Annotated in this window: 38 protein-coding genes, 2 tRNA genes and 5 pseudogenes; 31 read left to right on the top strand and 14 right to left on the bottom strand. The window is 66.2% G+C overall.

The window, feature by feature from the left end; all coding sequences use genetic code 11:
• The 8 genes and pseudogenes from FV220_RS25435 to FV220_RS08525 form a co-directional block, all read left to right on the top strand.
• Nucleotides 1–291, top strand: a pseudogene (locus FV220_RS25435) (type II/IV secretion system protein); the annotation flags it as partial.
• Nucleotides 278–1,393, top strand: a complete 1,116-nt coding sequence (locus FV220_RS08550) for a PilN domain-containing protein (protein WP_147830732.1) — start codon at nt 278–280, stop codon at nt 1,391–1,393. The pseudogene FV220_RS25435 and the gene FV220_RS08550, both read left to right, overlap by 14 nt.
• Entirely contained in the window at nt 1,390–1,953 is a 564-nt protein-coding gene (gene gspM, locus FV220_RS08545) for a type II secretion system protein GspM (RefSeq protein ID WP_147830730.1), read from the top strand. The genes FV220_RS08550 and gspM overlap by 4 nt, the downstream gene beginning before the upstream one ends.
• The gene (locus FV220_RS08540; RefSeq protein ID WP_147830728.1) at nt 1,950–2,558 is read left to right on the top strand and encodes a hypothetical protein; all 609 of its coding nucleotides are present in this window, start codon (nt 1,950–1,952) and stop codon (nt 2,556–2,558) included. Before gspM ends, FV220_RS08540 begins: the two co-directional genes overlap by 4 nt.
• Before the next feature lie 135 nt (nt 2,559–2,693).
• Nucleotides 2,694–2,846 (top strand): annotated as a pseudogene (locus FV220_RS08535) (IS3 family transposase); the annotation flags it as partial.
• An 83-nt stretch (nt 2,847–2,929) separates the two neighbouring features.
• Nucleotides 2,930–3,687, top strand: a protein-coding gene (locus FV220_RS08530) for an IS5 family transposase (protein WP_147830738.1) whose coding sequence is annotated in 2 segments (ribosomal slippage) — nt 2,930–3,266 and nt 3,266–3,687 — 759 coding nt in all. Because the reading frame shifts where the segments join, the coding sequence is not laid out codon by codon here.
• Nucleotides 3,688–4,257: 570 nt separating this feature from the next.
• Entirely contained in the window at nt 4,258–4,416 is a 159-nt protein-coding gene (locus FV220_RS25430; RefSeq protein WP_018045471.1) for a hypothetical protein, read from the top strand.
• Nucleotides 4,417–4,658: 242 nt separating this feature from the next.
• Nucleotides 4,659–4,910, top strand: a complete 252-nt coding sequence (locus FV220_RS08525) for a hypothetical protein (protein WP_056140953.1) — start codon at nt 4,659–4,661, stop codon at nt 4,908–4,910.
• 643 nt (nt 4,911–5,553) lie between these two features.
• Here the strand turns inward: FV220_RS08525 and FV220_RS08515 are convergent.
• The 3 genes from FV220_RS08515 to ftsE all read right to left on the bottom strand — a co-directional run bounded on the left by FV220_RS08515 (nt 5,554) and on the right by ftsE (nt 8,176).
• Nucleotides 5,554–6,240: a YdcF family protein gene (locus tag FV220_RS08515; protein WP_056140955.1), complete on the bottom strand. Its 687-nt coding sequence runs from the start codon at nt 6,238–6,240 to the stop codon at nt 5,554–5,556.
• A 269-nt stretch (nt 6,241–6,509) separates the two neighbouring features.
• Entirely contained in the window at nt 6,510–7,442 is a 933-nt protein-coding gene (locus tag FV220_RS08510) for an ABC transporter permease (RefSeq protein ID WP_147830724.1), read from the bottom strand.
• 35 nt (nt 7,443–7,477) lie between these two features.
• Nucleotides 7,478–8,176, bottom strand: a complete 699-nt coding sequence (ftsE, locus tag FV220_RS08505) for a cell division ATP-binding protein FtsE (RefSeq protein ID WP_018045475.1) — start codon at nt 8,174–8,176, stop codon at nt 7,478–7,480.
• A gap of 157 nt (nt 8,177–8,333) precedes the next feature.
• Here ftsE and FV220_RS08500 point away from each other — a divergent pair, with 157 nt between their 5' ends.
• The 6 genes from FV220_RS08500 (at nt 8,334) to FV220_RS08475 (ending at nt 13,854) form a co-directional block, all read left to right on the top strand.
• Complete coding sequence (locus FV220_RS08500; protein ID WP_147830722.1) at nt 8,334–9,113, top strand: zinc-ribbon domain-containing protein; 780 nt, start codon at nt 8,334–8,336, stop codon at nt 9,111–9,113.
• Nucleotides 9,114–9,183: 70 nt separating this feature from the next.
• Nucleotides 9,184–9,753 (top strand): hypoxanthine phosphoribosyltransferase, encoded by a 570-nt coding sequence (gene hpt, locus FV220_RS08495; protein ID WP_056140962.1) that lies wholly within the window; start codon nt 9,184–9,186, stop codon nt 9,751–9,753.
• Between the two features lie 174 nt (nt 9,754–9,927).
• Complete coding sequence (locus tag FV220_RS08490; RefSeq protein ID WP_056140965.1) at nt 9,928–10,293, top strand: response regulator; 366 nt, start codon at nt 9,928–9,930, stop codon at nt 10,291–10,293.
• A 96-nt stretch (nt 10,294–10,389) separates the two neighbouring features.
• Nucleotides 10,390–11,595 (top strand): L-dopachrome tautomerase-related protein, encoded by a 1,206-nt coding sequence (locus FV220_RS08485; protein ID WP_147830720.1) that lies wholly within the window; start codon nt 10,390–10,392, stop codon nt 11,593–11,595.
• A 65-nt stretch (nt 11,596–11,660) separates the two neighbouring features.
• Nucleotides 11,661–12,632, top strand: a complete 972-nt coding sequence (locus tag FV220_RS08480; protein WP_147830718.1) for an SMP-30/gluconolactonase/LRE family protein — start codon at nt 11,661–11,663, stop codon at nt 12,630–12,632.
• 31 nt (nt 12,633–12,663) lie between these two features.
• Nucleotides 12,664–13,854, top strand: a complete 1,191-nt coding sequence (locus FV220_RS08475; protein WP_147830716.1) for an L-dopachrome tautomerase-related protein — start codon at nt 12,664–12,666, stop codon at nt 13,852–13,854.
• Nucleotides 13,855–13,880: 26 nt separating this feature from the next.
• On the opposite strand, the gene FV220_RS08470 is transcribed toward FV220_RS08475, so the two are convergent.
• The 3 genes from FV220_RS08470 to FV220_RS08460 all read right to left on the bottom strand — a co-directional run bounded on the left by FV220_RS08470 (nt 13,881) and on the right by FV220_RS08460 (nt 16,800).
• On the bottom strand, nt 13,881–15,224 hold the full coding sequence (locus FV220_RS08470; RefSeq protein ID WP_147830714.1) for a hybrid sensor histidine kinase/response regulator: 1,344 nt from the start codon (nt 15,222–15,224) through the stop codon (nt 13,881–13,883).
• Entirely contained in the window at nt 15,221–16,372 is a 1,152-nt protein-coding gene (locus FV220_RS08465) for an FIST N-terminal domain-containing protein (protein ID WP_187273360.1), read from the bottom strand. The genes FV220_RS08470 and FV220_RS08465 overlap by 4 nt, the downstream gene beginning before the upstream one ends.
• A gap of 134 nt (nt 16,373–16,506) precedes the next feature.
• Nucleotides 16,507–16,800, bottom strand: coding sequence for a hypothetical protein (locus tag FV220_RS08460; protein ID WP_238253847.1), 294 nt, complete (start codon nt 16,798–16,800; stop codon nt 16,507–16,509).
• Nucleotides 16,801–16,988: 188 nt separating this feature from the next.
• Here FV220_RS08460 and htpG point away from each other — a divergent pair, with 188 nt between their 5' ends.
• The 6 genes and pseudogenes from htpG to FV220_RS08435 form a co-directional block, all read left to right on the top strand.
• Complete coding sequence (gene htpG, locus FV220_RS08455; protein ID WP_147830710.1) at nt 16,989–18,821, top strand: molecular chaperone HtpG; 1,833 nt, start codon at nt 16,989–16,991, stop codon at nt 18,819–18,821.
• Nucleotides 18,822–18,921: 100 nt separating this feature from the next.
• A tRNA-Ser gene (locus tag FV220_RS08450) sits at nt 18,922–19,011 on the top strand.
• A 339-nt stretch (nt 19,012–19,350) separates the two neighbouring features.
• Complete coding sequence (locus FV220_RS26035) at nt 19,351–19,710, top strand: ImmA/IrrE family metallo-endopeptidase (RefSeq protein WP_238253846.1); 360 nt, start codon at nt 19,351–19,353, stop codon at nt 19,708–19,710.
• A 66-nt stretch (nt 19,711–19,776) separates the two neighbouring features.
• Entirely contained in the window at nt 19,777–20,115 is a 339-nt protein-coding gene (locus tag FV220_RS26030; protein WP_246689413.1) for a hypothetical protein, read from the top strand.
• Nucleotides 20,116–20,149: 34 nt separating this feature from the next.
• Nucleotides 20,150–21,318 (top strand): annotated as a pseudogene (locus FV220_RS08440) (ISAs1 family transposase).
• A 202-nt stretch (nt 21,319–21,520) separates the two neighbouring features.
• A pseudogene (locus FV220_RS08435) lies at nt 21,521–21,673 on the top strand (transposase); the annotation flags it as partial.
• A gap of 8 nt (nt 21,674–21,681) precedes the next feature.
• On the opposite strand, the gene FV220_RS08430 reads toward FV220_RS08435, so the two are convergent.
• From FV220_RS08430 to FV220_RS08415, 4 genes are all read right to left on the bottom strand, one after another.
• The gene (locus FV220_RS08430) at nt 21,682–21,954 is read right to left on the bottom strand and encodes a cupin domain-containing protein (protein ID WP_147830708.1); all 273 of its coding nucleotides are present in this window, start codon (nt 21,952–21,954) and stop codon (nt 21,682–21,684) included.
• Nucleotides 21,942–22,619 carry a class I SAM-dependent methyltransferase gene (locus tag FV220_RS08425; RefSeq protein ID WP_147830706.1) on the bottom strand — a complete coding sequence of 226 codons (678 nt, stop codon included), beginning with the start codon at nt 22,617–22,619 and terminating at the stop codon, nt 21,942–21,944. The genes FV220_RS08430 and FV220_RS08425 overlap by 13 nt, the downstream gene beginning before the upstream one ends.
• Before the next feature lie 4 nt (nt 22,620–22,623).
• Nucleotides 22,624–23,886 carry an MFS transporter gene (locus FV220_RS08420; protein WP_187273359.1) on the bottom strand — a complete coding sequence of 421 codons (1,263 nt, stop codon included), beginning with the start codon at nt 23,884–23,886 and terminating at the stop codon, nt 22,624–22,626.
• Nucleotides 23,887–23,975: 89 nt separating this feature from the next.
• Nucleotides 23,976–25,997 carry a TonB-dependent receptor gene (locus FV220_RS08415; protein ID WP_147830702.1) on the bottom strand — a complete coding sequence of 674 codons (2,022 nt, stop codon included), beginning with the start codon at nt 25,995–25,997 and terminating at the stop codon, nt 23,976–23,978.
• 459 nt (nt 25,998–26,456) lie between these two features.
• On the opposite strand from FV220_RS08415, the gene FV220_RS08410 reads away from it, so the two are divergent.
• The 3 genes and pseudogenes from FV220_RS08410 to FV220_RS08400 all read left to right on the top strand — a co-directional run bounded on the left by FV220_RS08410 (nt 26,457) and on the right by FV220_RS08400 (nt 29,740).
• Nucleotides 26,457–27,311, top strand: coding sequence for an AraC family transcriptional regulator (locus FV220_RS08410; RefSeq protein ID WP_147830700.1), 855 nt, complete (start codon nt 26,457–26,459; stop codon nt 27,309–27,311).
• A gap of 304 nt (nt 27,312–27,615) precedes the next feature.
• Nucleotides 27,616–28,623: an AMP-binding protein gene (locus FV220_RS08405; RefSeq protein WP_147830698.1), complete on the top strand. Its 1,008-nt coding sequence runs from the start codon at nt 27,616–27,618 to the stop codon at nt 28,621–28,623.
• Between the two features lie 47 nt (nt 28,624–28,670).
• Nucleotides 28,671–29,740: pseudogene (locus FV220_RS08400) on the top strand (transposase).
• 144 nt (nt 29,741–29,884) lie between these two features.
• Here FV220_RS08400 and FV220_RS08395 read toward each other — a convergent pair.
• Nucleotides 29,885–29,961, bottom strand: a tRNA-Arg gene (locus tag FV220_RS08395).
• 210 nt (nt 29,962–30,171) lie between these two features.
• Here FV220_RS08395 and FV220_RS08390 point away from each other — a divergent pair.
• Both FV220_RS08390 and FV220_RS08385 read left to right on the top strand, forming a co-directional pair.
• Nucleotides 30,172–30,462: a hypothetical protein gene (locus FV220_RS08390; RefSeq protein ID WP_147830696.1), complete on the top strand. Its 291-nt coding sequence runs from the start codon at nt 30,172–30,174 to the stop codon at nt 30,460–30,462.
• A 26-nt stretch (nt 30,463–30,488) separates the two neighbouring features.
• Nucleotides 30,489–31,439 (top strand): acetamidase/formamidase family protein, encoded by a 951-nt coding sequence (locus tag FV220_RS08385; RefSeq protein WP_147830694.1) that lies wholly within the window; start codon nt 30,489–30,491, stop codon nt 31,437–31,439.
• A gap of 95 nt (nt 31,440–31,534) precedes the next feature.
• Here the strand turns inward: FV220_RS08385 and ybaL are convergent, their stop codons facing one another.
• A complete protein-coding gene (gene ybaL / locus FV220_RS08380) occupies nt 31,535–33,361 on the bottom strand; it encodes a YbaL family putative K(+) efflux transporter (RefSeq protein ID WP_056141015.1) in 1,827 nt (608 codons plus the stop codon).
• Between the two features lie 291 nt (nt 33,362–33,652).
• Here ybaL and FV220_RS08375 point away from each other — a divergent pair, with 291 nt between their 5' ends.
• On the top strand, nt 33,653–34,825 hold the full coding sequence (locus tag FV220_RS08375; RefSeq protein ID WP_147830692.1) for a YihY/virulence factor BrkB family protein: 1,173 nt from the start codon (nt 33,653–33,655) through the stop codon (nt 34,823–34,825).
• A gap of 28 nt (nt 34,826–34,853) precedes the next feature.
• On the opposite strand, the gene FV220_RS08370 is transcribed toward FV220_RS08375, so the two are convergent.
• A complete protein-coding gene (locus FV220_RS08370) occupies nt 34,854–36,044 on the bottom strand; it encodes a PQQ-dependent sugar dehydrogenase (RefSeq protein WP_147830690.1) in 1,191 nt (396 codons plus the stop codon).
• Nucleotides 36,045–36,172: 128 nt separating this feature from the next.
• Here FV220_RS08370 and FV220_RS08365 point away from each other — a divergent pair, with 128 nt between their 5' ends.
• The 5 genes from FV220_RS08365 to FV220_RS08340 all read left to right on the top strand — a co-directional run bounded on the left by FV220_RS08365 (nt 36,173) and on the right by FV220_RS08340 (nt 41,378).
• Complete coding sequence (locus tag FV220_RS08365; RefSeq protein WP_246689412.1) at nt 36,173–36,487, top strand: nucleotidyltransferase domain-containing protein; 315 nt, start codon at nt 36,173–36,175, stop codon at nt 36,485–36,487.
• Nucleotides 36,444–36,830 carry a HepT-like ribonuclease domain-containing protein gene (locus tag FV220_RS08360; protein ID WP_246689411.1) on the top strand — a complete coding sequence of 129 codons (387 nt, stop codon included), beginning with the start codon at nt 36,444–36,446 and terminating at the stop codon, nt 36,828–36,830. The genes FV220_RS08365 and FV220_RS08360 overlap by 44 nt, the downstream gene beginning before the upstream one ends.
• Before the next feature lie 43 nt (nt 36,831–36,873).
• Nucleotides 36,874–39,936, top strand: coding sequence for a DNA polymerase I (polA, locus tag FV220_RS08355; protein ID WP_147830687.1), 3,063 nt, complete (start codon nt 36,874–36,876; stop codon nt 39,934–39,936).
• A gap of 128 nt (nt 39,937–40,064) precedes the next feature.
• A complete protein-coding gene (locus tag FV220_RS08350; RefSeq protein ID WP_147830685.1) occupies nt 40,065–40,385 on the top strand; it encodes a GIY-YIG nuclease family protein in 321 nt (106 codons plus the stop codon).
• A 270-nt stretch (nt 40,386–40,655) separates the two neighbouring features.
• On the top strand, nt 40,656–41,378 hold the full coding sequence (locus tag FV220_RS08340) for a DUF4142 domain-containing protein (RefSeq protein WP_147830683.1): 723 nt from the start codon (nt 40,656–40,658) through the stop codon (nt 41,376–41,378).
• A 99-nt stretch (nt 41,379–41,477) separates the two neighbouring features.
• Here the strand turns inward: FV220_RS08340 and FV220_RS08335 are convergent, their stop codons facing one another.
• Entirely contained in the window at nt 41,478–42,227 is a 750-nt protein-coding gene (locus tag FV220_RS08335; RefSeq protein WP_187273358.1) for a TetR/AcrR family transcriptional regulator, read from the bottom strand.
• Nucleotides 42,228–42,357 lie beyond the last annotated feature (130 nt).

Here is a 42,357-nt window from a genome sequence, read left to right as displayed (position 1 = left end):
GTGCGCGACCTGTGCCGCACCCGCGGGCTGACCGCGCCGGAGGGGACCGACTATCACCGCGCGGTGGGGTGCCCCACCTGCGGCGGCAGCGGCTTCCACGGCCGCGTCGGCGTCTTCGAGGTGTTCGCGGCGACCCAGGAGATCCGAGCGCTGATCCGCGAGCGGCCCGACCCGCAGCGCCTCGTGGCGGCCGCTCGCCTCGACGGGATGACCACCATGCTGGAGGACGGCCTGATCAAGGCCGCCCAGGGCTTCACCTGCATCGACGAGGTGTTCCGTGCTGTGGGCTGAATCCGGTATCTTCCGACACCTGCGCGAGATCCTCGCCCGCGCGCAGCCCATGTTCGCGCCCTTCCGGGGCGTATTCGCGGCCTTGCTCGACAGTTTCCTCGACATGGTCCAGCCCCTCTGCGCCCGCTGGATGCCGACCCGGCGGCTCGTCTTCCTCCTGGACGGCGCAGGTACTCTGCAGGTGCGCCGGATCTCGGGTGAGGTCGTCGAGGACCTCGGCCTCCTGACGGCCCTGAGCGAGGCCGCGCGCACCGACCTCCTCGCCGAGTCCTGGTCCGCAGTTGAGCTTCACCTTCCGCCCGAGGCGGTACTGCGGCGCAGCCTCAAGCTTCCGGCCACGGCGCGCCTCTATCTCGGCCCGATCCTGGCGCACCGCCTGGAACGCCTGACGCCGTGGCGCCCCGACCGGATCCTGTACGGTCACCGCGTGGTCCACGAGGAGGCCGAGACGATCGGCGTCGAGTTCGCGGCCGTGCCGAATCACATCGCCGCCGGCCCTCGATCCGCCATCGAGGCCCTCGGCTTCAGCCTGACCGGGCTCGGGCCGAGGCCGGAGGAGGCCGCGCAGGCCCTGCCCGTCGATCTGGGCAGCGGCGGCGCTCGATCCGCCCCCCATCGCCTGAGGCGGCAGATTCTGCTGGCCTGGAGCGGCGCCACGGCGGGCCTCGCCGCCTTCGCCCTCGGCAGCCTGATCTGGGCATCCGTAGGCGAGGCGCGGTTCGAAGACGTCTCCCTCGACCTGGCCAAGGCCCGCAGGACGCTGCGCGGCATGGTGGGACCGGGTGGCGCTCCGGGGGAGGCCATCCTCGCGGGCAAGACAGCCGAGGCCTCGGCGATGCTGCTGATCGACCGCGTGGCCGCGAGCCTGCCGGATGACAGTCACTTGCGCGAGTTGCAGATCGGCCCCCGCACCATCAGGCTCGCCGGCCGGTCCCGCGACGCGGGCAGGCTGATCGGCATCCTCGAAGCCTCGGGCCTGGCGAACGTGCGCTTCTCCGCCCCCGTCACCCGTGAGGAGGACGATATCGACAGTTTCGAGATCGTCGCCGACCGCGGAGCGCCCCCCTCCGCGGATGCGCGGGCAGCGGAGACACGCAGATGAGCGATGCTCTCCCGCGCGGCCTCGCCCGGCCCGACATCCGGCGGGCGGCAGCCCTTCTTGTCTTCCTCGGCCTGCCGGTCCTCTTCGGCGGCATCGCCGTGACGGCGCTGGTCCAGGCCCGGACCCAGTCCGGGGAGACGACGGCCAAGGCCGACCTCCTGGCCCAGATACGGGCGCAGATGAAGGCGCGCCTGTCGGGCCGGGCGGCCCTGCGCGACCCCGCGCCCCTCTATCTGGCAAGCCCCAGCGCCAGCCTGGCACGGGCGGAACTCCTGAGCCTCCTGGGCCGTCTCATCGACGAGGCGGAGGGTCGGCTCGTCGAGACCCAGATGGCCCCGGAGGAGGGCAACGGGCCCTCCGAGCGCATCGCTCTCCAGACCACCCTCGACATCGGCAATGACGGCCTTGCCGACCTGCTCCATGCGATCGAGACCGGGCTCCCGGTCCTCAACGTGGACGAGGTCACCGTGGTACGGGCGATGCGGACGGAGCGGTCAGGCCCGGTGGCGCTGCGCGTCACCCTCGTGATTCACGGCTACTGGAAGGCGAAGGCCACATGAGCCGCGGCACGCGACATTCCGTAGGGTGGCTCCTGTGGACGGCACTGGCGGTCTCGTCCCTGGCCGGCACGGCCGCGCGGGCGGAGCCGGGCGAGGACGCCGCACGGGACCCCACCCTCAACCCACTCCATTCCATAGCCCCGCAATCGCTCACCGCCTTTCGCGACAGGCCCCTCTTCGAGGCGTCCCGTCGGCGTTACGTCGCCCCCCGGCCCGCGCCGGTGGCGGAGCCCGTGGCCAGGGCTCCGGCCGCGCCCGTCCCGCCGCCGCCCCCGAACCTCCGGTTGCTGGGCCTTCTGCAACTGGACCACGAAGATATCGCCATCGTGCGCGATCTGGCCGACCGGAAGATCCATCGCCTGCGCACCGGCGACGTCATTCAGGCCTGGACGGTGACCATCGTGTCGCACGCGGTGATCGAACTCGCGTTGGACAAGGAAAGGCAAGAACTGCGCATGTTCTCGCACCGTGCCAGCCAGGACAGGTCCAGTGCCGACGAGACGGAGGACGACGCGTCCCGGGAGGAGCCGTCCCCGGTCAAGGTCCCGGAACTCACCCTCGAGGAATTCAAGAAGCGGAGGCAGCAGCCCCCTCCCACAGAATAACCCCGCTCGACCTTCGATCGAACGCGGCCATCGGTCAGGACCGGGCCACGCCAATGCCGAAAGCTGCGCCCGGTACGGCCGGGAGTGAACCGCTCCGGCTTTCCCGGAGGCTCCGCCTCGTGAGAGGATGGAGCCATAACGAAGCGATCCCCGCCCTATTCTCTCGAAGTCCGCGAACGTGCCGTGCGGATGGTTTTCGACTACCAGGGCGAGCATGGCTCGCAATGGCTGGCGATGCAGTCGATCGCGGCCAAGATCGGCGGCTCGGGCGAGGCGTTGCGCAACTGGGCCGAGGGTCTGAACCGAACCAAGATATTGCTGCGGCTGCAGTTTTGTGATTCACGTTCGCGGTTTTCAGCATGGAGGCGATGATGGCGGACCTGTTCTGGCTTTCGGATGAGCAGTGGGCGGTGATCGGGCCGTTCATGCCGGTCAACCAACCCGGCCCCGAGCGCAAGGACGACCGGAAGATCATCTCGGGCATGCTGCATGTGCTCATCTCAGGCTGCCGCTGGCAGGATTGCCCGGCGGAGTACGGTCCACGCACCACGGTCTACAATCGCTTCAACCGGTGGTCTCGGCGCGGGTTCTGGCGGGCGATGCTGGCCGCCTTGGCCAAGGCCGGGTGGTCGGGCGAAGCGGCGGCCATCGACAGCACTTACGTCAAAGCGCATCGCTCCGCCCACGGCGGTAAAGGGGGGGCAAAGCGCAGGCCATCGGCCCGTCGCGTGGGGGCCGGACGACCAAGATCCACGCCCTCACCGATGTCCTCGGACGCCCCGGCGTCCTCCTGCTGACATCCGGCAACGCCAGCGACGTCCGTACAGCCCCGGACGTGCTGGCCGAAGCCCCAGGCCGTATCCGCAGCCTGACCGCCGACAAGGGCTACGACGCCGACTGGCTGCGCGCCGATCTGCGGGAGAAGGGCATCACCCCCGTCATTCCAGGCAAACGCAGCCGCAAACGCAAGATCCGCCACGACAAGCGCCGCTATCGCGAGCGCTGGCGCGTCGAGGCCACCTTCTGCCACCTCAAAGACTTCCGTCGTATCGCCACCCGATACGACAAGATGGCCCGCAACTATGCCTCCGCCGTCGCACTCGCCGCTGTCATCGCCTTCTGGTGCTGATTGAGTCCAGACCCTAGTATTTCGCCTTCGACACACCGAGCACGCGTGCCATGCCAGCGATCGGGCAGTCGGCCTGATTCGCGTTCATGAACCGGAAGACCCCGACGGCAGACCCCCGGTCTCCCGAGTAGACCAAGCCGTCGCGCGAGAGAGAATATTGTCTCGCAAGCCTTCGGTTCGCGCTCCAGCTTGAATTGTCGGTTCTCGCGCCGTGGCCGGACGAGTTCATCGCACTCGTCCGCTGTCAGGCTGGGGTCGGCAGACGGTGGCTTTGCATCACGCTGTCCTCCGCTGCGCTCAGCCTCGGCAACCCAGTTGCGGATGGCTCGAACTCGCGAGCCAGATCGTTCGGATCATGGCCGGCGCGGACCAACTCGACCATCTGTCGGCGAAACTCGGCGGGGTATGGAGGGCGGCCCTTGGGCCTTGGACAATCACCTCACGCGAAAGCGTTTTTGGTGTTCACAAAAACGGGGCAATCCCACGTCTCCTTTCCGCGAAGTACACGTGAGGGATTGGTTAACCCACTCCCGCTCATGATCCACTCGTCCCTGCAGGGTGGAGGTGGGAATGGATGTGATCTACCGCGGCCTCGAAACGTCTCTTCTCGGCTTGACCCTCGTCCTCGGCATCGCAGCCCTGGCCCTTCCCTCCCTGACGCCCCGGATCCTCGGCGCCCCGGAACTTGCCGTGACCCTGCCGCTGCTCAGTGTCACCGCTGCGCATTGAAGCCACACCACGGGATTTCGGGCGCGCCGTCGGCGGCGGCAGAGAGGCTTCTCGACGCGCAATCACGATCGTGACGGTGTGATGTCACACAAGCAGTGTGGCAAACCCAACTATTCGCGTGTGGCGCTTCATTGCGCTGCAACCGTTTCGCCCCCCCGCGATTTACAGACCAAGCGCTGCGGTAAGTGCAATGGCTTGGGTCTGGATGGTGCTTCGTAAAACGGAGCGCGGGCAGGGTTGCGATGACGAAACGGTTCAGGCTTTTCAGTGCGATGGGCATTGCGCTCGTCGTCGGCGTGTCCTCCTTTTCCGCTGAGGCAATGCCTGGCACTGAGGGATCCTCGACCGGCACTCCTCACCGGGATGCGGAGCTTGGCAAGGTAGCCCTGACGGTCGAGGCCGAGGACGATACTCTCGCTTGCACCAAATCGCGCAAGCGCTTGTTCGTCGATGGCGAGGGCTGGATCGTCCGCCGTGTCACCACTTGCCGCTGAGGCAATGCCTCCGCTTTCGGATGACGGCATGTGGGCGTCGACTTCGATGCCTTGCAGCTACTTAGGGACTGCCGCACCTTACCCCTCGCCCCTACTATCAGACTTCACCTTGGCACGATCATTCTCGTCGTGCCGGTCTATCGAGGTCCGTCTCGATACGACGAGGTTCGTATGTCGGCCACGCTGAGATGGATGATGCCGGGATGCACCCTGGCGCTTGCCCTCGTGGTGACACCAGTAGCTCATGCACAGGACGTCACAGCTTCGGGCTACGGCCATCCCGATACGTTCCGACCGCGGTTCGATGAGAGCTACGCCGGGCCTTATGTCGTCGCAGCCTCTCGTACTGGGTTGTTGCCGCCAATACCCCGCCCAACCGAGCTTGTCCCGAGCGCTTGGGGATATGGAACATACGATGTTCCCACCGCCACCGGCATCCGCCCCGCACCCGTCGGAACGCCCACCCTATACGTGATCGAAACGCCCACCGAGGCGAGACGCAAGGCCCGAAGCCAAGGTCCGAGGATACTGTCTCGGGGAAGACGGAATCCGGTTTCGACATCCATAAATCTGCCGATGCAGGACGGAGCGAGGATTGTGACGGTGGCTATCGGGCGACACGCCTCGCGCTGAGAGCGCGGTGTCAGTATTGCGCGCGCATGATCGATTCGGAGACGAGCTTGATGGGTTTTCCGCGCCCCATCATGATCGCCGCTCGTGATTGCTCCGGATCGGATTCGAACCGTGTCCGCAGCCATGAAACGAGGAACTTCAGGTATTCCGAGCCGATGAGCCTTGCCGTTCCAGGGTGCCGCCACCAGCGATCGGCGTCGAAGCCTTCCGCGATCACGGGGTGGGGCAGAACCCGGTCCTTGCCCATCAACGCGTGGTCGAGCTCCACCAAGGTCCGGGGCATGTGGTAGTTCGAGGTGACCACCGCGACGGTATTGAACCGGTGCTGGCGCATCCAGCGACGGGTTTCGATGGCGTTGCCGATCGTGTTGCGAGCCCGGTAATCGAGATCGACGCAGCACTCGATCCAGTGGCGCTGGGTCGGATTCAGGCGGGCGATCTCGTCGCGGCTCGTTCGCTCGTTGACGCCGGTGATCAGCAGGCGCCGGCCATAACCGCCGGCGAGAAGATCGATTGCGTCGCCGATACGCTGTGCGCCGCCCGTTAGGACCACGATCCCGTCCGCCCGGCCGTCGAGCGTGCGCTCGTCACGGGCGATGGATTCGGCGAAGATCAGGAACCCGGCAACCAGCGCCAGGGTGGCGATGGCACCGAGGCCGAGAGTGACATAGCCGATACGCTGCAGTGTTGGAGACATCACCCTTGCGATCCGTGCGGGAGGCGCCGACAATTCCGCCCGACCGCGTGGCCAGACCCAACCGAACGCCTCCAGCGGGCGAGTGGTGCCGAGTCCTGACATCCGCGTGGCCATTCTCCGAAGGTAGTGCCGAATGCGGCATCCGCGAGGCGATACTTCCGCCCCTAAGGGTTTACGAATAGTTAACGCGATTCCGGGAACTCGGAACCCTGTGCGATGTCATGCAGCAAGGTGGCGAAGTGCCCTGTTCCGCAGTCGAAAACCCAGCTTCAGCGCAGGAATCGTCTGACCGTGAGCCGCGAAACGATACCGGTCACCACGGAGGCGATCACGCCGATGAGCAGGACGGCGGCGTAGCCACGCCAACCGATATGGAAGGCGCCGAACAGCGCCTCGATCTCGTCTCCGGCCGGCCCCGATCGCCAGAGCCGGGCGAGCAGTCCCGCTAGCGCGAAGACCGCAAGTGCCAGGCACGAGCCGATGACGCCTCCGCGTAGGCCGAGGCCGAAGAAGCGGCGCTGGAAGGCGCGGGCAATGAAATCGTCGTTCGCGCCGACGAAGTGCAGCACCTCCACCACTTCCCGGTTGCCGGCCATGGCGCCGCGCGTGGCGAACACGACCGCGAGCCCGGTGGCGATCAGGACGAGGGCGACGATGCCGACGCCGACACCGACGAAGGTGTTGGCCATGGTCGAGAGCCGCTGAAGCCATAGGGCATGGTCGTCGAGGCTCGCCACCCCCGGCAGGGCTTCGCCGAGCGCGCCCCGGAGTCCTTTCAGATCCGGCGCGGGGGAATCCGCGAGTTTCAGGGTCACGAGCCGCGGAACCGGCAGGTCGGAAAGATCGAGGCCGCTGCCGAGCCAGGGCTCGAGTAGGCGTTCGGCTTCCGCCTTCGAAAAGATCCGCGTCGTGGCGATTCCAGGCGTCGCCTTTGCCAGCGCATCGGCCTTGGCGACATCGGCATCGATATCGCGACCGGCGCTCGGCCTCACCTGAATCGTCACCTCCTGCGCGACGCTGCCCTGCCACTGATCGGCGCTGGAGGCGACGATCTCGGCCGCCCCGGCGCAAAGAGCCGCCAGGAAAGTCAGGATCGCGATGACGGCCGCGAGCGCCCGGCTCGCGGCCGAGTCGGTGGGGACGAGGGGAGCGTTGCGTCGCAGGGTCGCCGGAAGGGCTTCCTGGTCGGCAGCGATGGGCATCGAGGGATGCGGCGGTGGGCTTGCCTGACGACCCATCAGTGTTCGATCTGCAGCCGGCCCTGACCCAGGACGAGCCGGGGGGCGTCGACGAGGTCCATCAGGGCGAAGTCGTGGGTGGCGATCAGGACGGAGGTTCCGAGCCGATTGAGTTCGATGAATAGCCGCAGCAGCCGCCGGCCGAGACCGGGATCGACGTTGCCGGTTGGTTCATCGGCGAGGAGAAGGTCCGGCCGCGCAATGAGCGCCCGGGCGATCGCCGCGCGCTGCTTTTCGCCGCCCGACAGAAGCGGCGGGAGGACGTGCATGCGCTCGCCGAGACCGACCCAACGCAGGAGTTCGACCACCTCGGCACGGTAGCTCGTCTCCGACCTGCCCTGGACGCGCAGCGGCAGGGCGACGTTCTCGTAAGTGGTGAGGTGGTCGAGCAGCCGGAAATCTTGGAATACGATGCCCATCCGCCGGCGCAAACCGGTGAGCGCCTCGTTGGAGATGTCGCTGACTTCCTCTCCGAACACCGAGACCAGCCCCCGCGTCGGCCGGACCGAGAGAAGGATCAGGCGCAGCAGGGTGGTCTTTCCCGCGCCGGAGGGACCGGTGAGAAACTGGAACGAACGCGGGGCGATCTGGAAGCTCACGTCGCTCAGCACTTCCGGCCCGAGGCCGTAGCGCATGCCGACATTTTCGAACTGGACCACGGGCTCCTCGACGCCCGACAGGAGGCTGTCAGCGGTCACGCGAGATGCCCTGATCCGTTGATGCCTGATTCTGCTGACAAGCCTGCGCTCCCATTCTGCCGCTTCACGGAGGATTAACCGCTCTTGGCGATGATGGTGTGAGTCTTTTTCACCGAACCGGCAACCGCCGATCGAGAATTCGAGGCGTCGATTCGCCATGCTGATCGTATGCCCGGCCTGCGCAAGCGAATACGACATCGCCACCGACAGGGTCGGCGTCGAAGGCCGCTCGGTGCGCTGCGCCGCCTGTCGCGAGACCTGGTTCATCTCACCCGATGAGGTCGCCGCTGCCCTCGCCGAAGAGATGGCCGAGATTCAGGCGGCGATGGGCTCGGTGGAGGGGCGCGGGGAAGCGCAGGCCGATCTCGATGCATGGGAAGCGGCACTGGCCGAGGAGGCCCAGGCCGCAGCGGTGGATCCGACGCCGGAGGAGAAGCCGGTCCGCAAGCCCCGCGGGCGCACACCCCCTCCGAAACGATTGGGCGCTATGTCGCCGGTCGCCGCCTTCGGGCTCGCCCTGCTGGCGGGCATACCCTTGGCGCTACTTGCCCGCAGCACCGTGGTGCGGGCCATGCCCCAGAGCGCTGCGCTTTATGCCGGGATCGGCATGCCCGTGAACCTGCGCGGCATCGAGATCCGCGATCTTTCGGCCTTCCAGACCCAGGGCGAGGGCGCCGCGTCCCAACTCGTCGTCGAGGGCGACGTGGTCGGCGTGGCGGGCAACCCCGTCCCGGTGCCGCCGATCGAAGTCGAGGTGCGCGATGCGCAGGACCAGACCATCTACCGCTGGACCGTGGCGCCGCCGCGCTCCAGCCTCGAGGATCGCGAGACGGCCCGGTTCAGGGCAAGCTTGTCGTCGCCGCCGGCGCAGGGGCGCACGATCAAGGTCGGGTTCGCACCGGAGCGCGGTGTGCCGGAGACGGATCTCGGTCATTGACACCGGACGTTGCCTCTCGCGCAGGGCAAAAAACGGTGCCACCCGCGCCCGCTCGTGGTAGAGAGATCGTATGACCAGCCCGACCCGACGCGTGCGCGTCCTCTTCGACGAAACCGCCATCGCGAACCGCAACGAGGAGCTGGCCGCGGCCATCGTCGCGGCCAAGCCCGAGAACCTCCTCGTCGTGGCGGTTCTCAAGGGAAGCTTCATGTTCGCAGCCGACCTGCTGAGGGCGCTGCACCGGTCCGGCCTGTCACCGCAGGTCGAGTTCGTCCACCTGTCGAGCTATCGCAGCGGCACGGTTTCCTCGGGACAGGTAGAGATCCTGCGCGACGTCGAGAGTGAGGTTCGCGGCCGCGACGTCCTTTTGGTGGACGACATCCTTGAATCCGGACGCACCGTCGTCTTCGCCAAGGACCTGCTCATGGCGCGTGGCGCCAAGCGGGTCCTGACTGCCGTCCTGCTCGAGAAGCCGGGCAAACGGGCGGTGACCATCGATGCCGATTTCGTCGGATTCACCTGCCCCGATGTGTTCGTGGTCGGCTACGGAATGGATGTCGCCCACGAATATCGTCAGCTCCCCTTCGTCGGCCTGGTCGACCACGTGAGCAGCGAGCCGGACCTGTTCGGCGGCACCTGAGCCCGGCCTCCAGGCACGCGAAGCTGACGATCAGGCACAGCCGTGGCTTTAGGGCGACAATTGCGCGCGGTCGGGTCACGCAGAACATTTGCATATCATTTGATGCAAAGCGGCCCTTGACATCGAAGCTGAGTAAAAGCGCAGTCTGGGCGATCCAGCAGAGACAAAGAGTTGATGGCACGAATCCTCCTCGTTGACGATGAAGAGCCCGTGCGTGGCTTCCTGAAACGGGGCCTGGAAATCGACGGGCATTCCGTCGTGACGGCGTCAGATGGGAGCGACGGGCTCGATCGGCTTATGGAGGCTGATGGCGGGTTCGATCTGTTGCTCACCGATATCCGTATGCCGCTGATGGACGGGATCGCCCTCGCTCTCGCGGCCAAGCGCGATTTTCCCGACCTGACCATCCTCCTGATGACGGGGTTCGCAGACCAGCGCGAGCGGGCCCGTGGCCTCGACGCCATCGTCACCGATGTGCTGACGAAGCCCTTCTCCCTGGCCGACCTGCGCTCGACGGTGAAACGCGCGCTCGCCGCCTGAACGGGCCGCACGTCCGCGAAATTTCGATGAAGCTTGGCCGCCGGTCATTGCGTTGCCGAAGGGAGTGATTCCTCCTTTTCTCGCGACGAGTGCCCCATGACGTCATCGACGACGACCCGCGCCGCCCTGGCCGCGCTGCTTCTCTCCGGCACGATCGCCACCGGGGCCGCTGCGGCTGAAGCCCAGCCGGGTCCCGCCGCCGGCACACTCACCAAGGTCGCCAGCTTCGAGCATCAGGTCACCGGCGTCACCGTCTCCAAGGGTGGTCGCGTGTTCGTCAACTTCCCACGCTGGACCGAAGACAGCGCCGTCTCCGTCGCCGAGGTAAAAGACGGCCGGATCACACCTTTTCCCGACGCCGAGTGGAACGCCTGGCGCAATGCGCGCAAGGACGATGTCTCGGCTGGGGACCATTGGATCTGCGTCCAGAGCGTGGTGGCGAGCCCTGACGGTAATCTCTGGGTGCTCGATCCGGCCGCGCCCGGCATGGCGGCGGTGGTGAAGAACGGGCCGAAGCTCGTGGAGATCGACCTCAAGACCAACAGGCCCGCCCGCACCATCGCCTTCGACGAGGCCGTGGCCCCTCAGGGTTCCTACCTCAACGACGTGCGCTTTTCGCCGGATGGAAAGACCGCCTACATCACCGATTCGGGCGCGAGTGGTGCCCTCGTCGTGGTCGATCTCGCCAGCGGCAAGGCCCGCCGCCTCCTCGACGGAGATCCGACGACCCAGCCCGACAAGACGGTGACCGTGACCTACGAGGGCAGGCCCCTTCGGCGGCCCGATGGACGCGGCGTGGAATTCGCCGCCGACGGCATCGCCCTCTCGCCCGATGGCGACACCCTGTACTGGCAGGCGATCAAGGGGCGGACCCTCTACAGCCTGCCGACCTCCGCGCTCACCGGCTGGATGACGTCGTCGCTCGTGCCGGAAGCACTCAGCGACAGGAGCCTGTCGGGCAAGGTGGAGACGGTGGGCGACAACGGCCCTGCGGACGGCCTCATCATCTCGCGCAAGGATGGGCGGATGTACGTCACCTCGCCCCAGGATGACTCGATCAAGGTCCGCGACCTGTCCGCCAAGGGTTCTGCCCTCACGACCCTGATCCAGGACAAGCGCCTGCGCTGGCCCGACACGTTCGCCGAGGGACCGGACGGCACCCTCTACGTGACGACCTCTCGCATCCAGGATTCGGCCTTCTACAAGCCCGATGCACCGGCGGCCCTGCCCACAGACCTGTGGAGCATCAAGCCCCCGGCGAGCGATGCCACCGGATCGACGACGATCCCATCCGCCCGCTGAGACCGAAGGCCCGGTCGGTCGGCGAGACCGGCCGGGCATTCCCGCCCTCCCCTGCGAGCTTTCCCATGCGCCGACGCGACATCCTCTGCGGCCTCGCCGCATCCGGTCTCTGGAGCGGTCACGCCTCGGCGGCTCCGATCCTCCGGTCAGACGATCCCCGGTTCGCCGAACTGGTCGATCCGTCCGCCCGGCCGATGCCCCTCTACCGCGAGGGTCGGTGGTGCGAAGGCTTGTGCTGGGCGCCGCATCTCGGGGGCCTCATCGTCAGCGACGTGCGGTCGAACCGCATGCTGGTGATCAGGGAAAACGGCGAGGTGAAGCCGTTTCGCGATCCCTCCAACAACGCCAACGGCAACATCCTCGATGCGAAGGGGCGCCTCGTCACTTGCGAGCACCGGACCCGTCGCGTCGTCCGCCGCGAACCCGACGGGACGATGACCGTGCTGGCGGATTCCTACGACGGCAAGCCCCTGAACTCACCCAACGACGCGGCGCTCGCGCCCGACGGAGCGATCTGGTTCACCGATCCCGTCTTCGGCATCACCGTGCCGGATGAAGGCATTCAGGCGGTGCCGGCCCAATCCGCGAGGCGGGTCTACCGGATCGATCCGGCCGGTGAAGTCCAGGGCATGACAGATGCCGTCGGCCAGCCCAACGGCATCGCCTTCGCGCCGGACGGCCACACGCTCTACGTCACCGAGACCAGTGCCGCCCTCGACAATGCGGAGGGCGCCCGGGCCATCCTCGCCTTCCCGGTGGAGGATCGGCGCCTCGGCAAGCCACGGGTCGTCGCCGCGCTCGATGCCGGCGCTCCGGACGGTCTCGCCATTGATGAGGCCGGGCGGATCTACGCCGCCTGTGCCGACGGTGTGCGCATCTACCTACCCGACGGGACGCTGCTCGGCCGGATCGCCACGGCGACGCCGGCCTCCAACGTCGAGTTCGGTGGGGCGGACGGGCATCGCCTCTTCATCTCGGCCGGCTCCGTGGTGGCCGCCATCGATCTCAAGGTCCGGGGCGCGGCGAAAGCCAGCTGACCAACGTCATTTCTTCAGGATTGCAGCATCAATGACTTTCGCACGACGTGACATGCTGGCGGCCGGCCTCGCCGGATTTGCCTGCCTGAGCAGCCAGGCCTCTGCAGCTGAGGGAGGCTCCCCCCCTACGGCATCCGGCAAGACGGTCGCCAGCGATCCAGGGGTGCCGGGACTTGAACTCGCCATGGCGGCGGATGCGCCCTCGAACCCCACTGGCCTCACTCTGTCGCGGAGCGGCCGCATCTTCGTGATGATGCCGCGCTTCAACGCGAAGGTGCCCTTCACCCTCGGCGAAGTCATGCCGGATGGGAGCGTGACGCCCTATCCCGACGAGACCACCAACCAGCCCGATGCAAAGCACGCCCAGACCCGCCTGCTGTATGTCCCCAATGGGGTGATGGACCGGGACGACAAGCTCTGGGTTCTCGATGCCGGGCTGCCGGACGGCGCGGGGCCGCCCATGCCGGGAGGGGCCAAGCTCGTTCAGTTCGATCTGGCGACCAACCGGATCGTTAGAATGGTCCCGCTGGAGGCCGGCGTCACCGCGACCTCCTCGCTCAACGACCTGCGGGTCGATATCCGCGACGGCCGGGCGGTGGCCTTCATCACCGACCAGGGCCAGGACGGGCACGGCGCGATCCTGGCGGTGGATCTCGCCAGCGGCCGCGTCGTCCGGCGCCTCGCCGAGCATGCCAGCACCGAATCCCAGAAGGGCATCGTCAAGATCGTCGAGAACCGCCAGATCCTGCAGCGCAAGGCGGAGGGACCGGCGCGCCCGGTGCAGGGTGGCGCCAACGGCATCGCCCTGAGCCCGGACGGCCGCCGCCTCTACTACGCGCCACTCATGGGCCGGCGGCTCTATGCGGTGGAGACCGCCTCGCTCCTCAACCCGGCGGTGTCCGATGCCGAGGTCGCCGCCGCCGTCGAGGATCTCGGCGAGAAGGGCATGACCGGCGGCCTCATCGCGGATTCCAAGGACCGCGTGTATCTCGCCCTGCAGGAGCACAATGCGGTCGGCCGGCGCGAAACGGACGGCACCGTCACCATCCTCGCCACCGATCCCCGGCTGATCTGGGCCGACACGTTCTGGATCACCCCCGACCGCTGGCTCTACATCACCGCCGCGCAGGTCAATCGGAGCCCGGACTACAACAACGGCCGCGACATGCGGCAGCCGCCCTACGCCATCCTCCGGATGCGTATCGACGCCGACCCGGCCTGATACGGCGCCCCCGCCCGGTCGTATGATCAGGCGAGCATGTGAGTGAGGAGGGCACGCAGCTGCGCCGGCTTGATCGGTTTGTGCATCAATTCGGCGCCGATCATCGCCACGTCCGCCTCGATCCCGGGCGAATGGTCGGCGGTGGTCACGATGACCGGCAGGGCCGAATGGGCCACGCCGCGCAGGTAGCTCGCGACATCGAGGCCGCAGGCGCCGTGATCGAGGTGATAATCCAGGATCAGTACGTCCGGCAGGGGCTGCCCGGCGGCGACGCGCTCCGCCACACCCGCAAGGTCGCGATGGACACTGACCTCCGCGTCCCAGTTCTGCAGCAGACGCCTCAGCGCATCGGCGGTGGCCGGGTCGTTCTCGACAATGAGGACGCGTGCCCCGGTCAACCGCGTGGCGATGGGCGCGGGGCCGGCCATGGTCTCGGTCGGGGAGGCGCCGATGGGGACGGACAGGCTGACCCGGGTGCCGTGGCGGAGCCGCGAATCGAGGACGAGGGCATGGTCGAGGGCCGTGGCCATGCGCTGGACGATGGAGAGTCCGAGGCCAAGTCCCGGCTCGCCCTCGTCACCCGCCCCGCCGCCCCGGTAGAATTCCTCGAAGACGAGATGGCGCTCGCTCTCCGCGATGCCGCAGCCGGTATCGATCACCTCGATGCGGCACAGCCGACCACGCCGGCGCGCGGCGATCAGTACGCCGCCCCGGCCAGTATATCGGATCGCGTTGGAAACGAGGTTCTGCAGGATGCGCCGAAGGAGGACCGGGTCGCTGTCCACCCGAATCTCCGGGTAGCGGACCGCGAGACGCAGGCCCTTGCGCTCGGCCATCGGCATGAAGCTCGCCGCGATCCCGTCGAGCAGATCGCCGAGAGCCACCGGCCGGATGACCGGGCGGACGATGCCGGCATCGAGCTTGGAGATGTCGAGAAGAGTCTTGATCAGGTCCTCGATGGTCTGCAGCCCCCGTTCGACCTGCGCCGACATCGCCAGGGCTTCCGAGCCGAGTGGCATGTCCGATAGGGCGGAGGCCGAGAGGCGCGCTGCGTTCAGCGGCTGCAGCAGGTCGTGCCCGGCGGCGGCGAGGAAACGGGTCTTCGAGCGGTTGGCGGTCTCGGCCTCCTCCTTGGCCGCGACCAACGCGGCGTTGGAGCGCTCCAGGCTGTGCATCAGGCCAGTGAGTTCCTCGGTGCGGGAGCGGACGCGGCCCTCAAGCATGATCGCGGTCTGGAACAGCGAATAGGCGCCCCCCTGCTGGTCCATGGTGCGCTCCACATGCGCCATGAGCGCCGCGTTGATACGCTCCAGCTTGGCGATACGGCGGCTGGCCTCTTCGTCGCCGACGCTGGGAGAGCCGGCTGTCATGAAGCGGCCAGCCGGCCGATGGCGATGCCGGTAAAGGTCTGGTTGAGGTGCATCGCCCGGTACTGCTCGCCATAGGTCTCGAACCCCACCACGTCATAGCGGCGATAGAGGTCGCAGATGCCCTGGCGGACCTGCCGGCTCTCCGCATCGAGACGGCGCAGGATGCAATCGAAGCCGATGATGAGATCGATCCCCCCGAGTGCCGCTTCGAGACGGGTCAGTTCGCTCCGGGTGGTCTCCACGATGTCGCGCGGCTGGGCCAGTGTGAGGACGACGCCCTCGTCGATGGCGCAGAAGAAGCTCAGGGAGCCATCGGCGTTCATGCGCCGGATCGAGCGGCAGAAGTACTCGCCCCCGACCTTCACCGCGAGGGGATAGGCGGCGAAACTCATCGGCGTCAGCGCCTCCGGGTCGAGCCCCACCGCCATGGCGTATTCGCGGGCGGCAGGCTCGGCATTCAACTCGTGGACGATGCGCTGCTCGTCGTCGGAGGCCGTGACCACGAACTTCGTGGTCGTCGGCTCGAAATGATCGCTCTTGAAGATCTGGAACGGATAATCCGTCTCCAACAGGACCACCACCGCCGCCCGGCGATGGATCGAGCCTTGGTGGAGCAGCACCGTCTCGCGGAAATTCAGGTCGTCGCCGGCGGATCCGCCGACCAGGGGGATGCCATCGAGCGCCCATGCGATGGCCGAGACCACCGTCTCCTCCGCATTGGCGAGGCCATCGATGAAGGACAGGGCGAAGCGCCGGTTCGGTGCGGCATCGGGGGATTCCGTCTCCAGGATCCGCCGCAGGGCACGGACGGACGAGGCGGTGCGCGCCACGTCGAGATGGTCGATGGCATCGAGGATCGCGGAGACGACGCGAAAACCCTTTTCGGGGAAAGCGACTACCACGAGGCCGCGCTCCAGCCCGCCCGCCGGGCAGATGCCGCCCGACATGGTGCATCCGGTGATGGGTGTGCCGGGGAAAGCGCCTGCCAGGGCGGTGTTCAGGTCATCGACGACGTAATCGGGGGAGAAGAAGGCCAGCAGATGCGAGAGACGGGATGGACCGATGCCGGCGGCGACGTCCGCCACCGCCTCGGCCGCCGTCGCGGCGACCGTCCAGGCGGTCCTGATCCCGCACAGATGCCCACGCATCCGCGTGCCTTCCTTCACCGTCCCGTCCCCTCGGCGTCATGCGTCGGCTTTGCGCCTCGACGTCATGTCGGAGGAGTATGTCGGTGCGTCAGGCCGGGCGCAATGGCGGCGCTCGCAAGCGCCGCCTTTTGGGCTCAATCCACCGTCTTGAGGTCTTTCACCGACACGTCGCCCTGGCGGGACGAGAAGGTCGGCGCGGAGCCGTTGCTCTGGGAGACGCCGCTGATCTGGTGATCGCCGGTATCGTAGGTCGTGCGCTTGCCGTCCGTGTCGATGACGAGCCGGCGCGAGTCGGGGAAGAAGGCGTAGCGCATCCCGTTCTGGCCACCGCTGGTGGAAGGCTGGCCCAGCTCCTGGGGCCACCAGGCCTCGCCGCCGGACATGGGCTTCATCGGCTCCATGGGCTTCATGGGTTCCATAGGCTTCATCGGTTCCATCGTCGTCGTCCTCGAACGTGGTGAGTCAGACACGGCTACGCCCGAGAGCGGACAAGGTTGCATGGACCGGGCGCCTGCCCCCGGCGGCGGCATGACGGACCCGGCTTCTACTTGCCGATATTGAATTTCCGCACCGCAAGGGTCATATCGCGCACCGTTCGATCCCCGGAGGCAAACCCTTGAGCGATACCCTGGAACGGCACGAATTCGGTGCCGAGGTCGGCCGGCTGTTGGACCTCGTGGTTCACGCCCTCTATTCCGACCGCGAAATCTTTCTGCGCGAATTGGTGGCCAACGCCGCCGATGCCATGGACCGGCGCCGCTTCGAGGCGCTGACGCAATCGGTCTCTGCCCCGCCGGCCGACGCGAAGGTCACGATCACCCCCGACAAGACCGCACGCACGCTGACGATCTCCGATCCCGGCATCGGCATGACCAAGGCCGAACTGGCGCAGAACCTCGGCACCATCGCCCGCTCCGGCACCCGCGCCTTCAGCCAGTCGCTCGGAGACGCGAAGGCCGAGGACAAACCCAGCCTGATCGGCCAGTTCGGCGTCGGCTTCTACTCCGCCTTCATGGTGGCGGACCGTGTCACCGTCACCTCGCGCCGCGCCGGCTCCGATGAATCCTGGACCTGGGCTTCGGACGGACAGGGCAGCTACACCCTGGAACAGGCGACCCGCGACGAGCCGGGCACCGACATCGTCCTCCATCTCAAGGAGGACGCCGACGAGTATCTGGAGAGCTACCGGCTCGACCACGTCGTGCGCAAATGGGCCGACCACATTACCGTGCCGGTGGCCATCGTCGCCGAGGGCAAGACCGAGACCGCGAACCAGGGCACGGCCCTGTGGCGCAAGTCGAAATCCGAGGTCACCCCGGAGCAGTACACCGAGTTCTACCGCCATGTCGGCATGAACTTCGACGAGCCCTGGGCGCCCCTGCATTGGCGCGCGGAAGGGGCGCTCGAATTCTCGGCCCTGCTGTTCATTCCTGGCATGAAGCCGTTCCAGGCGGTGGAGGGCGAACGCGCGAGCAAGGTCCGGCTCCACGTCCGGCGCATGTTCATCACCGATGAGGCCGAGTTGCTGCCGACCTGGCTGCGCTTCGTCCAGGGCGTCGTCGACACCGAGGACCTGCCCCTCAACGTGTCTCGCGAGATGCTGCAGGCGACGCCGGTTCTCACCAAGATCCGCCGCGCGGTCACCGGCCGTGTCCTCTCCGAACTCGGCAACCGCGCCAAGGATGCGGAGGGCTACCAGTCCTTCTGGGAGAATTTCGGCCCCGTCCTCAAAGAGGGCATCTACGAGGATTACGAGCGCCGGGGCGAGATCGCTCCGCTCCTACGCTTCCGCTCCTCGGCGGTGGAAGGCTGGACCTCCCTGCCCGATTACGTCTCGCGCATGAAGGACGGCCAGGAGGCGATCTATTACCTCGTGGCCGACGATGCCGACGCCCTGGCCTCCTCGCCGCAGCTCGAGGGTTTCCGCGCCCGCGGCGTCGAGGTGCTGTTGCTCTCCGACCATGTCGACGCGTTCTGGCCGGAGCAGCTCGGCCGGTTCGAGGAGAAGCCCCTGCGTTCGGTGACACAGGGCGGCCTCGACCTCTCGAAAATCGCCGCCACCGAGGAAACCGGCGAGGCACCCGCCTCCGTCGAGTCCCTCGTCACCGCCCTCAAGGCGGCACTGGCCACGGATGTGGCCGACGTGCGCGCCACCGACCGGCTGGTGGAGAGTGCCGTGGTGCTCTCGGCCTCGGGCAGCGGGCCCGACCTGCAGATGCAGCGCCTGTTGCGCCGGGCCGGGCGAGGAGCCGGCGGATTGCCGATCCTCGAGATCAATCCGCGCCACCCGCTGATCGCTTCCCTCGCGGCGAAGGCCGAGGCCGGGGAGGACGTGACGGAGCCCGCCGGCACCCTCGTCGACCTCGCCCGCATTCAGGACGGCGACACTCCACGCGACCCCGTCGCCTTCGCCCGCAAGGTCGCCGCGGCCCTGGCCTCCGGCGGCTGACCCCGCGACGTTCGACGGGAGCGCATTCTTTGTGCGCTCTCGACTTGTGATGTCGACCGAACTCGTGTTAACGAGCCTCCGTCTCATCGAGGCGCCCCGCGGAGAGGTGGCAGAGCGGTTGATTGTACCGCACTCGAAATGCGGCATGGGTGCAAGCCCATCGGGGGTTCGAATCCCCCCCTCTCCGCCATTTGACTAAGACAAACCATTGTAGCTGTTGCGGAATTTGGCCTGACGGCCGGCGACCACCGCCAATTTACCCCACATTTTGTGTCGGCTTGTGTCGGCTAAAGCTGGATCGCGCTGGACTTCGTCTCGCGCGCTAGGCCGATCGCTTGGGGTGCATGGCGGCCTTTCGATCAACGCGACTTTTTTGCCCAGAGGCACTGATTTCCGGCCAGGAGGTCTCGTTTGAATAGCGGGTAACCGCTCAAGGCACGCGCCTACAACGAATTACTGCCTGTACGAACTCCCTGCAGTCCGGTTTCGAGATAATGGGTGCGTGGCAGCCTAACGAAGCGGGTCGGGGATGGAAGGCGATGCGCGGATGGCGATCAGCAGGATAGACCTCGGGGGAGCGGGCACACCTGAGGCGCTCGTCAAACGCATTCTACAGGCAGAGCCGAACCTTCCGGTGCCCGTGCCGATCCAGGAGCTGTGCGCACGCCTCGGGATCCTCAGGATCGAGGACCTGGACACTGACGGGTTCGAGGGCGGCCTCGTAACCGACGCCATGCGGTCCGAAGGAACCATCCTTGCCAAGCGCGGGGGCGAACCGCGTCGTCGCTTCACCATCTTGCACGAACTCGGCCACTTCCTGATGCCGCATCACTTCCCGGATCAGCCCGGCCGGTTCCTCTGCAAGAGCTCCGACCTATTGCGCGTGTAAGCGAAGGAGGGCGATCAGCGGCAGCGTAGGGAGGTCGAGGCCAACCGCTTCGCCTGCCTCGTGCTGATGCCCCCTCATCTGCTGCGGGGAGCCATGGCGGCCTTTGCCGAACCGAATCTGCAGCACGTTCTCAGGCTCGCACGCGACGTCGCGGTCCGTAGGGAGACGGCGGCTCGGGCCTACGTGCAATACCACCCCGAGCGGATCGCCATCGTCGTGGCGGGCAACGGTCGGGTGCAGCGGTGCTATCGCAGCCTCTCCTTTCCGGCCATCGTCCGCGCGGTGGGCAGCCCGGTCCCAGTGCACTCGCTCTACCATAGCAGTCCGCATCTGCCGAACATCGCGGGCGACATACAGGGCTCCGAACTCGGGTTAACGGCGGTTTACGGCTTGCGGGAATGCTGACTCTGTGAGGAGAGCGCCGATTGGGAGCCCCCTGATGAGTGTCGTGCCCCTGGACATCCTGCCGCCGTCGCGCCTGAAGGCGCTTCTCGATCATTTTGGGGAGATCGACGACCCGCGGGTCCCCTGGCAGGTGGCGCATCCCCTGCCGGAGGTGCTGCTCTTGGTGGTCTGCGGCACGATCTGCGACTGCGAGGACTACGACCTGATCGCGGAGTGGGGCGAGGCCCACCTGCCGATCCTGCGACGCTATCTGCCCTACCATCACGGCGTGCCGGGCGGTCGCTGGCTGACCATCCTGATGAACCGGATCGATCCGCACCTGTTCGCGTCCGCCTTCACGGCCTGGGTCCGGGCCACCTGGCCGCAGCGGCCCGACTTCGTGGCCATCGACGGCAAGACCTCGCGCCGCAGCCACGACCGCGCCACCGGCGGGCCGCCGCTGCATCTGGTCTCGGCCTTCGCCACCACGGCCCGCCTCGTGCTCGGCCAGGAGGCGGTGCCCGACAAAGCGAGCGAGACCACCGCCATCCCGATCCTGATCGAGCGGCTGGCCGAGAATGACGGCCTCGAGGGCGCCCTCGTCTCCATCGACGGCGTCGCCACCAATCCGGGCATCGCCGCCGCCATCACGGCAGCGGGCGCCGACCACCTGCTCGCCGTCAAAGCCAACCAGCCAACCCTGCGCGCCGAGGTCGAGAGCCTGTTCGAGACCAGCGCCGAAGGAGACACCGAGACCGTCATCGAGCACGACAAGGGATACGGCCGCATCGAAGAGAGGCGCGTCAGCGTCGTGCGGCAGGTCGACTGGCTCGACGGTCCCCGCCGCTTCCCCGGTGAGACACGCCTGCCGGGCGTCGCCTGCCTCGTGCGGGTCCGGGCTCGCACCGAACTCAAGGACCGCTGCCGCACCGAGACCCGCTACTACGTCTCCTCGGCAGCCCTCACGGCACAACGCGCCGCAGACGCCGTGCGCGGACACTGGGCCATCGAGAACAGCCTGCACTGGGTCCTCGACGTCGTCTTCGCCGACGACCAATCCCGCCTGCGAAAAGGCCACGGCGCCCGCAACATGGCCGTCGTCCGGCACTTCGCCCTTACCTCGTCCGGGCCGTCTCCGACAAACGTTCGATCAAGCTCAGACGAAAGCGCGCCGGATGGGACCCAACCTACCTCGCAGAAATCCTGGGCGAACTCGCCCGTTAATCCGGATCCGAAGCCCTGGGCTGCACTCGTCGTTGGGCTACGCTACCCCGGCAGCGTTCGCTGCCGAGCTCGAACAGCAACGAGTGGGGGCAACCACGCCCGTTGCTTCACCTGCGCTCAAGCCCGACAACACTGACCCTGACCCACCAAACTGGTCCGCGCTGAGCGCAAGTTTTTCGGGCATCCTGAACCCTGAAGGAGGGTGGATGCCAGGCCTCGCAAACGCTTCACGAACGAACAGATCGCCTTCGCCCTGCGGCAGGCGGAGAGCGGCGCGACGGTGGACGAGGTCTGCCGGAAGATGGGCGTATCCGAGCCGACCTTTTATCGCTGGAAGAAGCAGTTCGTCGGCATGAGCGCACGCTACCTTGCGACGATCACTCCGAGCGAAGGATCGGCCGCGCTGACGCGATGCTCGGTGCCTTTCGGGATAACGGAGCAGTCGCCGGGTTGGAGGTTTTTACAGGACCCATCTACCTGAACCACGATGGCTTTAGAGAGCACGACAACCAGTTCGTCGGTCTCGGCCACATGGGCCGCAAGCTCCCCATGCAAAGTGCCACGCACAATCGTCATCGTTCCAACGGTGCCTATGACAGTGCCGCGGAAGCCGGGTACGTCGATCACACCGGACATATAGCCTCCGGACGTCGCGCTGCAGGATGCTTGGCCTTTTCGAAGATCTGGAGATACCCGCTCTTCGGCACCGGTTCGATCCGGATCGTTCGCAAGCCGGCCTCCGCTGCCCAGCCGGACAGGGTCTCCGGCTCATGGCAGCGCATCCGCCTGACCAGGGGACGGACGAGCCAGTTCGCATCGCACGCCCATTGCTTCGCCGTCGTCAGGATGGCGACGGAGCCTCCCGCCCGGGTCACCCGCGCCATCTCGGCGATCGCGGCCGCGGGCTCGGAAAAAAAGAAGAAAGCATTCAAACAGAAGACCTTGTCGAAGCTGGCCTCTTGGAACGGCAAGGCACCGGCATCGCCTTCGGCGAGAGTGAGTCGCTCCTCGCGAATCGCCGCAGCGTTCACGCTCGCGGCTGTTGCGAGCATATCCGGACTGTGATCAAGGCCTGTCGCCGTACAGCCCGTTCGAAGCGCTTCGCGTAGGAAAACGCCGCCGCCGCAGCCGACATCTAAGACGACATCGGAGGCGCTTGTGGGCGCAAGCTTCAGGGCGAGCTCGAAGCCGGTGAGATGTGCGAAAGGGTATCGGAACAGTAGCTTGCCGAGAAGGCCCGAAGGTTTGCGGGCGATGGCGTCCGTAATGCGGTCGCCATGGGAACGTGATCGTACGGTCATCGTATCATTTCGCTCCCTCAAGCACCACAGACGGTACCGACTCCCTGCACCACAGCACGATCGCAAAAACCACAGCGGTCGCGGCCGTAGCTCCGATAAGGGCGTTCGCGTAGCCCATGGACGAGGCCAGCCACATCGCGCTGCTCGCGATCATCATCTCGCCGAGCACATTGGCGCTCTGCAGCACTGCGACATCCGTTCCGGCTTGATTACCCTGTGCGCCAAAGCGCATGGCGAGGGTCGACGCGGCGACAGAGATCAGACCCACGGCGGTTCCGAGCAGAACCGTGGCCGCACCCGCCAGAACCCACGATGGCGAGGCAGGACCGGAGGCCACCCACCACCATGCGATCACCGGAGCGAGAGCGACGAAAAGGCCGGCCAGCATGGTGTGCCAGAGCCCGAACCGCCTGATCGCGAAGGCAGCGAGGGGCGACCCGATCAACATCACCGTGGCGCTCGACAGAACGGCGATGGCCCCGATCTGCGAGACCATCCACCCTTTCTCGAGGAGGACCAACTTCGAAAGCCCGAAGCCGCCTGCATTTGCCACGCCGTAGCAGAGCGACAGCAACAAGATGGGCCCGAACCCTCTGCGCCGGATGATCGTTGGGAGGCGCGCCTTCCGCCGTGTACGGTCCGCCGGCCGGATGGATTCTCGCCAGGATAGTACAGGCAGGAGGCTCAGGAGGGCCACGGCCGCGAGCACGAGGAGTGCGGCCTGTACGCCCCATAAATCATGCAAAATGAGCGAGCCCCCTCCGCCGAGCATGGCGCCTGCCACGATCCCTCCGATCTGCAGCGCGTTCGCCACCCCAAGCGCTTCGTGCGGTAGAGCCTCCGCCGCAAAACCATCGGTCACGATGTTCTGGGTCGCGCCAGCGCAAGATCCGAGCAGCAGAAGGGCAGCGGTGATCGGCATGTTGCTGATGCCGAGCGGGACGAAGGCGAGCCCGACAAGCGAGATGACGAGCACCGCTTGCGTGGGGATCATCCAGCTCCTTCTGCGTCCAAGCCGCTTCGTCCACGTATTATCGACCAACGGACTCCATAGGAACTTGAGAATCCAAGGCAACGCCACGATCGGCGTGAGCGCAATGGTATCGAGTCCGATTCCTGCCTGACGCAGGAGTATCGGCAGAGCTTCGAAGGCGAACCCGATCGGTAAGCCCTGGGAGACGTAGAGCCCGGCGATCATGAGAAACGCCGAGCGGGATGCTTTATTCGCCATCGCCGGGGGGCCATTGGTCGCGCCGGATCGCATCATCGAAGGAGTGCCTACCATCGAGCCGCTACGATCAAGCCGAGCGTACGTCCCTGCGCGGCGACGCCGATGTTGGTTCCGCTGTAGTTAAATTATTGCCGGAGGTAACGCTGGTCGAGCAGGTTCTTCGTCCAAAGCGTGGCGCTCCAGGTCCGGCCTTCGACGCCAAGCCGCGCATCGACGATGTGGGTGTCGGGTTGGCGGTAGCCGTTTTCAGGGGTGAATGAGTAAGTTGTCCGGTAGGCATACTTTACGGTGCCGACAAAATTCATGTCGTCCGTGATGGCGCTGACCCATCTCAAGCCGCCCTCGATGCTGGTTCGTGGCGCATAGGGGAGGGGGTTGCCGGAGTAAGTCTTGCCGAGCACCGTATCCACGAACGTGTCGTATCGCGCGTCGAGGTAGCCGTAACCCGCCGTCACCGTGAGATTGTCGGTCAGGCGCACCCCTCCTTCGACCTCGACGCCTTTGGAGGTCGCCGCCGCCGCGTTGCGGATCACACGCGTGAAGGGGGTCGTGTATAGGGAAGTCTGTAGGTCACTCCAGTCGATGTAGAAGAGTGAGCCGTTCAGGGTATAGCGACCGCCGTGCCACGAGTTCTTGGTGCCGATCTCGTACGAGGTCGTCGTCTCGGGCTGGTAGCGATTGGCGGTGCCGTCGGCCTCGATGTAAGGGCTGACTCCGCCTGCCTTGAAGCCGCGGCTGACCTTGGCGAAGACCTGCTTGTCCTCGGAGAGATGGTAGACCGCCGTCGCTTCCGGCGAGAGGTTGTCGAAGGCACTGTCGGCCGCGATCCGTCCAGGGGAGCCGAACGCGAAGGTTCCGCTCGGGCTCGAGATCTCGGATGTCGTGCTCTTCGTTTCGTGGGTATAGCGCAGGCCTCCGATCAGTTCGAAGCCATTGTCGAAGCGGTAAGCAATCTCTCCGAAGGCGGAGTAGGTATCGGTGTCCTGCTTGAAGACATCGCGGCTCCACAGCTCGCGCGGTACTGTTGCCATGTCGAAGAACTGTGCGGCGTTGAACCGCTCATGCATGTAGAACAGGCCGCCGGTCCAACGAAAGGGACCGGGCAGCGTGGAGGTGAAGCGAAGATCCTGGCTGAATTGCCTCTGCTCCTCCGTCTGTGCCTGGCCGTATAGCGGGGCTGCGGTAAAGTCACCGTCGAGCATCGTGTTGAGGCCGTGCCCACGAAGAGCCGTGATCGACGTGATCCGGAACGCGTCGAAGTCGTGGTCGACGCGGGCGGTGATGCCTCCGATATCGAGTTTGTTGTCGGGTTTGAAGTCGTGCATCGCCCTGTAGCGTTGGGCGAGAGGCAGCGGGGCGTACCAAAGTCCGCCATCGTCACGATTGCGGGAATAGTCGAAAGACAGCCTAAGTTTCGTTGCCTCGCCAAGCGGCCCGGCGATGACGAACCGTGTCGCGAGGGCGTTGACGTCGCTGACATCCTGGCCGTTCGGCAGGTTCCTGATGTACCCATTCTGGCCGGTCCACGCTACGAAACCACGCGCGTTGAAGGCAGACGATCCCACATGCGTATCGAAGCCGGCCTGGAGCCGGCCGCTCGGGTAGCTACCGATCCCCGCCTCTGCCTCGACCCCTGGAACGGTTCCCGGATCCCGTAGGATGATGTTGACGGCACCTCCGATCGTATTCTTGCCGAAGAGTGTCGCCTGAGATCCGCGGATAACCTCGACGTTGCTGACGTCCGTGAGGAACGTCGGGTATCCAAACGGCCGCGCGATGTAGACATTATCTAGAAAGACGCCGACCGAAGGCTGTCTGTCGACACCAGCGTCCAGTCCCGGGGATCCGATGCCGCGGATCGTGAACGGACCGCCCTGTGAACTGAAGATGGCGTTGACGCTACGTTGCGCAACATCGTCCAGGGTATTGACTTTGCCGTATCCAAGATCGCGACTCGCTATGACGGTCGTCGCCGCAGGGAGCTTCTCGATTGCATCCGTCCGCTGATCCGAGGTGACCGTAATCGGATCCAGCGCGACCGAGGCTGTGTCATTTATTCTTGCGTTTTGAGCCGTCGCGTCTTGAGCAGCACAGATGCCAAGAGATACACTGCCGAACATTATAATACTTTTAAGATCGGTTCGCATCTTATGCTCCAGCTTGTCTTTTGCTCCTAGATTGCGTGGCTGGCCTCGACAAGGCTGCGGATGTTCGGGCTTCGGAGTCCTTTGTTCGGGAACCGGATCATTCGCGCGCGATGGGCAAACGGTGAGTGCGGCGCGTCGGTAGGCGCATTGCCTCAGTGCATATCGAACCTGAACGTTCGTCCAGGCTGCGGTGCCGCCGTGACGCACGTTGGAATGCTGAATGGCCGGTAACGGAGGAGGGATCAGCTAAACCCGGAATCGTGGCGACGATGGAGGCCCCTCATCGACGCCAGAGAAGTGGAACAAGTTCGCCTGCACTGAAGGATGGGGCTCCCTCGTAATTGGTTTGCCGGGATGCTGCTGCCATTGGGGAAATGCACAATTCCTGATAGCATAAGTCTCGTATCGGTTAGATTTTATCAAATCTAATTATAATTTTTTGACCGCGAGGAGCCTATAATGGAGGTTGCATCTGCCGGCGGCATCGAGGTGTTTCTTGGTGATCTGAGCGTTTCACGAGATGCGATCTGGGAAAGCGATCTCGGTCGAGGTTACTGGCTCGGCTCCATCCTCGATGGCACGGTGTCGGTCGAGCAGACCCGTTTCGGTCGTACATGCTGGGAGCCGGGTAGCGCCGTGGCCTTCTACACGAGCGAGGCGATCCAGGTGCAGCACCGTGCCTTGAAGGATGGAAATCTCTCGGCCGTTTTCGTGCGGATCCCGGATGCCAGCATCGATGACCTTCTCGGCGAGGACGGTCGTCGCCTCCTTGAGAGTGATCATTCCTGCCGCTCGGATCCGTGCCCGGGTGTCATCAGTGCCATCGCCTGGCAGATGCGCGCCTCCACCCTTACAGGAATAGCACGTCGCTGTTTTCTTGTGGCCAAGGCCCTGGAATGCGTCTCGCAGTCGATCCAGCAAACGCAGAAACGCTGTCCGCTCCGCTCCATCGCCCCACGGGCCTACGCTTGGTCAGCGCGCGACATCGAGCGGTTCTACGAAGCGCGGGCCATCCTGCTCGATGCGCTCGCCTCGCCACCGCCCGTCGCCGAACTGGCTCGCAGTGTCGGTGTGAATGCGCGGAAGCTGTCGGACGGGTTCCGCGATCTCTTCGGGGAGCCGATCTACGCCTTCGTCAAAAACCGCCGCTTCGAAGAGGCGAAACGTATGATCGAGGCCGGCGAGCATTCCATCGGCCATGTCGCGCGAACCATGGGGTATCAGCAGCAACATTTCTCCACTGAATTCCGGCGCCGCTATGGCGTCGCTCCCAAGTCGTTGCGCGCCAAGCAGTCACGCCACACCGAAGATTGATCTTAAACGCGAACAACCGATACCCGATCGCGAACATCCAGGTCGTTGAGGTAAGCAATTTTAGAATATAGTTAGTTCTTATGAAGGCTTCGAAAAAAAGCAAAATTTTTATCTGAGAGGTAAATACAATTCTCATATGATAGTTATATTTTAAAGTATAAACATAACAGTTGAGATTAGCTTCGGCAAATCGGATCGTCAAGCGAGTTGCAAGTGCAGACTGCTGGACACGCATGACCAGCCAACGGTGATCGCCCAGCGGCTACCCGCCCGATGACCACCAAGTCATGGAAATCGACATGATATGATGATCGCTTCCGAGCAGACTTTCCTTCAACCGCCAGAGGTTGTGGAGGCCTACCAGCGACGCGGCTATTGGCAGAAGGAGACGCTGGGCGAATCCCTGCGTCGCTGGTCCGAGGCTTATAAAGACCACGTTGCCTTGACAGATCACCGGGGCGAAATGAGCTTTGCCGCGCTTGATCGGCGCGCTGATCGCCTTGCCGGCGGCCTGCACGAACTCGGCATCACGGCGGGAGACCGCGTGTTGCTTCAACTGCCGAACGGAGCAAACTTCGTCGCGCTCAGCTTCGCTCTGTTCCGGCTCGGCGCACTTCTAATCTTCGTGCTGCCGGCCCAACGCATCAATGATCTCGACGGCTTGCGCCGGAACGCGCAGCCGGTCGCCTATGTCTGCAAGGACCGGTTCCTCGGCTTCGACTACTGCGCGATGGGGGTGGAGTTGGTGGCGCGTCACGCCTGTCTGCGTAACATCATCGTTGACGGCGAAGCTCGCCAGTGTTGCAATCTCGATGGACTCGACGGCGATCCCCCGACGGGTGTTGCTCCGCGTCCCACCGAAATCGCCTGCCTACTGCTGTCCGGCGGCACCACGGGGACACCCAAGCTGATCCCGCGCAGCCATGCCGACTACGCCTACAACGCCCGCGCCTCGGTAGAGCTCTGCGGCTTCTCGTCTGACACAGTCTATCTCACGGCGCTGCCGGCGGCACACAACTTCACCCTGGCATGCCCTGGCATCCTCGGCACGCTGTCCTGCGGCGGCCGGATCGTGATGGCGCGGACTCCGGGCGGGGATGAAACCTTCCCGGTGATCGCTCGGCAGAAGGTAACGGTGACCTCCCTCGTCGCAGCCTTGGTCTCGTTGTGGCTGCAGCAGCGCGAATGGGACGACAGCGATCTATCGAGCCTGCGGCTTCTTCAAGTCGGCGGCGCGCGCCTTTCCCCGGAGGTCGCCCGGCAGATCGGCCCGGCATTAGCACTACTTTGGCAGAGTGACGGAACGATGTAGGATTCTTGCGGATTCGCATGCCACGACGATGTTCGCGGGTGATCGCGATGTCCGGTGCTGGCGGGTGGCGTGACGATCTGGAGCGGTGGCTGCAGCCGTTCCTGGCGGGACTGTCGCATCCGGCACGCCGGGCGATGTGCCCGCTCTACGTGGCCGGGCTGATCGGCTTGGGCGACCGCAAGAGCGTCCAGCCGATGGCGGCGCGGGCTGATGGGGTTCCCTACGATCGGTTGCACCACTTCATCGCGGCCGGGATCTGGGATGAAGCGCCGCTGCAGCAGGCGCTTCTCTGCGAGGCCGATCGCCTGGCCGGCGGTCCAGCGCGCGGCCCGCACCAAGCTGGAGATCGCGGTTGCGGAGATCGACCGGGTCCGAGCGGGTGGCGTACGCTTCGGCTGCGTGCTGGCGGATGCGGGTTACGGCTGCTCCGCCCCGTTCCGGCAGGCCCTGAGCGAGCGCGGCTTGAGATGGGCCATAGGGATTTCGGGACGCAGCAAGGTCTACCCGGCCGACGTAGCGATGATCGTCCCCGTCGCGGAGCGGGGGCGACCCCGCCAGCATCACGTGCCGGATCAGGTCTCGGTCTCGGCCGAGACGATCCTGGCGGACATGACCGGCCGATCCGTGACGTGGCGACACTGCCCCAAAGGGCGACTGCGAGCTCGCTTCTGTGGGCTGCGCGTCCGGATGGCCGATGGGCCGACGCAGCGGATCGGCACTTGAGGCAACCAGCACCTGCCCGGGGAAGCTGTCTGGCTGGTGCGTGAGGAGCGTAGCTCGGGCGAGCGCAAGTTCTACCTCTCGAACCTGCCGGCCGATGCGACCCTCAAGCAGCTCGCCGTGATGATCAAGGCGCGCTGGATCTGCGAGCAGGCGCATCAGCAGATGAAGGAGGAGCTCGGCCTCGACCACTTCGAGGGCGGCTCGTGGACCGGGCTGCATCGACACGCCCTGATGACGATGATCGCCTACGCCTTCCTTCAGTCCCTACGTCTCGCAGCGGCGGGGCGGAAAAGAGAATCGCCCGCCCACCACCCCAGCCCTCGATGCCGGCGACCCGACAGGCCATCCTGGATCATTTCAGCTGGCCACCACCGCGGCGATGCCCGCACTGTGATGCCGTACTCCACCGGCCTCCCTGAAATCAGTCTGCCAAAGTAGAGCTAGTCAAGGGATACGCTGATTCGCGTATCTTGCTTCCGCATCGCTTCCACAGACCCACAAGGGCCTCGGTAAAAGTCAGCTAAGTCATTGAATTTATTGGCGCACCCGACACGATTCGAACGTGTGACCTTTGCCTTCGGAGGGCAACGCTCTATCCAGCTGAGCTACGGGTGCTGACCGTGGACGACACCTAACCCAAGCCGTGGCTGCGCGCAACAATGTCGTTGGCCATGGGACATTCGAAGCGATGCCCGGGCGGCCAGGGGATGTCGCCAAGCTGCCGATGTTCGGCAACGATACGGGGCTCGGCGGCAATCAATACCGGCATGAGCAGGCTTCCCCTCCTGTCCGGCCATCCCGTCGACGCGGTCATCGCGGGCGGGCGTGGCCGGGCGCATCGGCTGGCGCAGACTCGCCTGCCGGGACGACGCGGCAGGCCGCCATCGCCCGCACGCACAGGCAGCCATTCCCGCCTTATCCTCTTTGAGCGAGGGCATCCGGCCCTCCGTCGTCTCGACGATCGAGAGCCGGATCACTCTGGTCTTCGTGGAGCAGTACCGCAAATCTGCGCTCCGGCTCGCCGATTGCTTCGTCGTGCTCTCACGCGGCTTGGTCGAACGGGGCACGCGGGAGAGCTTGGACCACGCCGCCCTCGCCCGGCACATCGCCGTCTGACCATCAGATCTCCGAAAGGCTCCCTCATGTCGACGCATCACGAGATTCCCGCGACACCCGACACGATGGTGCTCGGCTATTTCGACGCCGCTCTGCCGCCGGTCCTGGAGATCGAATCCGGCGATACCGTCACGCTCCACTCGTTTCCGGCCGGCGGCAAGGAATCGCTCCATCCCGATCCGGCCAGGGTGCCGGCCGATTATCTCGCGGCCCTCGACACGCTGGCCTCCGGCCCCGGACCGCATTTCGTGACCGGCCCGGTCCATGTCCGCGGGGCCGAACCCGGCGACGTGCTCCAGGTCGACATCCTCGATCTGAAATTCCGCATGGATTGGGGCTTCGTGGCGATCCTGCCTCTGCTCGGCACCCTGCCGGACGAGTTCACCGACTACGAGACGATCCATCCCGACATCGACGTCGCCCGCGGCGTCGCGATCCTGCCCTGGGGCGCCGAGCTGCCCCTCGATCCGTTCTTCGGGATCATGGGCACGGCGCCTCCCGCCGCCTGGGGGAGGGTCGGCTCTCCGGTCCCCCGCGCCTTCGGCGGAAACATGGACAACAAGGAGCTCAAGGTCGGCACTGCGCTCTATCTGCCCGTCTTCAATCCCGGCGCCGGATTCTATGCCGGGGACGGCCACGGCGTGCAGGGCGACGGCGAGGTCTGCATCACGGCCCTCGAGACGGGGCTTTCGGGCACCTTCCGGCTCACCGTGCGCAAGGATCTCGGCTATGGGTGGCCCTTCGCCGAGACGCCCACCGATCTCATGACGATCGGCCTGCATGAGAGCCTCGACGATGCCATGCGCCAGGCGGTGCGCGAGATGGTCCGTCACGTCTGCGCACGCAGCGGACTGACCCGCAATCAGGCCTACATGCTGTGCTCGTTGGCCGGCAATCTGCGCATCACGCAGACGGTCGACGGCAACAAGGGCGTCCACATGCTGCTGCCGAAAAGCGCCTTGTCCGCGCCGGGCTGAGCCGCAGATGAGCGCGCCCCTCGAGGTCGGTTCACCGGTCGGGATGTCGCCGCCGGCGCGCTCCCGTCGCAGAGCCGACGGGAGGAGCCGCGCGCCTACCCCTTCCCCTCCACCACGTCCGATTTGTGCGGGCGCAGTTCCGGCGCGCCCTGGTCGATTTCGGCCTCCACGGGGGCCGAGCGGCTTTCCACGCGGGTGCTGTCGACGAAGATGCGCGCTTCGCCCTCCTTCAGCCCGAGGCTGCGCAGGGCGTAGAGCGTCATCCCGTAGGCGAGTTCGCGCTCGGCCATGAGGACGAGGCCGACGCGCTGCTCCTCGAAATAGTGGCGCTCGCCATCGTTGTGGGTGCGCACCAGCGTGTCGATGCCGGGATTGGCCTCGCGGGCGAGTTCGACGAGGCGCCGCGCCGTATGCGGTTCGGGCGACGCGATCACGATGAGCTTCGCCTGTCCGATATCGGCGGCTTCGAGGATGCCGGGCGCGGTGGCGTCCCCGAACACCGCCTCGACGCCGTCCTTGCGCAGGTCGAGGACGCGGCGGCGGTCGCGGTCGATCACGAGGTAGGGCATGTCCCAGGTGGCGAAGGCGTTGGCGATGGTGCTGCCGACACGGCCGTAGCCGATGACGATGGCGTGGCCGCGATGGGGTTTGGCCTCCTCGGTGACGGCCATCGCCGCAGCACCTCGCCGCTCGAACCGTGCGGCGAGGTCCGGCCGCTCGGCGAAGAAGCGCGTCGCCCGGTCGGCCAGCACGAAGAACAGCGGGTTGAGGGTGATGGAGAGGATGGCGCCGCCGAGGATGAGATCGCGCCCCTCGGTGGGGAGCAGCTTCAGCGAGAGCCCGAGGCTGACGAGGATGAACGAGAACTCGCCGATCTGCGCCAGACTTGCCGCGATGGTGAGGGCCGTGCCGATGGGATGCTTGAAGGCCAGCACGATGGCCACGGCGGCAAGCGATTTGCCGAGGAGGATGATGCCGAGGACCGCGAGGACCGAGAGCGGTTCGCGCAGGAGGATGCCGGGGTCGAACAGCATGCCCACGGAGACGAAGAACAGAACCGCGAAGGCATCCTGCAGCGGCAGGGAATCGGCGGCCGCCTGATGGCTGAGGTCGGATTCGGCCAGCACCATGCCGGCGAAGAAGGCGCCCAGCGCGAAGGAGACCCCGAAGAGCTCGGCCGATCCGAAGGCGATGCCCAGCGCCAAGGCGAGGACCGCCAGGGTGAAGAGCTCACGCGAGCCGGTGCGGGCCGCCTGATCGAGGAGCCAGGGCACCACGCGGCGCCCGCCCACCAGCATCACCAGGGCGAACACCGCGACCTTGGCCAGCGTCAGCGCCAGGGTGAGCCAGATGTTGCCATCGGCGACATGGTGGGCCGCGCCGTCGCCGGTTCCCCCGAGGGACGGCGCGAGGGCGGGGAGCAGGACCAAGGCGAGGACCATGGCGAGATCCTCGACGATGAGCCACCCCACCGCGATGCGGCCCTTGTCGCTGTCGAGGAGCCGACGCTCCTCCAGCGCCCGCAGCAGCACCACGGTACTCGCCACCGACAAGGCGAGGCCGAAGACGAGGCCGGCACCGATCCCCCAGCCCCAGAGATGCGCCAGCAGGCCGCCCATGGCGGTAGCGGCCACGATCTGCACGATGGCCCCCGGCAGGGCGATGGTGCGCACCGCCATCAGGTCCTTGATCGAGAAGTGCAGGCCAACGCCGAACATCAGCAGGATCACGCCGATCTCGGCGAGCTGACTCGCGAGCTGGCTGTTGCCGACGAAGCCGGGCGTGTACGGCCCCACGAGCACGCCCGCGAGGAGATAACCGACCAGGGGAGGCAGCCGCAGGCGTTGGGCCAACATCCCGCAGGCGAAGGCCAACACGAGACCGAGGGCGATGATGGCAATCAGCTCTGTCGCGTGCGGCACGGGGCGGTCGTGTCCTCGTTTGGAAAATTTCGCGAAAACGGTGAGGGCAACGGCGGCCGAGGGCAAGCGCCGAATGGCGGCTCGTAACCGCAGACGGGTTGGCAGTCCGTGCCTGGGAGCACGCACCGTGCCGAACGGCGCTCCGGCGGTTCCCCCGCGGTCTTCTCTGTACGCTGCAAGACCGTTCTATGCCCTGACGGACCGTCGGGGGCGCTGCATGAAACCCTCCGCCTGCCGGAAGGTTGTCGAAGGGAATTGTATTCACTTTCCGCTCCACAGGACGAACCGCCGATGGCCGAACCACATCACGAACCGGCGGGAGCGGCGGGCTCTGCACAAGCGGGCTCCACCCTATGGACGCTGGGGCTCGTAACCGCGCTCGTCGGTCTCGTCGTCCTGCCGAGGAAGGGCACGCGGCCATCCTCGTCCGGATCATTGTCGGACACGTCTCCATCCGCCCCGCGCACGAGCGAGCCCTCCCCCTCCCATGAGGGGCAGGCCGCCAAGCGTGCCGCCAGGACCGAGACCGAACGCGGGCGGCAGGCATCCAAGCCTTCGGAAATCCCGGCCAAAGGCTGGAAGGATATCGGCCTGCGGGTCTTCCACGATGTCGGCGAGAACAACCTCGTCTCAGTGGCGGCGGGAGTGACCTTCTACGTCCTCCTGGCGATCTTCCCGGCCATCGCGGCTCTGGTCTCCTGCTACGGGCTGGTGGCGGATGTGGCGACCATCAACGATCATCTCCGGACGCTCCAGGGCGTCATCCCGTCCGGTGCCCTCGACATCATCGGCGAGCAGGTGAAGCGCATCGCGGAGAAGGGTGACACCACTTTGGGTCTCACCTTCTTCACCGGCCTCGGCCTCTCGATCTGGAGCGCCAACGGTGGGATGAAAGCGGTCTTCCAGGCGCTCAACATCGTCTACGAGGAGCGTGAGACCCGAAACTTCTTCTGGCTCAACCTGCGCTCGCTCGCCTTTACCGCGGGCGCCCTGCTGTTCATCGTGCTGGCGCTGGTGAGCATCGTCGTGGTGCCGGCGGTGATCAACGTCGTCGGTCTCAGCGCGGAGGCCTGGTACATCTCGCTCCTGCGCTGGCCGGTGCTGCTGCTGGCGGTGCTGACCGGCCTCGCCCTGCTCTACCGCTACGGCCCGAGCCGGGATGCGCCGCGCTGGCGCTGGGTGACCTGGGGCAGCGCCATCGCCGGCGTGTTCTGGCTCGCGGGCTCGTTGGGCTTTTCCTGGTACGTCTCGAATTTCGGCAAGTACAACGAGACCTACGGCTCTCTCGGCGCCGTCGTCGGCTTCATGACCTGGATCTGGATCTCGACCACGATCGTGCTCCTCGGCGCCGAGATCAACGCCGAGATGGAGCACCAGACCGAGATCGACACCACGGTGGGACGCGAACAGCCGCTCGGCACCCGCGACGCTCGCATGGCCGACACGGTGGGCGCCGCGCGCTGAACGGCACCCATATGCCCCCTCGGCCGGATCAGCCCTTGTAGCTGATCCGGTAGACGATGCCGTGCTGGTCGTCGCCGAGATAGAGGCTTCCGTCCTTGCCCACCGCCAGACCGAAAGGCCGGGCGAAGCGCGACCAGCCGCTCGGGCCACCCTCGGTGAGGAAGCCCGAGACGAACGGCATGATCGACGTCGGGCGGCCCTTTTCGAAGTGCACGCGCAGGACCTCGTAGCCGCTCGGCGGCTTGCGGTTCCAAGAGCCGTGCATGGTGACGAAGGCGTCGCCCTTGTATTCGGCCGGGAACTGCGCGCCGTCGTAGAAGGCGAACTGCATCGAGGAGGCGTGGGCCGTCCAGGTGAGCACCGGCCGTTCGCTGTCCTTGTCCCACTGCTCCAGGGAGCTTTTGGGGACCTCGCGGTAGAGGTTCTTGATGCCGGCGCCGAAGATGTAGGGCCAGCCGTACTTCTTGCCCGGCTCGATCCGGTTCAGCTCCTCCGGCGTCTCGTTGTCTCCGAGCCAGTCGACGCCGTCGTCCCAGCCGTAGAGGGCCTTCGTCCCGGGCTCCCAGGCGAAACCGATGGTGTTGCGAAGTCCCGAGGCGACGATCTCCCGGCCCGACCCGTCCGGCTTCATGCGCACCATGGTGGCGTTCTCGGGGTTGCGCTCCTCGCATTCGTTGCAGGTGGAACCGAGGCTCGCATAGAGCCAGCCGTCCGGCCCGAAGCCGATGGTGCGGTTCGGGTGCTGGCCGGCATCGGGCAAGTCGGAGACGAGCCTCGTCTCGGGGCCGAGACTGCCATCGGCCTTCACTGGCGCGGAGAAGATCTCCTTCACCGTCACGTAGAACAGGGTGCCATCATGGATGGCGAGGCCGTGCACGTCCGACTTCTTCAGGACGACCTGCCGCTTTGACGCGTCGGCTGCATCGATCCGGGTGACCGTGCCGGCATCGCGGTCGCTGACGTAGAGCGCCCCGTCGGGGGCCACGACGATGACGCGCGGCGCGCCGAGATCGCGGGCGAAGGCCTCGATCCTGAATCCTGCGGGGAGTTTCAGGGCGGCGATCCGCTCCGGTGTCGCCTCGAGTGGTGCGGCCTTGACGACATGGGCCTCGATCGTCGCGGTGCCGGGGTTCTGGAGCGCCTGAGCGAGGACCGGCAGCGGGGCGGCGGAGAGGGCGAGAGTCAGGGCGAGATGCGCCGGGCGGCGGATCTGAATCATGTGGGACACTATCCGGGGCTAGGAGGGATGCATCGGGAACGCGGACCCGGAATCGGCCGTTCCGGCACGCGACACTTGCACTCGTTCTCTCGCGCGACCGCTCGCAGCCTCTTCAGCAAAGCCTGGTCTTGCGCTATCGTCGCCGCATGGATTCTAGGACGGCCATCGGTATCCTTCGTGCACATGAAGGCGAGTTGCAGCGGCGCGGCGTTCGTCACGCCGCTCTATTCGGCTCTGTCGCGCGCGGCGAGAGCCATGCCGGAAGCGATATCGATGTGATGATCGAAATCGACGAGACGACGATCCGCAGCGTTTACGATTATGTCGGCGTGATCGACTTCATCGGCGAGCTTTTCCCGATCTCCGTCGACGTGTCCAACAAGGACATGCTCAAGCCGCATGTTCGCCCTGCGGCGGAACGCGACGCCATCCATGCTTTCTGAGCGCGGCCGACGCGCGCTTCTCGGGATCGTGGAGAACATCGAGGCGGCACAGGATTTCGTCGTCGGATTACGCCTCGATGAGTTTTCGACCGACCGGCGTAATCTTTATGCCGTCACGCGCTGTCTGGAGATCGTCTCCGAGGCGAGCCGCCGCGTCGATGCGGGGACGCGAGAACGGCATCCGCACATCGCTTGGCGGCAGATCGCCAACGCAGGCAATGTTTATCGCCACGAATACGATATCGTATCGCCCGGCATGATCTGGCGGACCGTCCAGGAGGACCTTCCGGACCTCCTGATCGTCTGCGGGGCCGAGCTGACGCGATCGCCCGGCGGGTCATGACGGGTCCGGCGACCACCTTCCCTTTCTCCCACACGATTGCGCAATGACCAGCACGCCGACTTCTCCCTCCGCCCCCGTCGGCCCCGGCGATCAAATCATCCTGGTGGACGGGTCGTCCTTCATCTTCCGGGCCTACTTCCAGTCGATCAACCAGGACCAGAAGTACAACACCCGCCCCTCGGACGGCCTGCCCACGGGGGCGGTCCGGCTGTTCTGCACCAAGATTGCCCAGTTCGTTCAGGACGGGGCGGCGGGGATCAAGCCGACGCATCTGGCCATCGTGTTTGACAAGTCGGAGGGGTCGTTCCGCAAGGAGCTCTTCCCCGACTACAAGGGCCACCGCCCCGACGCGCCCGACGACCTGAAGCGCCAGATGCCGCTGATGCGCGAGGCCGTGCGCGCCTTCGGCCTCCAGCCCATCGAGTTGGAGCGCTACGAGGCCGACGACCTCATCGCCACCTATTCGCGCCAGGCCGAAGCGCGGGGCGCCGGCGTCATCATCGTGTCCTCCGACAAGGACCTGATGCAGCTCGTCGGGCCGCTGGTGCGGTTCTACGATTTCGAATCCGGTGTGAAGGGCAAGCCCGGCCACCGGCCCGAGCGTAACCTCGACCTCGACGCCATCATCGCCAAGTGGGAAGGCCTGCAGCCGAACCAGATCGGCGACGCCCTGGCACTCATCGGCGACACGTCCGACAACGTGCCCGGCGTGCCCGGCATCGGACTCAAGACGGCCGCCGCGCTCATCAAGGAATACGGCAGCCTCGACGCGCTGTTGGAACGGGCGGGCGAGATCAAGCAGCCCAAGCGCCGCGAGACCCTGCTCGCCAGCATCGATCAGGCGAAGCTCTCGCGCCGGCTGGTGGCGCTCGTCGAGGACGTGCCGCTCCCCGTGGCCCTCGACGACCTGCGCCTGCCGGCCCCCGACCCGCAGAAGCTCGTCGGCTTCCTCAAGGCGATGGAGTTCAACACCCTCACCCGCCGCATCGCCTCGATGCTGCATGTGGACCCCGAGGCGGTGAAGCCCGACCCCGCCCTGCTGCCCGGCTCGGACGGGGCCGAGGCACCGCCGTTCGAGGGAGGGGCTGGGAGCGGCGAGGTCGACCCCTTCGCCAATCTGAACCTGCCGGAGGGCGGGCCGAAGCCGCGCGGCCCCGCCGAGGCGACGCCCTCCTCCCTCGTCGCCACCCGTGCAACGGAGGGGACGAACCCCATCGACACCACGGGTTACGAGACGATCACCAGCCTCGCTCAATTGGAGGCCTGGATCGCCGAGGCGCGCGAGGCCGGGGTGGTGGCGGTGGATACCGAGACCGACTCTCTCGACGCCAACAACGCCGCCCTCGTCGGCGTCTCCCTGGCGGTGGCGCCGGGGCGGGCGGCCTACATCCCCCTCGCCCATCTGGAGCCGGTGGCGGCGTCCGAGGCGAGCGACCTGTTCGGCGATGCCAAGGCGGCCACGGGGCAGTTCAGCCCGGTCACGGGCCAGATCCCGATCGATGCCGCCCTGACGGCGTTGAGGCCGCTCCTCGAGGATCCGGGCGTCCTGAAGGTCGGCCAGAACATCAAGTACGACTGGCTGGTGTTCCGGCGCCAGAGCGTCGCCATCGAGATCGCCCCCTTCGACGACACGATGCTGATCTCCTACGTGCTCGATGCCGGCAAGGGCGGGCACGGCATGGACGAGCTCGCCCGCCGCCATCTCGGCCACCAGCCGATCAGCTTCTCGGACGTGGCCGGCACCGGCAAGGGCAAGATCACCTTCGACAAAGTGCCGCTCGACAAGGCCACCGCCTACGCCGCCGAGGATGCGGACGTGACGCTGCGCCTGTGGCGGATGATGAAGCCGCGCCTCGTCGCCGAGCGCCGAGTGACGGTCTACGAGACCCTGGAGCGCCCCCTCATCCCGGTCATCGCCCGGATGGAAGCGGCGGGTATCCGCGTCGACCGCAACATGCTGAGCCGGCTCTCGGGCGACTTCTCGCAGATCCTCGTCCGGCTGGAGGAGGAGATTCAGGAGGATGCCGGCGAGCGCTTCCAGGTCTCCTCGCCGAAACAGATCGGCGACATCCTGTTCGGCAAGATGGGCCTGCCCGGCGCCAAGAAGACACCGTCCGGCCAATGGGCCACGCCCGCCACCCTGCTGGAGGAACTGGCCCAGGCCGGGCACGAACTACCCAAAAAGATCTTGGAATGGCGCCAGCTCGCCAAGCTGAAATCCACCTACACGGATTCGCTGCAGCAGCATGCCGACCGGGAGACGGACCGCGTCCACACCTCGTTCTCGCTGGCGGCCACCACCACCGGCCGGCTCTCGTCCTCGGAGCCGAACCTGCAGAACATCCCGATCCGCACCGAGGAGGGCCGGCGCATCCGCCGTGCCTTCGTGGCGCCGGAAGGCAGGAAGCTCATCTCGGCCGATTACAGCCAGATCGAGCTGCGCATCCTGGCTCACATCGCCGATATCCCGCAGCTGCGCCAGGCCTTCGAGGACGGCGTCGACATCCATGCCGCCACCGCCAGCGCCATGTTCGGCGTGCCCTTGAAGGACATGACCTCGGACCTGCGCCGGCGCGCCAAGACGATCAATTTCGGCATCATCTACGGCATCTCGGCCTTCGGTCTCGCCGACCGCCTCGGCATCGGCCGCGAGGAGGCATCCGCCTTCATCAAGCAGTATTTCGAGCGCTTCCCCGGCATCCGCGCCTATATCGACGACACCAAGAAGCTCTGCCGCGACATGGGCTACGTCACCACCCTGTTCGGCCGCGTCTGCCACTATCCGCAGATCCGCTCGAACAACCCGAACGAGCGCGCCTCGGTGGAACGCCAGGCGATCAACGCCCCGATCCAGGGCTCGGCCGCCGACATCATCCGCCGGGCCATGACCAGGATGGAAGAGGCGCTGCGGGCGGAAAAACTCAACGTGACCATGCTGCTGCAGGTGCACGACGAACTGGTCTTCGAGGCCCCCGAGGACGAGGTGGAGAAGGCCCTGCCGGTGATCCGCCGGGTGATGGTCGAGGCGCCCTCCCCGGCGCTGACCTTACGCGTGCCGCTGGTGGTGGAGGCGCAGGCGGCAGGGAACTGGGAGGAGGCGCATTGAGCGTTGTGCTGCTCTCTCACCTTATCCCAAGGCGGAGGCCTCCAGTTCGCTCAGCGTGTTCTGGAGCCCTCCTTCGAGGCCCGCTACCGCGGGCACCTCAGGATGAGGTGGTTGGATAGGAGTTCGGGATGGCCGCCTTTGCCTACATCCTGCGCTGTGCCGACGGCAGTTACTACGTCGGATCGGCTCGCGGTGAGACCCTGGACAAGCGGCTCGGCGAGCATCACGCCGGGACGTTCCAAGGGTACACAAGCAAGCGCCGTCCCGTGGTCCTTGTCTATGCCGAGGAGTTCGAACGGGTCACCGAGGCGATTGCCTTCGAGCGTCAGGTAAAAGGCTGGAGCCGGGCAAAGAAGGAAGCGCTCATCGCCAGTGATTGGGACGCATTGAAGTACCTTTCGAAACGTCCCGCCGCTCAACATTTGCCCGACCCACCCGCCTCATCCTGAGGTGCCGGAGCGTAGCGGAGGCCTCGAAGGAGGCTTCCAGAAACCACTGCGATCCCTGGCCCCCTCCTTCTGGGCCGCTTCGCGGTGCCTCAGGATGAGGTGATCGGGAAGGAGGGCGAACGAGCGCCATGTCACAAATAGGTGAAGCATACCGCATCGCACCACAGCCATGCCCTCCAAGCAGGAACCGCCACGTTAACGAAACGTTCATGCCGGACGAAACGTTCGTTCAACCAAACGCCGTAAAGGCGTGTGAGGACAACCTCCGCCATGATCAACACCAAGCTTTTCGTCGCCCTCGGCTTCACCGTCGCGGCGATCACGACCCCGGCCCTCGCGCAGGAGCCCCTCGGTATCCGCGTCGCTCCCCAGTTCGACGCCAACGCCCCCGAGGCCCGCGACACCTCCTCGTTCCGCGCCGCCGCCCTGCGCTCGGATGCCGTGAGCATCGAGTCGAGCCGCATCGCCCTGGAGCGCTCTCGCAACCCGAACGTCCGCAACTACGCCAAGAACGTGCTGGTCGAGCGTGAGGCCACCACCAAGGCACTGCTGCCCGAGGGCACCTCGCTGACTGCCGGCGGCACCGTCGTCTCCGACAGCCAGCCCTTCGAGACCCGCTTCGACAATCCGGTCGGCGTCGTCCTCGCCCCGGTGACGATCTCGGCCACCATCGCCTCGCGGATCGTCGGCGGCGTGCTCGGCGGCGTCGGCATCATCGACAACACCCCTGGCGAGCCCGGCCGCCGCGTCGCCATCGGCCCTGACGGTCAGGCCCGGATCGACCGCCTGAAGAATGCCCGCACCGGCCGTGAGTTCGACCGCACCTTCGTGCAGCAGCAGGCCCGCTCGGATGCCCGCACCCTCGGCCTCTACGAGTCCTACTCGCGCAACGGCGACAACGCCCAGGGCCGCGAGTTTGCCAACCAGGCGCTCCCCTACATTGCCAACCAGCACGGCCACTCGGCGGTCCTGGCCAACCGCATCGGCGGGTGATCGACTAGCCTGACATGGAAAGGGCCGCCCGATGGGGCGGCCCTTTTCGTTTGGACCCAATCCACCCTCTCCCCTCTGCGGGAGAGGGAAAGCGTTCTGTCACACCGTCTGCTGGTCGACCTCGTCCTCGGGACGCGTGCCCCGGCGCCGGCGGGCGCCGCGATCGAGGAGCGAGCGGCCCAGGGCGCGGAACGGCGCGGTGAGGCGGCGGGCGTCTTCGGCGCGCTCCATGAAGCGCTCGCCGTTGCGGATCTCCTTGTCGAGCCGGGCCATGGTGCGGGCGAGGGCCGGATCGTCGTCGTCGAGCCAGACTTCCACCGTGCGGGCGAAGGCGATGACCACGCCCTGAAGCTTGATCCGGCCGAGCGGCCCCTCGGTATCGATACCGGCGGCCGCCAGCATGAAGCGGTGGGAGTTCAGCGCCACACCGTTCAGGGCGACAAGGGAAAGCGGATCGCCACGCAACGCATAGGAAATCCGGCGCAGGGCGTCCTTGTAGGGCGTCATCGCATCGAGCCGGCGCATGAGCACGTCGAACAGACGCTCGCGGGTGGGCTCCTCGGCGAGGTCGGAGGAATCGCCCTCCAACACCTTGCGGTCGATGATCCGCGACAGGCCGCCCAGCACGGCCCCCTTGGAGGAGAACAGCTCTCGGAACTCGGCCAGCGACAGGCCGGCCTCACGGGCGATGTCACCGATCTCGATGTCGTTCCAGGGCTGCACGGCGGCAAGCCGCATCAGGGCCTCGACGGCGGCCTCGCGCGGGGATTGCCGCGGGGCGGCGACGGCGATGTCGGTCCCAGCGGTCTCGTCACCGCCCTCGGGCTTCGCACCTGTGGTGTTTGCCATGGTCGTTCGATCCTCGTGTCTGTTCCCTACCATGTAGGTTGCGCAGGCGGATCGGTTAGGGGCGGCTCAGCCGGAGAGCTCGCCGGCCCGCACCGCCGCCGCGGCGACCGCTTCGCGCATCAGGTCCGGC

The sequence above is a fragment of the Methylobacterium sp. WL19 genome, from assembly GCF_008040005.1.
GTDB classification, from domain to species: domain Bacteria; phylum Pseudomonadota; class Alphaproteobacteria; order Rhizobiales; family Beijerinckiaceae; genus Methylobacterium; species Methylobacterium bullatum.
The sequence above is the reverse complement of the archived record's forward strand: the minus strand, read 5'-3'. Positions and strand labels throughout refer to the sequence as shown.

Coding starts and splice junctions, on each gene's coding strand:
- gspM (WP_147830730.1), top strand. CDS start 1,390: ATGAGCGATGCTCTCCCGCGCGGCCTCGCCCGGCCCGACATCCGGCGG.
- FV220_RS08540 (WP_147830728.1), top strand. CDS start 1,950: ATGAGCCGCGGCACGCGACATTCCGTAGGGTGGCTCCTGTGGACGGCA.
- FV220_RS25430 (WP_018045471.1), top strand. CDS start 4,258: ATGGATGTGATCTACCGCGGCCTCGAAACGTCTCTTCTCGGCTTGACC.
- FV220_RS08525 (WP_056140953.1), top strand. CDS start 4,659: ATGACGAAACGGTTCAGGCTTTTCAGTGCGATGGGCATTGCGCTCGTC.
- FV220_RS08515 (WP_056140955.1), bottom strand. CDS start 6,240: ATGTCTCCAACACTGCAGCGTATCGGCTATGTCACTCTCGGCCTCGGT.
- FV220_RS08510 (WP_147830724.1), bottom strand. CDS start 7,442: ATGCCCATCGCTGCCGACCAGGAAGCCCTTCCGGCGACCCTGCGACGC.
- FV220_RS08500 (WP_147830722.1), top strand. CDS start 8,334: ATGCTGATCGTATGCCCGGCCTGCGCAAGCGAATACGACATCGCCACC.
- hpt (WP_056140962.1), top strand. CDS start 9,184: ATGACCAGCCCGACCCGACGCGTGCGCGTCCTCTTCGACGAAACCGCC.
- FV220_RS08490 (WP_056140965.1), top strand. CDS start 9,928: ATGGCACGAATCCTCCTCGTTGACGATGAAGAGCCCGTGCGTGGCTTC.
- FV220_RS08485 (WP_147830720.1), top strand. CDS start 10,390: ATGACGTCATCGACGACGACCCGCGCCGCCCTGGCCGCGCTGCTTCTC.
- FV220_RS08480 (WP_147830718.1), top strand. CDS start 11,661: ATGCGCCGACGCGACATCCTCTGCGGCCTCGCCGCATCCGGTCTCTGG.
- FV220_RS08475 (WP_147830716.1), top strand. CDS start 12,664: ATGACTTTCGCACGACGTGACATGCTGGCGGCCGGCCTCGCCGGATTT.
- FV220_RS08470 (WP_147830714.1), bottom strand. CDS start 15,224: ATGACAGCCGGCTCTCCCAGCGTCGGCGACGAAGAGGCCAGCCGCCGT.
- FV220_RS08465 (WP_187273360.1), bottom strand. CDS start 16,372: ATGCGTGGGCATCTGTGCGGGATCAGGACCGCCTGGACGGTCGCCGCG.
- FV220_RS08460 (WP_238253847.1), bottom strand. CDS start 16,800: ATGAAGCCTATGGAACCCATGAAGCCCATGGAGCCGATGAAGCCCATG.
- FV220_RS26035 (WP_238253846.1), top strand. CDS start 19,351: ATGGAAGGCGATGCGCGGATGGCGATCAGCAGGATAGACCTCGGGGGA.
- FV220_RS26030 (WP_246689413.1), top strand. CDS start 19,777: ATGCCCCCTCATCTGCTGCGGGGAGCCATGGCGGCCTTTGCCGAACCG.
- FV220_RS08430 (WP_147830708.1), bottom strand. CDS start 21,954: ATGTCCGGTGTGATCGACGTACCCGGCTTCCGCGGCACTGTCATAGGC.
- FV220_RS08425 (WP_147830706.1), bottom strand. CDS start 22,619: ATGACCGTACGATCACGTTCCCATGGCGACCGCATTACGGACGCCATC.
- FV220_RS08420 (WP_187273359.1), bottom strand. CDS start 23,886: ATGATGCGATCCGGCGCGACCAATGGCCCCCCGGCGATGGCGAATAAA.
- FV220_RS08415 (WP_147830702.1), bottom strand. CDS start 25,997: ATGCGAACCGATCTTAAAAGTATTATAATGTTCGGCAGTGTATCTCTT.
- FV220_RS08410 (WP_147830700.1), top strand. CDS start 26,457: ATGGAGGTTGCATCTGCCGGCGGCATCGAGGTGTTTCTTGGTGATCTG.
- FV220_RS08405 (WP_147830698.1), top strand. CDS start 27,616: ATGATGATCGCTTCCGAGCAGACTTTCCTTCAACCGCCAGAGGTTGTG.
- FV220_RS08385 (WP_147830694.1), top strand. CDS start 30,489: ATGTCGACGCATCACGAGATTCCCGCGACACCCGACACGATGGTGCTC.
- FV220_RS08375 (WP_147830692.1), top strand. CDS start 33,653: ATGGCCGAACCACATCACGAACCGGCGGGAGCGGCGGGCTCTGCACAA.
- FV220_RS08370 (WP_147830690.1), bottom strand. CDS start 36,044: ATGATTCAGATCCGCCGCCCGGCGCATCTCGCCCTGACTCTCGCCCTC.
- FV220_RS08360 (WP_246689411.1), top strand. CDS start 36,444: ATGTTCGCCCTGCGGCGGAACGCGACGCCATCCATGCTTTCTGAGCGC.
- polA (WP_147830687.1), top strand. CDS start 36,874: ATGACCAGCACGCCGACTTCTCCCTCCGCCCCCGTCGGCCCCGGCGAT.
- FV220_RS08350 (WP_147830685.1), top strand. CDS start 40,065: ATGGCCGCCTTTGCCTACATCCTGCGCTGTGCCGACGGCAGTTACTAC.
- FV220_RS08340 (WP_147830683.1), top strand. CDS start 40,656: ATGATCAACACCAAGCTTTTCGTCGCCCTCGGCTTCACCGTCGCGGCG.
- FV220_RS08335 (WP_187273358.1), bottom strand. CDS start 42,227: ATGGCAAACACCACAGGTGCGAAGCCCGAGGGCGGTGACGAGACCGCT.